52 protein-coding genes (2 of these 52 running past the window's edge) are annotated in these 56,945 nt (G+C 63.8%); 17 read left to right on the forward strand and 35 right to left on the reverse strand.

Annotated features, from left to right (window positions below; genetic code table 11):
• Positions 1-223, forward strand: the final stretch of a protein-coding gene (locus QCE48_RS24765) for a phosphoribosyltransferase (protein WP_309782915.1). Its footprint begins 458 nt before the window's first position; 223 of the gene's 681 nt are visible here — the last part of the coding sequence; its start codon lies off the left edge, out of view; it ends in the stop codon at positions 221-223.
• On the opposite strand, the gene bluB is transcribed toward QCE48_RS24765, so the two are convergent.
• Both bluB and mdeB read right to left on the reverse strand, forming a co-directional pair.
• Entirely contained in the window at positions 220-891 is a 672-nt protein-coding gene (bluB, locus tag QCE48_RS24770) for a 5,6-dimethylbenzimidazole synthase (RefSeq protein ID WP_309782917.1), read from the reverse strand. The two genes, QCE48_RS24765 and bluB, sit on opposite strands and share 4 nt — an antisense overlap.
• 166 nt (positions 892-1,057) lie before the next feature.
• Positions 1,058-3,757 carry an alpha-ketoglutarate dehydrogenase gene (gene mdeB / locus QCE48_RS24775; RefSeq protein WP_309782919.1) on the reverse strand — a complete coding sequence of 900 codons (2,700 nt, stop codon included), beginning with the start codon at positions 3,755-3,757 and terminating at the stop codon, positions 1,058-1,060.
• 153 nt (positions 3,758-3,910) lie between these two features.
• Between mdeB and QCE48_RS24780 the strand changes: the two genes are divergently transcribed.
• The 3 genes from QCE48_RS24780 (at position 3,911) to QCE48_RS24790 (ending at position 5,571) form a co-directional block, all read left to right on the forward strand.
• Positions 3,911-4,441, forward strand: a complete 531-nt coding sequence (locus tag QCE48_RS24780; RefSeq protein ID WP_309782921.1) for an Lrp/AsnC family transcriptional regulator — start codon at positions 3,911-3,913, stop codon at positions 4,439-4,441.
• Between the two features lie 102 nt (positions 4,442-4,543).
• Positions 4,544-5,356 carry a mechanosensitive ion channel family protein gene (locus QCE48_RS24785; protein WP_309782923.1) on the forward strand — a complete coding sequence of 271 codons (813 nt, stop codon included), beginning with the start codon at positions 4,544-4,546 and terminating at the stop codon, positions 5,354-5,356.
• 50 nt (positions 5,357-5,406) lie between these two features.
• Positions 5,407-5,571, forward strand: a complete 165-nt coding sequence (locus tag QCE48_RS24790) for a zinc ribbon domain-containing protein (RefSeq protein ID WP_062632372.1) — start codon at positions 5,407-5,409, stop codon at positions 5,569-5,571.
• 3 nt (positions 5,572-5,574) lie between these two features.
• Here the strand turns inward: QCE48_RS24790 and QCE48_RS24795 are convergent, their stop codons facing one another.
• The 7 genes from QCE48_RS24795 to QCE48_RS24825 all read right to left on the reverse strand — a co-directional run bounded on the left by QCE48_RS24795 (position 5,575) and on the right by QCE48_RS24825 (position 12,531).
• Positions 5,575-5,943, reverse strand: coding sequence for a DUF2784 domain-containing protein (locus QCE48_RS24795; protein WP_309782925.1), 369 nt, complete (start codon positions 5,941-5,943; stop codon positions 5,575-5,577).
• A gap of 31 nt (positions 5,944-5,974) precedes the next feature.
• Complete coding sequence (locus QCE48_RS24800) at positions 5,975-6,739, reverse strand: ParA family protein (RefSeq protein ID WP_309782926.1); 765 nt, start codon at positions 6,737-6,739, stop codon at positions 5,975-5,977.
• Positions 6,740-6,938: 199 nt separating this feature from the next.
• Positions 6,939-8,039: an ABC transporter ATP-binding protein gene (locus QCE48_RS24805; RefSeq protein WP_309782928.1), complete on the reverse strand. Its 1,101-nt coding sequence runs from the start codon at positions 8,037-8,039 to the stop codon at positions 6,939-6,941.
• Positions 8,040-8,050: 11 nt separating this feature from the next.
• Entirely contained in the window at positions 8,051-9,088 is a 1,038-nt protein-coding gene (locus QCE48_RS24810; protein WP_309782929.1) for a carbohydrate ABC transporter permease, read from the reverse strand.
• Entirely contained in the window at positions 9,085-10,239 is a 1,155-nt protein-coding gene (locus QCE48_RS24815; RefSeq protein ID WP_309782931.1) for a sugar ABC transporter permease, read from the reverse strand. The genes QCE48_RS24810 and QCE48_RS24815 overlap by 4 nt, the downstream gene beginning before the upstream one ends.
• A gap of 22 nt (positions 10,240-10,261) precedes the next feature.
• A complete protein-coding gene (locus QCE48_RS24820; RefSeq protein WP_309782932.1) occupies positions 10,262-11,740 on the reverse strand; it encodes an extracellular solute-binding protein in 1,479 nt (492 codons plus the stop codon).
• Positions 11,741-11,793: 53 nt separating this feature from the next.
• Positions 11,794-12,531: a GntR family transcriptional regulator gene (locus QCE48_RS24825; RefSeq protein WP_404982118.1), complete on the reverse strand. Its 738-nt coding sequence runs from the start codon at positions 12,529-12,531 to the stop codon at positions 11,794-11,796.
• 151 nt (positions 12,532-12,682) lie between these two features.
• Between QCE48_RS24825 and QCE48_RS24830 the strand changes: the two genes are divergently transcribed.
• Positions 12,683-13,981, forward strand: coding sequence for an L-fuconate dehydratase (locus tag QCE48_RS24830; RefSeq protein ID WP_309782933.1), 1,299 nt, complete (start codon positions 12,683-12,685; stop codon positions 13,979-13,981).
• A 16-nt stretch (positions 13,982-13,997) separates the two neighbouring features.
• On the opposite strand, the gene QCE48_RS24835 is transcribed toward QCE48_RS24830, so the two are convergent.
• A complete protein-coding gene (locus QCE48_RS24835) occupies positions 13,998-15,524 on the reverse strand; it encodes a diguanylate cyclase domain-containing protein (RefSeq protein WP_309782936.1) in 1,527 nt (508 codons plus the stop codon).
• A gap of 169 nt (positions 15,525-15,693) precedes the next feature.
• On the opposite strand from QCE48_RS24835, the gene QCE48_RS24840 reads away from it, so the two are divergent.
• The 5 genes from QCE48_RS24840 (at position 15,694) to QCE48_RS24860 (ending at position 21,218) form a co-directional block, all read left to right on the forward strand.
• A complete protein-coding gene (locus QCE48_RS24840; protein WP_309782937.1) occupies positions 15,694-16,797 on the forward strand; it encodes an FUSC family protein in 1,104 nt (367 codons plus the stop codon).
• A 69-nt stretch (positions 16,798-16,866) separates the two neighbouring features.
• Positions 16,867-17,766, forward strand: coding sequence for a LysR family transcriptional regulator (locus tag QCE48_RS24845; RefSeq protein WP_309782938.1), 900 nt, complete (start codon positions 16,867-16,869; stop codon positions 17,764-17,766).
• A 504-nt stretch (positions 17,767-18,270) separates the two neighbouring features.
• Positions 18,271-18,969, forward strand: coding sequence for an FCD domain-containing protein (locus QCE48_RS24850; RefSeq protein ID WP_309782940.1), 699 nt, complete (start codon positions 18,271-18,273; stop codon positions 18,967-18,969).
• A gap of 231 nt (positions 18,970-19,200) precedes the next feature.
• Positions 19,201-19,686, forward strand: coding sequence for a ferritin-like domain-containing protein (locus QCE48_RS24855; protein WP_309782942.1), 486 nt, complete (start codon positions 19,201-19,203; stop codon positions 19,684-19,686).
• Between the two features lie 170 nt (positions 19,687-19,856).
• A complete protein-coding gene (locus QCE48_RS24860) occupies positions 19,857-21,218 on the forward strand; it encodes an MFS transporter (RefSeq protein ID WP_309782943.1) in 1,362 nt (453 codons plus the stop codon).
• A 53-nt stretch (positions 21,219-21,271) separates the two neighbouring features.
• Here QCE48_RS24860 and QCE48_RS24865 read toward each other — a convergent pair whose 3' ends face one another.
• Positions 21,272-21,925 carry a peroxiredoxin gene (locus tag QCE48_RS24865; RefSeq protein WP_309782944.1) on the reverse strand — a complete coding sequence of 218 codons (654 nt, stop codon included), beginning with the start codon at positions 21,923-21,925 and terminating at the stop codon, positions 21,272-21,274.
• 225 nt (positions 21,926-22,150) lie between these two features.
• Between QCE48_RS24865 and QCE48_RS24870 the strand changes: the two genes are divergently transcribed.
• Positions 22,151-23,656, forward strand: coding sequence for an amino acid permease (locus QCE48_RS24870; RefSeq protein ID WP_404982301.1), 1,506 nt, complete (start codon positions 22,151-22,153; stop codon positions 23,654-23,656).
• Between the two features lie 5 nt (positions 23,657-23,661).
• Here QCE48_RS24870 and QCE48_RS24875 read toward each other — a convergent pair whose 3' ends face one another.
• From QCE48_RS24875 to QCE48_RS24920, 10 genes are all read right to left on the reverse strand, one after another.
• Positions 23,662-25,671 (reverse strand): acyl CoA:acetate/3-ketoacid CoA transferase, encoded by a 2,010-nt coding sequence (locus tag QCE48_RS24875; protein ID WP_309782945.1) that lies wholly within the window; start codon positions 25,669-25,671, stop codon positions 23,662-23,664.
• Positions 25,672-25,721: 50 nt separating this feature from the next.
• Positions 25,722-27,641, reverse strand: coding sequence for a potassium transporter Kup (locus tag QCE48_RS24880; protein ID WP_309782946.1), 1,920 nt, complete (start codon positions 27,639-27,641; stop codon positions 25,722-25,724).
• A gap of 136 nt (positions 27,642-27,777) precedes the next feature.
• Entirely contained in the window at positions 27,778-28,614 is an 837-nt protein-coding gene (locus QCE48_RS24885) for a ThiF family adenylyltransferase (protein ID WP_309782948.1), read from the reverse strand.
• A 314-nt stretch (positions 28,615-28,928) separates the two neighbouring features.
• Positions 28,929-29,663 carry an ABC transporter ATP-binding protein gene (locus QCE48_RS24890; protein WP_309782949.1) on the reverse strand — a complete coding sequence of 245 codons (735 nt, stop codon included), beginning with the start codon at positions 29,661-29,663 and terminating at the stop codon, positions 28,929-28,931.
• A gap of 128 nt (positions 29,664-29,791) precedes the next feature.
• The gene (locus QCE48_RS24895) at positions 29,792-31,720 is read right to left on the reverse strand and encodes a branched-chain amino acid ABC transporter ATP-binding protein/permease (protein WP_309782951.1); all 1,929 of its coding nucleotides are present in this window, start codon (positions 31,718-31,720) and stop codon (positions 29,792-29,794) included.
• A gap of 7 nt (positions 31,721-31,727) precedes the next feature.
• On the reverse strand, positions 31,728-32,603 hold the full coding sequence (locus tag QCE48_RS24900) for a branched-chain amino acid ABC transporter permease (protein ID WP_309782952.1): 876 nt from the start codon (positions 32,601-32,603) through the stop codon (positions 31,728-31,730).
• Positions 32,604-32,685: 82 nt separating this feature from the next.
• Positions 32,686-33,900, reverse strand: coding sequence for an ABC transporter substrate-binding protein (locus QCE48_RS24905; protein ID WP_309782954.1), 1,215 nt, complete (start codon positions 33,898-33,900; stop codon positions 32,686-32,688).
• 275 nt (positions 33,901-34,175) lie between these two features.
• The gene (locus tag QCE48_RS24910; protein ID WP_309782955.1) at positions 34,176-34,370 is read right to left on the reverse strand and encodes a DUF2934 domain-containing protein; all 195 of its coding nucleotides are present in this window, start codon (positions 34,368-34,370) and stop codon (positions 34,176-34,178) included.
• 165 nt (positions 34,371-34,535) lie between these two features.
• Positions 34,536-35,252 carry an anti-sigma factor gene (locus tag QCE48_RS24915; RefSeq protein ID WP_309782957.1) on the reverse strand — a complete coding sequence of 239 codons (717 nt, stop codon included), beginning with the start codon at positions 35,250-35,252 and terminating at the stop codon, positions 34,536-34,538.
• Positions 35,242-35,898, reverse strand: a complete 657-nt coding sequence (locus tag QCE48_RS24920; protein WP_309782958.1) for an RNA polymerase sigma factor — start codon at positions 35,896-35,898, stop codon at positions 35,242-35,244. The genes QCE48_RS24915 and QCE48_RS24920 overlap by 11 nt, the downstream gene beginning before the upstream one ends.
• A 248-nt stretch (positions 35,899-36,146) precedes the next feature.
• Here QCE48_RS24920 and QCE48_RS24925 point away from each other — a divergent pair, with 248 nt between their 5' ends.
• Positions 36,147-37,115, forward strand: coding sequence for a metallophosphoesterase (locus tag QCE48_RS24925; protein ID WP_309782960.1), 969 nt, complete (start codon positions 36,147-36,149; stop codon positions 37,113-37,115).
• Between the two features lie 2 nt (positions 37,116-37,117).
• Entirely contained in the window at positions 37,118-37,456 is a 339-nt protein-coding gene (locus QCE48_RS24930; RefSeq protein ID WP_309782961.1) for a cupredoxin family copper-binding protein, read from the forward strand.
• A 7-nt stretch (positions 37,457-37,463) separates the two neighbouring features.
• On the opposite strand, the gene QCE48_RS24935 is transcribed toward QCE48_RS24930, so the two are convergent.
• Together QCE48_RS24935 and QCE48_RS24940 are read right to left on the reverse strand one after the other, a co-directional pair.
• A complete protein-coding gene (locus QCE48_RS24935; RefSeq protein ID WP_309782962.1) occupies positions 37,464-38,234 on the reverse strand; it encodes a protein phosphatase 2C domain-containing protein in 771 nt (256 codons plus the stop codon).
• A 142-nt stretch (positions 38,235-38,376) separates the two neighbouring features.
• Positions 38,377-38,670 (reverse strand): hypothetical protein, encoded by a 294-nt coding sequence (locus tag QCE48_RS24940; protein ID WP_309782963.1) that lies wholly within the window; start codon positions 38,668-38,670, stop codon positions 38,377-38,379.
• Positions 38,671-39,145: 475 nt separating this feature from the next.
• Here QCE48_RS24940 and QCE48_RS24945 point away from each other — a divergent pair, with 475 nt between their 5' ends.
• The 3 genes from QCE48_RS24945 (at position 39,146) to QCE48_RS24955 (ending at position 41,224) form a co-directional block, all read left to right on the forward strand.
• Positions 39,146-39,631: a lecithin retinol acyltransferase family protein gene (locus QCE48_RS24945; RefSeq protein ID WP_309783777.1), complete on the forward strand. Its 486-nt coding sequence runs from the start codon at positions 39,146-39,148 to the stop codon at positions 39,629-39,631.
• Between the two features lie 32 nt (positions 39,632-39,663).
• The gene (locus tag QCE48_RS24950; RefSeq protein ID WP_309782964.1) at positions 39,664-39,906 is read left to right on the forward strand and encodes a hypothetical protein; all 243 of its coding nucleotides are present in this window, start codon (positions 39,664-39,666) and stop codon (positions 39,904-39,906) included.
• Between the two features lie 208 nt (positions 39,907-40,114).
• The gene (locus tag QCE48_RS24955; RefSeq protein ID WP_309782965.1) at positions 40,115-41,224 is read left to right on the forward strand and encodes a VOC family protein; all 1,110 of its coding nucleotides are present in this window, start codon (positions 40,115-40,117) and stop codon (positions 41,222-41,224) included.
• Positions 41,225-41,236: 12 nt separating this feature from the next.
• Here QCE48_RS24955 and QCE48_RS24960 read toward each other — a convergent pair whose 3' ends face one another.
• From QCE48_RS24960 to QCE48_RS25010, 11 genes are all read right to left on the reverse strand, one after another.
• Positions 41,237-42,532 (reverse strand): sigma 54-interacting transcriptional regulator, encoded by a 1,296-nt coding sequence (locus QCE48_RS24960; RefSeq protein ID WP_309782966.1) that lies wholly within the window; start codon positions 42,530-42,532, stop codon positions 41,237-41,239.
• Complete coding sequence (locus tag QCE48_RS24965) at positions 42,529-45,600, reverse strand: peptidase domain-containing ABC transporter (RefSeq protein ID WP_309782967.1); 3,072 nt, start codon at positions 45,598-45,600, stop codon at positions 42,529-42,531. The genes QCE48_RS24960 and QCE48_RS24965 overlap by 4 nt, the downstream gene beginning before the upstream one ends.
• A 17-nt stretch (positions 45,601-45,617) precedes the next feature.
• Complete coding sequence (locus QCE48_RS24970; protein WP_309782968.1) at positions 45,618-46,370, reverse strand: peptidylprolyl isomerase; 753 nt, start codon at positions 46,368-46,370, stop codon at positions 45,618-45,620.
• Positions 46,371-46,428: 58 nt separating this feature from the next.
• On the reverse strand, positions 46,429-47,802 hold the full coding sequence (locus QCE48_RS24975) for an HlyD family efflux transporter periplasmic adaptor subunit (RefSeq protein WP_309782969.1): 1,374 nt from the start codon (positions 47,800-47,802) through the stop codon (positions 46,429-46,431).
• Positions 47,780-50,272, reverse strand: coding sequence for an FHA domain-containing protein (locus QCE48_RS24980; protein WP_309782970.1), 2,493 nt, complete (start codon positions 50,270-50,272; stop codon positions 47,780-47,782). Before QCE48_RS24980 ends, QCE48_RS24975 begins: the two co-directional genes overlap by 23 nt.
• Before the next feature lie 221 nt (positions 50,273-50,493).
• Positions 50,494-51,891: an efflux transporter outer membrane subunit gene (locus QCE48_RS24985; RefSeq protein ID WP_404982303.1), complete on the reverse strand. Its 1,398-nt coding sequence runs from the start codon at positions 51,889-51,891 to the stop codon at positions 50,494-50,496.
• A gap of 305 nt (positions 51,892-52,196) precedes the next feature.
• Positions 52,197-52,469 carry a hypothetical protein gene (locus QCE48_RS24990; protein ID WP_087629728.1) on the reverse strand — a complete coding sequence of 91 codons (273 nt, stop codon included), beginning with the start codon at positions 52,467-52,469 and terminating at the stop codon, positions 52,197-52,199.
• A gap of 66 nt (positions 52,470-52,535) precedes the next feature.
• Positions 52,536-52,820: a hypothetical protein gene (locus tag QCE48_RS24995; RefSeq protein ID WP_309782971.1), complete on the reverse strand. Its 285-nt coding sequence runs from the start codon at positions 52,818-52,820 to the stop codon at positions 52,536-52,538.
• Positions 52,821-52,878: 58 nt separating this feature from the next.
• The gene (locus QCE48_RS25000) at positions 52,879-53,163 is read right to left on the reverse strand and encodes a hypothetical protein (RefSeq protein ID WP_116562918.1); all 285 of its coding nucleotides are present in this window, start codon (positions 53,161-53,163) and stop codon (positions 52,879-52,881) included.
• A gap of 334 nt (positions 53,164-53,497) precedes the next feature.
• Positions 53,498-53,923 (reverse strand): DUF4399 domain-containing protein, encoded by a 426-nt coding sequence (locus QCE48_RS25005; RefSeq protein ID WP_309782972.1) that lies wholly within the window; start codon positions 53,921-53,923, stop codon positions 53,498-53,500.
• An 82-nt stretch (positions 53,924-54,005) separates the two neighbouring features.
• The gene (locus tag QCE48_RS25010) at positions 54,006-54,443 is read right to left on the reverse strand and encodes a DUF4399 domain-containing protein (RefSeq protein WP_309782973.1); all 438 of its coding nucleotides are present in this window, start codon (positions 54,441-54,443) and stop codon (positions 54,006-54,008) included.
• 320 nt (positions 54,444-54,763) lie between these two features.
• On the opposite strand from QCE48_RS25010, the gene QCE48_RS25015 reads away from it, so the two are divergent.
• Positions 54,764-56,674: an SUMF1/EgtB/PvdO family nonheme iron enzyme gene (locus tag QCE48_RS25015; protein WP_309782974.1), complete on the forward strand. Its 1,911-nt coding sequence runs from the start codon at positions 54,764-54,766 to the stop codon at positions 56,672-56,674.
• Positions 56,675-56,691: 17 nt separating this feature from the next.
• On the opposite strand, the gene QCE48_RS25020 is transcribed toward QCE48_RS25015, so the two are convergent.
• A protein-coding gene (locus QCE48_RS25020; RefSeq protein ID WP_309782975.1) for a protein kinase domain-containing protein crosses the window boundary here: on the reverse strand, positions 56,692-56,945 show its 3' end. The gene runs 1,858 nt beyond the window's last position; 254 of the gene's 2,112 nt are visible here — the last part of the coding sequence; its start codon lies off the right edge, out of view; the stop codon is at positions 56,692-56,694.

Below are 56,945 nucleotides of genomic sequence, written 5' to 3' on the forward strand. Positions count from 1 at the left end.
CGCGCGCGTCGTCGCCGCGCTGCCGGTCGCGCCGGCGAATTCGGAATCGCGTGTCGAAACGGTCGTCGATGAATTCGTCTGCGCGATGCGGCCGCGCAGCTATTTCGGCGTCGGGCAGTTCTATCTCGACTTCTCGCAGACGAGCGACGAGGAAGTGTTCGACCTGCTGCGCGAAGCGCGCCGCGACAGCGAAGCGCGGCGTCTGAAGAAGCCCTGGCGCTAAACGCCCGGGAGCGGCGCGGGCCAGCGGTTCTCATCGACGCACAGCGCGCCCGGCACGCGCTTCGCCCAGCCTTCGGCCTGCAGCATCGGCTTGTCGTAGAAGCGCTCGACGTGCCCGATGCAGAGGATCGCGACCGGCTTCGCATCGGCGGGCATGTGGAGCAACTGCCGCACGGCATCGACGTCGAACAGCGACACCCAGCCGACGCCGAGCCCTTCCGCGCGCGCCGCGAGCCACAGGTTCTGGATCGCGCACGCCACCGAGGCGAGGTCCATCTCCGGCAGCGTGCGACGCCCGAAGACATGCCGCTCGCGCTGCTCCATCAGCCCCGCCACCACCACTTCGCCGCAATCGAGAATGCCCTGCACTTTGAGGCGCATGAATTCGTCGGCGCGTTCGTTCAGCGCCTCGGCGGTCGCGCGGCGCTCCGCCTCGACGATTTCATGCAGCGCGACCCGCAGCGCGCAGTCGGTCACGCGCACGAAGCGCCACGGCTGCATGAAGCCGACGCTCGGCGCGTGATGCGCGGCCTGCAACAGGCGCGCGAACTGGTCGGCGGGGATCGGGGCATCGGTGAAGTGGCGCATGTCGCGGCGCTCGCGGATCGCGCGATAGACAGCGGCAATCTCGGCGTCGGAGTAGCGGTTGAACGGATCGGGTTCGGTCATCGGGGATTTTTGCCGTGCTTGGGAGGCTCGCTGATTGGCAGTGTCAGCGAGAAAAACGGATCGACGCATCCGCATTCTCACCGATGCGGCGCCAAGCGTACTAGCCGATTGTTACCCGACCCCCGACATTTCCGACGACGACCCGCTCGTCGTCATCGCGTTGATACTAACGCTGCCACGGCGCGCCGCTCGGACCTTTGCCATAACGTTCGCGCGCGCTCGCGACTAGTGCGGCGTCGATCGCGCCATCGTCCGCGAGCGCCTTCAATGCGGCGATGACGATCGATGCGCGATCCACTTCGAAGAACTCGCGCAGCGACTGCCGCGTGTCGCTGCGGCCGAACCCGTCGGTGCCGAGCGTCACGTAGCGGTGCGGCACGTAGGCGCGGATCAGTTCCGGCAGCGCGCGCACGTAGTCGGTCGCGGCAATCACCGGGCCGCTCGTCGATGCCAGCGCGCGCGTCACGAACGGTTCGTCAGCCGCGGCGCCGAGCCGCTCGTCCCGCTCGCAGGCCGCGCCATCGCGATGCAGTTCGGTAAAGCTCGTCACGCTCCAGACGTCGGCGGCGATGTGCCAGTCCGCTTCGAGCAGCGCCTGCGCCGCGATGACCTCGCCGAGAATCGCGCCGGCACCGAGCAGTTGAACGCGCGCGCCGTCCTTCGCTGAAAGCCGGTAGAGACCTTTGAGAATGCCGGTGCGCGTCGCGTCGTCGAGGTGGCCGGGCGCCGAAGGATGCGCGTAGTTCTCGTTCATCGCGGTCATGTAATAGAACACGTCGCGCTGGCGCTCGGCCATCTCGCGCATGCCCTCGTCGACGATCGTCGCAACTTCGTATGCAAACGCGGGATCGTAGGCGCGACAGTTCGGAATCGTCGATGCAACGAGATGGCTGCTGCCGTCCTGATGCTGCAACCCTTCGCCGCCGAGCGTCGTCTTGCCCGCCGTCGCGCCGATCAGGAAGCCCCTCGCACGCTGGTCGGCGGCGGCCCAGATGATGTCGCCGATGCGCTGGAAGCCGAACATCGAGTAATAGATGTAGAACGGCAGCATCGGCAGGTCGTGCACGCTGTAGGACGTCGCGGCCGCGATCCACGACGAAATGGCGCCCGCCTCGGAGATGCCCTCCTCCAGGATCTGTCCGCGCGTGTCCTCGCGGTAGTAGAGCATCGAGCCCATGTCTTCCGGTTCGTACAGTTGCCCGAGCGGCGAATAGATGCCGACCTGACGGAACAGATTCGCCATGCCGAACGTGCGCGCCTCGTCCGCGACCACCGGAACGATCCGCGGCCCGAGTTGCGCGTCCTTCATCAGGCTGCCGAGCATGCGCACGATCGCCATCGTGCTCGACATCTCCTTGCCGTTCGAGTCGATGGCAAACTGCGCCCAGCTTTGCATCGGCGGCACCGTCAACGCATGCGAAGCCACCTTGCGACGCCGCGGCAGATAGCCGCCGAGCGCCGCGCGCCGTGCATGGAGATAGCGCATCTCGGGACTGTCGTCGGCGGGCTTGTAGAACTTGACCGCCTCCACGTCCGCATCCGAAAGCGGTAGGCGGAAGCGGTCGCGAAACGCCTTCAGGTCGTCGAGATCGAGCTTCTTTTGTTGGTGCGTCGTCATCCGGCCCTGCCCGCCCGCGCCCATTCCGAAGCCCTTCATCGTCTTCGCGAGGATCACGGTCGGGCGGCCCTCGTGCGCAAGCGCGGCCGCATAGGCGGCGTGCAGCTTGCGCACGTCGTGGCCGCCGCGCCGCAAGCGGTCGATGTCATCGTCGGAAAGATGCGCGGCGAGCGCGGCCAACTCGGGGTTCTGGCCGAAGAAGCGCTCGCGGTTGTAGTGGCCGTCATTGGCCGAGAAGGTCTGGAACTGGCCGTCGACGGTATGCGCGAACGCGCGCAGGAGCGCGCCGGTGCGGTCGCGTGCGAAGAGCGCGTCCCAGTCCGAGCCCCACAGCACCTTGATCACGTTCCAGCCCGCGCCCGTGAACTGCGCTTCCAGTTCGTCGACGATGCGGCCATTGCTGCGCACCGGCCCATCGAGCCGTTGCAGGTTGCAGTTGATGACGAAGACGAGATTGTCGAGCTGCTCGCGCGCCGCAAGCGAGAGCGCACCGATCGATTCCGGCTCGTCCATTTCGCCGTCGCCGAAAAAGCCCCAGACCTTGCGACCAGCGGTCTTTTGCAACCCGCGGTTCTGCACATAACGCATGAAGCGCGCCTGATAAATCGAGTTGATCGGGCCGATGCCCATCGAGCCTGTCGGGAACTGCCAGAAGTCCGGCATCAACCACGGATGCGGATACGAACACAGCCCCGGCCCCGCGATCTCGCGTCGATAGTGACGCAGATGTTCTTCGTCGAGAAAGCCTTCGAGGAACGCGCGCGCATAAACGCCCGGCGACGAATGCGGCTGGAAATAGACGAGGTCGCCGTGCTGCCCGTCTTCGCCCGACGCGCGGAAGAAGTGGTTGAAGCCCACTTCGAACAAGTCGGCCGCCGACGCGTAGCTCGCGATATGCCCGCCGAGTTCGCCATACGCGCGGTTCGCGCGCACGACCATCGCGAGCGCATTCCAGCGCAGCACGGCGGCGAGCTTTTCTTCGATGTCGAGATTGCCCGGATAACGCGGCTGATCCGCGACGTCGATCGTATTGCGATAAGGCGTCACGCGAGCGCGCGCCGACTCCACGCCGATCGAGCGCGCGTGATCCGCGAGGCGGTCGAAGAGATACTGCGCGCGTTCCTTGCCGACATGCTTGACGACGGCGTCCAGCGCTTCGAGCCACTCGGCAGTTTCCTGCGGATCGCTATCTTCGCGACCTTTCGCTAAGGAGATGATCTGGCTGGTACCGCTCGCTAAATCCGTCATGGCGCGACTCCGCTAAAGGGCTCAAGGCGATTCGAATAGATTCAAAAGAGCATAACCATCGACGGGCAGAATGTGCGTCTCTTTTGTCTGGCCTTGGCATCACGGATAGTGTATTTATTCCTGATCGCGCGCTTTCCACGGAATATTTCGACCATGACGGCATCGACCAAGCAGCGTCTCGACCGGATCGACATCGGCATTCTCAACCAGCTTCAGCACAATGCGCGCATCACCAACGCGGAACTCGCGCAGGCGGTGAACCTCTCGCCGACGCCCTGCTTCAACCGCGTGCGTGCGCTCGAAAAGGCGGGTCTCTTCAAGCAGCATGTCACGTTGCTCAATCCCGAAGTGCTCGGGCTGCGCATCAACGTGTTCATCCAGGTGAGCCTCGAAAAGCAGGTCGAGGATGCGTTGCGCCGCTTCGAAGAAGCGATCAGCGCGCGCCCCGAGGTGATGGAGTGCTACCTGATGACGGGCGACGCCGACTATCTGCTGCGCGTGGTGATGCCCGACGTAATGGCGCTCGAACGTTTCATCCTCGAACGGCTCACGAAGATTCCGGGCGTGTCGAACATTCGCTCGAGCTTCGCGCTCAAGCAGGTGCGCTACAAGACGGCGCTGCCGTTGCCGGCGGCGGGTCTCACACTCGCCGACCCCGAAGATACTCCGACGGACTGGACCTGAACCCGGCCGTTCACGGTTCTTGCAGTCGCGCGGCCCGTCGCCTATAAATCTCAGGGCATCAGCGAAGCATTTTCCGATTGGCGCGGGTCAAGCGAGAAAGATATGAACATCGAAACGGTGCGCGTTTTCATCATGACCCGTGGGGTGGACTTTGCGATCAACGTGATCGCGGCCATCGCCCTGTGGATCATCGGGCGATGGCTGATCGGCGTCGTGATCGGCATGATGCGCAAGGTGCTCGCGCGCAACGGCCGCGTCGATCCCACGCTCGCGCACTACCTCGGTTCGATCATCGGCGCGCTTTTGAACCTGCTGCTGATCCTCGCGATCCTGCAGATTTTTGGCGTTCAGACGACTTCGTTCGCCGCGCTGCTCGCGGGCCTCGGGCTTGCGATCGGCGTCGCGTGGGGCGGCCTGCTCGCGCACTTCGCGGCGGGCATCTTCATGCAGGTGCTGCGGCCGTTCAAGGTCGGCGACTTCGTCACGGCGGGCGGCGTGACCGGCACGGTCATGGAACTCGGCCTCTTCGGCACGATGATCACGACACCCGACAACGTGGCGACCATCGTCGGCAACAACAAGGTCTTCTCCGACACGATCTGGAACTACAGCCTGCTGCCTAACCGGCGTGTCGAACTGACCGCGAAGATCGCGAACGGTGTCGATCCGCTCGACGCCATCGCACGGCTGAAGGCGGCGGTCGCGCAGATACCGAACGTGGCCGACAGCCCCGCGCCGGATGTCGAGATCCTCTCGTTCACGCCCGAAGGCCCGTTGCTCTGCGTGCGTCCTTACACCACGACGGAGCACTACTGGCAGGTCTATTTCGACACCAATCGCGCCATTGCCGAGACGTTCAAGCAAGCGGGCTTTCCGACGCCAGAAACACCCTTCGTGCATCGCACGGCGGGCTAGAATGGTTGATAGCCGGGTCTGCCTCGCGGGCCCGGTGTTGGAGACGAGCCATGCCGACCTATCAATATCGATGCGAGCAGTGCGGCGAAACGTTCGAGCACGCGGAACATCTCGCCGAGCACGCAACGATTCATCTGCGCTGTCCGAAGTGCGGAAGCGAAAAGGTGCAGCACGCGCCGACGCACTTCGTCGCGAAGACCACCCGCAAGAGCTGACCTTCAGCGCCCGTTGCGGCGGCGCGCGATCACGACCGCATAAATCGCCGCGTTCACGGCGATCAGCACGAATGCGAGCCCATAGCGGAGCATCGGCGTGAGGTCGCCGGGATAGAGCACGCGTCCGATGAGATGCTCGATGAAGCCGCCCGCGTAACCCGCTTCGCCGCCCAGTTTCAACAGACGGTTTTCCAGCGGCGTCAGCGGACAGACCCAGCCCGCAAGTTCCACCGCGATGCCCCATGCGAGCGCGGGCAAGTGAAGCCATGCGAAACGCCGCTGGCGCAACGCGAGCAGGCCGCCGAACGTCACGAACGCGACGAACGCCAGATGCGCGATGAGCACGGCATTGGCGAGCAGGATGTAGGTCATGCGTCAGGGCGCGTCGCCCGCCCATCCGGCCCTATGCGTTGAGCTCGTTATGCAGTGCGAGATATTCCTGCGCGAGCTTGTGACGCGGTTCGAGGTAGATCATCGGCCGGGCGTGCTGATGGCTCTCGCGAATCTTCACCGAAAGCGACAAATGCGAGTTCAGCACCGGCAGGTCTTCGCTGCGCAATTCGTCGACGAGTTGCTGGGGCAGGCTCGCGCGCGGCTGGAACTGATTGATCACGATGCCCTCGACGGCCAGCCCGGGATTATGGTCGTGGCGAATTTCCTGCACGTTTTCGAGCACCGAATAGAGCGCGCGGCGGGAGAAATCGTCGCAATCGAACGGAATCAGGCACCGCTCGACCGCGATCAGCGCCGAACGCGTGAAGAAATTGAGCGCGGGCGGCGTGTCGATATAAACGGCGTCGTAATTCTGCAGGCCTTTCAGCGCATCGCGCAGCTTATATATTTTGTAACGCGATTCGAGTTTTCCCATCAGCGCATCGAGGCCCGGATGTGACGGGACGATGTCGAGATTGTCGAATGGCGTCGAATGGACGAACGAATTGAAATCCGGCTCCCGGAAACTGTAACTCAGCGCCGATTCGAAGAAACTGGCGAGATTCGGCTGCGCGTCCTGCGCCTTCGCGCCGAGCAGATACTGGCTGGAATTGCCTTGCGGATCGAGGTCGATCACGAGCGTGCGCAACCCTTGCGACGCGCTGATCGCGGCCAGATTACAGACGATGGTGGATTTTCCGACACCACCCTTTTGATTGAAAACTACTCGGCGCATCGATTTTCGATCCTCGGTTGAAAAACCATCGTTAATTCGAATCTTCGCGATTTTTTAGTTTTTTTTAAGCATTTCGGGGAAATTCCGCGGCGCGTGAATACGCGTGCTTCGCACACCGGCACGTGATCTTAGCGCATCAGAAAAAAGCCGCGCGGCTCGGCTTCGTGACAATCCGGAATAGTCGGCCGATGCCGCCGCGCTAGGTACGAATTCGTTCGCCCGAAACCTGGTCGAAGAAATAGATGCGCTCGCGGTTCACGCGCACGCCGGCCTCGCTGCCGATCTCGCCTGCAAACGTGTTCGAGACCTTCACGACCACCTGCTGTGCGCCGACATTCATCGTAACGAGCGAATGGTCGCCGATCAGTTCGACCGAGTAGATGCGCCCTTTCAATTCCCCCTCGGACGCGGCCACGAGCGTGCATTCCTCCGGGCGCACGCCGAGCGTCGCTTCGCCCTGTTGCGTGATGTTTGCACCGAGCGCGAGACCTGGCGCTTCGAAGCGGTGATCCGTGAGCGTGCCGCGCAGGAAGTTCATCGGCGGTGAACCGATGAAACCCGCAACGAACAGGTTGGTGGGATCGGAATAGATGCGCGCGGGCGTATCGAGCTGCTGCAACACGCCCTTGTCGATCAGCGCGACGCGATGCGCGAGCGTCATCGCTTCGATCTGGTCGTGCGTGACGTAGATCGTCGTGATGTCGAGCTGGTGCTGCATGTGCTTCAATTCGGCGCGCATGTGGCCGCGCAGCTTCGCGTCGAGATTCGATAGCGGTTCGTCCATCAGGAACGCGGCGGGCCTCCTGATGATGGCGCGCGCGAGCGCAACGCGCTGCCGCTGGCCGCCCGACAACTGACGCGGATAGCGCGCGAGCAATGGTTCGAGCTGTACGCTCGCCGCCACTTCCCGCACGGCGGCATCGATCTCGGCCTTCGAGCGCTTTCTCACCAAGAGCGGATACGCGATATTCTCGAACACCGTCTTGTGCGGATAGAGCGCGTAGGACTGGAACACCATCGCCACATCGCGGTCGCGCGGCAACTGCTGCGTCACGTCCTTGTCGCCGACATGCACAGTGCCCTCCGTCGCCGACTCCAGGCCCGCCACGATCCGCAAGGCCGTAGTCTTGCCGCAGCCCGATTCGCCGAGCAGCACGAGGAACTCGCCCGCGTGCACGTCGAGCGTGAGATCGCGCAGTACGCGCGTGTCGCCGAAGGTCTTGCCGACATTGCGCAGCGAGACGCTCTTCGAATGCTGGCCCGCCGCGATCTGGCCGAGCCGCGCGTCTTGCGCGGGCATCTGCATGTCCGTCATCCCTTGACCGCTCCCACGAGAATGCCCTTGACGATGAAGCGCTGCAACGTGAGCGTCAGCAGCATCACCGGCAGGATCATGATCAGAATCAGCACCGACATGTTCCACCATTGCGGACCGCGCGTTGCGTTCTGCGCGGCCACCAGGAGCGGCATCGTCTGAGCGTTGGCCGTCGTGAGGAAAAGCGCGAACAGGTACTCGTTCCACGAGAGGATCAACACGAGCAGGCTCGTCGCCACGAGGCCCGGCGCGACGAGCGGCAGCACGATGCCGAACAGAATGGCGAAGCGCGTCGCGCCATCGATCTGCGCGCTTTCTTCGATCTCCTTCGGCACGCCGTCGAAGAAGTCGAACATCAGCCACACGACGATCGGCACGTTCGCGGTCGCGTAGGTGATGACGAGCGCGAGATGCGTGTCGAGCAGGCCGACGCTCTTGAAGGTGAGATAGATCGGGATCACCGTGACCACTGGCGGCAGGATGCGCTGCGAAACGATCCAGAAGAGGATGTCTTCATTGCCGAGATGCCTTCGCGCGCGACGGATCAGCGGACGCAGCAGCAGGAAGAAGAGCGCGAGCGCCGCGGCTGCCGCGATGCGCAGATCCACGCCGCCCCAGCCGACCGCCGCGACCAGCGCGGCGATCAGCAGCGCGCCCAGGCCGACAGCCGCGACGGGCGGCCGGTACTCGATGCGCGCGAGCGCATACGCCGCCATCGACCCGAAGAAGACCGCCGCTGCCGTGCCGCACGTCGCGACGATCAGCGAGTTCAGGTACGGCCGGAACGTGTCGGGCCCGAGGTCGACGAAGATGTAGTGCCATGCGTCGAGGCTCGGCTTGAAGTCGACGAAGGGCAGATACGCGGGGCCGCTCGACACGTCGACGGGCAGCTTGAACGACGTGATCGCCATCCAGTAGAGCGGAAACAGCACGATGAGCGACCACAGCGCGAGCAGCGCATAGGCGACGAGGCGCGCGCCCGGCGGCATCTCGTCGATGCGCGCGCGCACGAAAAGCCGTTTGATGGCGTTCATGAGCGCTGCCCTCGCGCGCGTCTCACGACGAGCTGAAAGAACGACACGCAGGCGATCGTCGAGATGAAGAACAGCATGTAGGCCACCGCCGACGCGCCGCCCAGATTGAGCGTGCGCCATTCGATGAACGCGTGCAAGGTCATGGATTCCGTCGCGATGCCGGGGCCGCCGTTGGTCAGCACGTTCGGCAGATCGACGATCTTGAATGCTTCGATGAGGCGGATCAGCACCGCGCTCGCCGCAACCGGCGCGATCGACGGCCACGTGACGTCGCGAAAGATGCGCCAGCCCGATGCACCGTCGAGTTGTGCCGCCTCGATCTGATCGCGCGAGGTGCCTTCGAGCGCCGCGAGCAGCACGAGAAACATGAACGGCACCCATTGCCACGTATCGCCGATCACGACCACGATTCGCGCGAGCCACGGGTCCGCCGCCCACGCGATCTGGCCGAGGCCGAGCAGCGACCAGAGCGGTGCGAGCGGCCCGACCGACGTGTCGGCCATCATGCGGAACATATACGCGATGCCCACGGGCGTCACCATCAGCGGCAGGAAGAACAGCAGGCGAAAGAAGCGGCCGCCTTTGAGCGGCAACGTGCAGAGATACGCAAGCCCGAGCCCGATCAGAAACTGCAGCGCCACCCCGAGCACCACGTAGAAGAGCGTCACCATCAGGCTGCCGAGCGCGCCGCCTTTGCCCGTCGTATTGATCGCGAGCCACACGATCGCCACGAAGGTCACGGCCAGGATGGATCGCCCGGCGAAGCCCATGAACGAGCGCCGCGTACTCCGCAGATAACGCACGAACCACCAGGCGGTCGCAAGAAACGCCGCGAGCATGACCGCCACGCTCACGACGCCGGGCGGCCGGAATACCCCGACGAAGTGGAACTGCTGCGTGCCGCTGAAGAGCCGCACGTAGTTGCGCATGCCGACGAACGACAGCTCGTACCCGCCCTCGCCGATCCCGAAGCGCATCAGCGAGAGATAGGCGGAGCTCACGAGCGGAAAGATCGAGAAGCCGAGGATGACGAGCACCGTCGGCAACACGAACACATACGGCGCCTGCCGGTCGAGCCAGTTCGAGACCGACGAGCGCCGCCATGCGTGACGCGGTGTCTCGGCCGATGAAGCATGCGACGAAGATTGCATCGAAGCGGCCCTCCCGTAGTCGCTACTTCGCCCCGATCGACGCCTTGTAGGCGCGCAACTGGCCGTCTTTGCCGAGGTCGTCGGTGATTTCGTTCCAGCCGCTTTCGATGGCCTTCATCGTGGCATCCGCGTCGAGTTCGCCCGCGAGAAAGCGCGCGACCGCCGTGTCGAGCACGACCTGTTCATAGCGCTGGTTCTGCGGGATGCGCAGGTCGATGACCATGTTCGGGCTTTCGAGGCTCGTCCTGATCGCGCCGAGATAGGAACCCGCCGCCGTCTCGCTCATGCCCGCCTTTTTCCACATCGACATGTCGGTGAACTGCGAGCGCCGATACGGATTGAAGCCGCTCGCGCCGATCGTCACGTCCACGTTCGACTGGGCCGGCTGGCTCATGAACGAGAGGAACGCGTAGGCCGCTTCCTTGACCTTCGGCTTCGCCTTCGCGCTGATGCCGCCCGACCATCCGCCGAACGCCGCGAACGGCGCGTGATTCACGCCATCGACCGCATACGGGCACGTGCTCTTGTCGCACGGCGCGAGCTTGCCGGTGTCGCGGTTCAGCACCTTCGTCGAGCCGGGCAGGATCACGGCGCCGACCTTGTCGATCACCTTCGACTGCTTCGGATCGATCGCGAGCACGCCGACGTCGCCCCAGTCGAGCGTCAGCGCGCAGTGCCCGGAGATGAATGCGCTGCGCGTATCGCCGACGTCGAGGTTGATCTCGTTCTGCGGACCGTAGTTCGTCGATTCCTTCAGCACGTTGAGCGCGGCCTTGAACGCGTCGTTGTTCACGAGCGGCTTGAAGTTGCGCGGATCGAAGAATGCGCCCTGCGCCGTGCCCTTCGACTGGAGATAGCCGCCCGCGATCGAGATGATCGCCCAGTACGCCTGCGCGTTGCGCTTCTTCGAAATGCACGAACCCGCGACCGGCTTGCCGTCGCCGCCAAAGGTCTTGCCGTTCGCGGCCTTCGCGATGTCGAGATAGTCGTCCCAGGTCTTAGGCGGTTGCTTGCCGAGCTGCTGGAGGATGTCGGTGCGGTAATAGACCATCTGGAAGTCGCCGTCGAGCGCAACCAGATACGTCTTGCCATTGAACTTCTGCGAGAAGTCGCTGAAGAACGGCATCACGTCGTTCTCCTTTAGCGCTGCGTCCTTGGCGATGCGCCCCGAAAGGTCTTCGAGAAAGCCACCCTTCGTATAGTCGACCATCCATTGCGGCGCGAACACCGCCGCATCGACCGAGTTCGATCCGGAAGCCCAGTCGGTCAACAGCTTCTGATAAAGATCGGAGAACGGCACGGTCTGAATGTTGACCTTCGCGCCCGTCAGCTTTTCGAATTCGGGCGCGCGGCGTTGCAACGGTTCCGCGATCTGCGGGCCGGCGAAGGTCATCACGTTGACCGTCACGCCCTTGAAGTCTTCCGCGGCCCGCGCACCGGTCGCGACCATGCCCGCGGCCGCCAGTATCGCGGCCGCGCTTGCCAGTTTTAGCAGCTTCATTTGTTTGTCTCCTCCACACCGAGTTGACTGCATTGAGCCTTTTGTTTCGGGTCTTACTCCTTGAACAGATCGGGTCTTTCGCCAGCAAAGCGCCGCAATTCTGCGACCACTTCATCGAGGTGATGATGCATTGCCCGCGCGGCGGCATCCGCATCGCCGGCACGGATTGCATCGACGATGCGCTCGTGCTCCAGCAGCGTGTTCGCGTGACGCTCCGGACTCGCCATCAGACGCCGCGCGCGGTCGAGCGCACTGCGCGAGACCGCGACGATCTCCTTCACGCGCGGCAGCCCGATGGCGTCGAGCAGGATCTCGTGAAAGCCGAGATCGAGCGTGTGAAACGCCGGGCGCAGGCCCGCTGCGACGACCTCGCGCTGCCTCCCGAGATTGGCTTCCAGCGTGTCGAGCGTGTCATCCGAGGAATCGCGTTCAGCGCTCGCGAGCATGCGGACGGTCTCCACTTCGAGCGCGCTGCGAATGAACAGGTGCTGGCGGATGTCGTGCATCACGATCGGCATGACGCGCGTGCCGCGCTGCGGCAAGACTTCGACCAGCCCCGCCGCCGCGAGCTTCGCGAGCGCGGCCGACACGGGAAAGCGCGAGACGCCCATGCGTTCGCAGATCGCGAGCTTGTCGATCATCATGCCGGGCTCCATCGCGAGGCTGACGATAGCGGCGCGCAACGCTTGTGCAACCGCGTCGGTCAGGCTGCCGCGGCCGGCGCCTTGAAGCGTCGAGAGCGCGCGGTAGGGGTCGGCGGCGAGATGCGTGTCGTGGGTCGAATCGCTCACACCGCCCCTGATTTCGAACTAACATGCTAGCAGGCTAGGAGGCGGAATCGAGCTTGTCAACGTCCTCTTAGGCGATGAGATCCGAAGTGCGATCCGCCTGAACAAATCGTCGCGGCTTTTAAGCCGTCATGTTCTTTTCAAGGAGCCGACAATGACCACCATCACCAAGCTGTCCGCGCGCGACATCCGCTTTCCGACCTCGCGTTCGCTCGACGGCTCCGATGCGATGAACGCCGCGCCCGACTATTCCGCAGCCTACGCGATCCTCGAAACCGATTCGCCCGATGGGCTTGCCGGTCACGGTCTCACGTTTACCATCGGGCGCGGCAACGAGGTCTGCGTGGCCGCGCTCGAAGCGCTCGCGCCGCTCGTCGTCGGCCGGCGGCTGGAAGATATCGCGGCGGACATGGGCGGCTTCTGGCGCGCAATCACGTCCGACAGCCAGTTGCGCTGGCTCGGCCCCGACAAGGGCGTGATCCATCTCGCGACCGCGGCAGTCGTGAACGCGGTGTGGGATCTATGGGCGAAGGCCGAGGGCAAGCCGGTGTGGAAGCTGCTCGTCGACATGGGCCCGGACGCGCTCGTGCGCTGTCTCGACTTTCGCTATGTCACCGATGTGCTCACGCCTCACGAAGCGCTTGCCATCCTGCGCCGCCATGCGCCCACGCGTCACGAGCGCGAACGCGAGATGCTCGCCAAGGGTTATCCCGCATACACGACTTCGGCAGGCTGGCTCGGCTACGACGACGACAAGATCCGGCGTCTCGCGCGCGAAGGCGTCGCGCAAGGGTGGACGCACTTCAAGCAGAAGGTGGGCGGCAATCTGGACGAGGACGTGCGGCGCGCGCGCATCCTGCGCGAGGAGATCGGCGCCGAGCGCAAGCTCATGATGGATGCGAACCAGGTCTGGGGAGTGGATGAAGCGATCGTCAACATGCGGCGCCTCGCCGAGTTCGACCCGTGGTGGATCGAAGAGCCGACGAGCCCCGACGACATCCTCGGTCACGCGACGATCCGCCAGCGGCTCGCGCCCATCGGCGTCGCGACGGGCGAGCACTGCCACAACCGCGTGATGTTCAAGCAGTTGCTTCAGGCGCAGGCTATCGACTTCTGTCAGGTCGACAATTGCCGGCTCGGCGGCCTGAACGAAGTGCTGCTCGTAATTTTGATGGCCGCCAAGTTCGGCGTGCCGGTCTGCCCGCACGCAGGTGGCGTCGGATTATGCGAGTACGTGCAGCACGTTTCGCTGTTCGATTACATCTGCGTCTCTGCATCGCTCGACAATCGCGTGCTCGAATATGTCGATCATCTGCATGAGCATTTCGTCGATCCCGTCGTGATCGCTAACGGGCGCTACATGCCGCCGCAAGCGCCGGGCTATAGCATCGAGATGCATGCGGCGTCGCTCGAACGGCACGCGTTTCCAGACGGCGCAGCGTGGCAGGCGTGAAGACGCCAAAGACGCCTCAGGCGATCGAGCGCTCCGGCGCGCTGTGCGGCGCGCGGGCGCTCTCGCTCGTTTCAGTCCAGGCGTGCCAGGTCGTCGCGCGCACGCCCCGGCCGCAGCGCTTGGCCTCGTACATCGCCTGATCGGCCTTGCGCACGAGATCGCTCGCGGTGTCGCCGGCGCCGAGCACCGCGAGCCCGAGACTCGCGCGAATCACATAGGGCTTGCCATGCACGCTGACGTCCACTGCAAGCGCGGCCGAGATGGCCTGCGCGCGCGCCATGCCGGCGGCGAGCGCATCGCGTGCTTCGATCACGACGAGAAATTCGTCGCCGCCGAGCCGTCCGATCGCGCCGTGTTCGCCCACCGCCGCGCGCAGCCGGTCGGCGACGACCGTGAGCACCTGATCGCCGCACTGATGACCGTAGCTGTCGTTGAGTTGCTTGAAGTTGTCGAGGTCGACGAAGATCGCCGCGACGTTGCCGCATGCGCCCGGCGCCGCGACCGCGTCGTGCAGCAGGTCCTTGATGCGGCCGCGGTTGTAGAGTCCCGTCAGCCGGTCCGTTTGCGCGAGGCGCCGCAGTTCGTCCTTGCCCCGGTGCAGTTTCGACACGAGCGCCATGATCCACACCGCAAAGCCGATCAGCATCGCGGAGATCACGGCGGCCATCGTCACATAAACGCGGCGCATGTGGTAATAGTCGTCGAGCGCTTCGTCGAGCGAGAGGCCCGCGACCACCGCGAGCCCGTACCGGTCCACCGTGCTACCCGCGACAACCCGTTCGATGTGATCGACCGGATCGACCATCGTCGCGACCGGCGCCTGCGAGATGTCGCGATAGCGGTCGAGGGTCGGACCGCCTGTCGTGCTGGGCGCTTCGCCCGCGCGACGCGAGAGCGTGAAGCCCTGCTTCGAGATCACCGCGATCAGTCCGTGTCGTCCGAGCGCCGCGCTGTTATAGAAGCCGTCGGTGAGATACGCGGGGTTTTCCGAAATCACGACGACACCGCCAAAGCGGCCGTCCGGATCGTCGATGCGGCGGGTCGCCTGAATCGACCATTGCTTCGACACGCGGCCGATCACGGGACGGCTGATGAAAAGTCCTGTCTGAGGATTCGAGCGGTGCACGAGAAAGTGTTCGCGATCGCTCAGGTCGACCACGCCCTTGAACGGCAGCGTCGAGCCGAGCACATGGCCGTTCGCGCCGACGACCGTCACTTGCAGCGCGGTATCGGCGGTGATCAGCCCGTAGGCCTGATAACGCGCGAGATCGAACGTGAGGGGCGCGGTTTCGTAACCGTACTTGATGAGCAGCGCGATCACGTCGACGTCGTGAATCGTCTTGAGCGTATGGGTCTGCAGCGAACGCGCAATCGTGCGCGCGGCCTCTTGCGTGTCGCGCAGCACGGCCGCCTTCTCGATCTGCAGCCGCACGAGAATGGTGATCCACAGCACGCACAGGACGAGAAGCGTCAGCGCGGGAATCTGCACGAGTGCGCGAAGCCGTGCCTTTTCCCCGTCGATGCCCGGCCGGATCGGTCGCATGATTGCCTTGAGTTCTTACCCTGGCGAGCATTGTGCGCGCGGCACCTCGCCTGCGATCCAACGATTAGCGCGCGCTTTAGCCGTCTCTTCGGCGAATTGGCGTGCGGCCTCCTAGAATCAGTGCAACGCGTCTCATGCAAGACGCAATAAGCACAGCCGACCATCGACGATGAACCCCGCTGACGACGACCACGACGCCGTTGCCCTGCGCGCTCGCGCACGATCGTTCGCGCCGGGTGCCGGCTGGCTGGAACGCGCCGATCCGGGCACGCACCGGCGGATCAAGGGCCTGCGTCTCGTTACCGCTTACGGCATTGCCGCGTCGCTCGGCGCGCTTCAGGACATCGCGCACGGACTGCCGGGCGACGCGCTGCTCGGCGCGCTGGCGGGCAGCTTCGCGCTTTGGGCGAGTGTGTCCGAGGCACGCACGACGCGCCCCGAATCGAGCCGCGATCTCGCCCTGCTGTGCATCGCGGCGGGTGCGGGCGCCGCGATGTTCTGCGTGCTCGCGCTACTCCTGCAACACGCCGCGCGCGCGGGTCCGGAGCTGACGCTCGTATCCGGCGCGTTTCTCGTCGGCTATCTGAAGCGCTTCGGCGTGTTGGGCGCGGGGATCGGATCGCAGGTCTACATCGGGCAGTTGCTCGCCTATGGCATGCATCTCGCCCCCGGCGACCTGCCGACGATCGCCGTGGCGGTCGCGATCGCCGCGCTCGCTTCGATCGTTCCGCGCATGCTGAGCGGTCCGGCGGAACGGCCGGCCATCGTGGCCGCGCTCGCGCCGGGGCCGCCCTCGGGCCGCAACGGCATGTCGGCGGAATTCATCATGGGATTGCAGGCCGCAAGCGGCGCGCTCGCGATCGTCGCGATGAACGACGCAATCGGTCTTGTCGAATCGTCCTGGGCAATCACGGCCTGCACCTACGTCGTCGCGGGCTCGGCGACCGGGACGCTTGCCCGCGTGCGGCGCCGGATCGTCGGGACGCTGGTCGGCGTGCCGCTCGCGCTAGCGTGCCTGCCGCTCGCCGCGCATGCGCCGCTCGTGCTCTGGTGCGTGGCCGCGATCGCGATGATCGTCTATGCCATGGCCTTACCGGAACGCTATGACATCGCATGCGCGGCCTTCGCTTTCACGCTGATCGTGACGATGGCGGCAAGCGGAACGCACTCGGTGCCGCTCCTCGCCGCGCGTGCCTGGGAAACGTTGATCGGCGGTCTGCTCGGCATCATCGCGGCCATCTTCATCTTTCCTTTGCGAGCCGGGCGTGAATAATCGAAGCCGTCTTGTTACCATCGATCCATCTGCTTCAACAATCTGCTCGACACGACCCGACGAGAATGCATGGACCGCTTTCTGGAAATGCAGGTGTTCATCCGCATAGCGGAGAGGAAGAGCTTCACGCAGGCCGCCGACGATATGCAGATTCCGCGCGCCACCGTGACGAACCTGCTAAAGCGCATGGAAGAGCGGCTCGGCACGCGCCTGCTTGAGCGCACGACGCGCACGGTGCGTCTCACGCACGACGGCGAGGCGTTTTACCGCCGCTGCGTGCGTCTTGTCGCGGACATGGAAGAAGCCGAAGGATCGTTTCGTCATGTCGCGCCTAAAGGTCTCCTGCGCGCGAACGTGCAGGGCACGCTCGCCCGGCACTTCGTAGTGCCCGCGCTGCCGGCGTTCATCGCGCGCTATCCGGACATCGAACTGCAGATCGGCGAGGACGACCGGCTCGTCGATCTCGTGCGCGAGGGCATCGATTGCGTGCTTCGCGCGGGCACGCTGCAGGATTCGTCGATGGTCGGCCGGCGCGTCGCGCTGATGGAGCAAGTGACGGTGGCGAGTCCCGCGTATCTCGCGAAGCATGGCACGCCTGCGTCGCTCGATGCGCTCGGCAAGCCGGGCGCCCATCGCGCGGTCAACTACATGTCGAGCGGGACGGGCCGCATGATGCCGCTCGAATTCAGCGTCGATGGACGCGTCGTCGAGACGGAACTGCCGTCGAGCGTCTCGGTGACGGGCGCCGAGCTCTATACCGGCGCCGCACTGGCAGGCCTCGGCATCGTTCAGGTGCCGCGCTATCGTGTGCTCGACGATCTTTCCGCGGGGAGGCTCGAAATCGTGCTCGCCGGCTTTGCGCCGCCGTCGATGCCCGTTTCCGTCCTGTATCCGCAGAGCCGTCAGCTTTCGTCGCGCGTTCGCGTCTTCACGCAATGGCTGCGCGATCTGTTCGAAGGCGCGGCCTGACGCACTTTCCGCAATAATCCGGGGCACGCGCAAACGCTTGCGCGAAGCGACTTGCTAATGGTGTGTGGGCGGACGAACGTTACGCAGACGAATCCCCGGTGCACCATATTGGCAAGGAAGTCTGCGAGCGATAGGCTTCTTTTGCCGACGGTCACGAAGTAGCGGATAAAAATTACCGGACCCTCTGCGGCGCTCCATGCGGGCGTTCTGCATCCCTTGACGACCAGAAGTTCAAAACAAACATAAGGCGAGCCGCGTCCATCGATTCGAACAGACGCGAAGCTCGCCCCCGAAAAAGCGCGGCAACAAAACCGTGCACCAGAGCAAGAAGTCTGCACGACAACAGAACGCGTTCGGCACGTAAGCGGAGAAAACCGTACCGCACGGCCGGCCGTCGCACATGGCATCGCGGCAATACTATCGCGCCAGCGTTCACGCGAACGCGGGCCGCTCGGGGTGGGCGGCGAACGCACTGGCATTCGGGTGATTCAACGAGAAGAACAAATGAACCATGGATACGAAGGGTCGCTCGTCAAACGTGTGGTGAACCAACTGGTTACCGGCATCGTCAATGGCGAATACGCAGCCAATGTGCTGCCACCGCAAATCGAACTCTCGAAGAAGCATGGCGTGAGCCGCACCATCATGCGCGAGGCGCTTTCGATTTTGATCTCGCGAAGGATGCTCGATGTGCGGCCGAAGACGGGCACGCGCATCCGGCCGCCCACGGACTGGCTCATCGTCGACCATGAAGTCGCCGAATGGCGGCTGCGCGCGGCGGCAGAGCCGGAATACCTGCGCGGGTTGATCGAATTCCGCTTGTTCGTCGATCCGCGCGCGGCGGCGCTCGCGGCCGAGCGCGCGACCCGCAACCAGCGCATCGCGATTACGGCCGCCTATCAGAAGTTCGCTCAGGCGGACGCGAACAGTGCGGCGGCGTGCGCGGCGGAGGACGCGCTGCAATCCGCGATCGTCGATGCGAGCGGCGACGAACTCCTGCGCCAGATGGGCCAACTCGTGCGCATGGCATTGCGGGCGGCGAAGCCGGCCGACCATCCGCACGCGCTCGCGCACCAGTCGAATCTCGCGGACTACGCGAAGGTCGTGCAGGCGATCGAAATCTCCGACGCCGACAGCGCCCGAAACGCCATGACGTACCTCCTAGCGAACTGCGCGACACGGCTGCTGGAAGAAGTTGCCTGAAACCGGGCGCGGGCGCTTTTGTCGTGGCGCCTTCGCACGCTTGCCTCTCCCGTGTCCCACTGTGGTCCTGGGACCATATCTTGCGCACAGAGCGCATCGTCACGAAGGCGTTTCGACAAACGCCTCGCACGATCCGCGCGCGTGACTACAATTAGCTGATGTCGGAGATCGCGGCTAACAGCGGCTTAGCGCGTCGCGCGCTGGCCGCGCAAGACACGAATGGAGGCAGCAATGTCAGAGATCGACAGGGAAATCGACAAGGAAAAAGTCGTCGCCGTGCTGAATCAGATTCTCGAGTCCGAACTGGCCGGCGTCGTCCGCTACACGCACTATTCGTTTCTCGTCTTCGGCTTCGGGCGCATTCCGATCGTCTCCTGGCTGCGCGAACAGGCCGACGAGTCGTTGCTGCATGCCCAGCAGGTCGGCGAGTGGATCACGACGCTCGGCGCGTATCCGTCGCTCACGATCGGACCGCTGCTCGACTCGCACACTTTCGACATCGCGTCGATCCTGCGCGAATCGCTTCAGGCCGAGAACGTCGCGCTGAAGCTCTATCGCGATCTGCTCGCGCTCGTCGAAGACCGCTCCGTCGCGCTCGAAGAGTTCGCAAGACAGATGATCCATACCGAAGAAATGCATGCGGGAGAAGTCGACAAGATGCTGCGCAGGCCCGGCGAAGTGACGACCTCGCCCGAGCGCCAGACGGGCAAGAGCTGACACCGGCGACGCGTGCCTCGGGGAAGCATCGTCGCGCGGTATTTCGATTAGGGTAATCCTGTGCCCGCGAATGTCGACGCTCATGCGGGTGCGCTGCACAATTCGGGGAGCGAACGCATGGGGCGCAGATGCGCCGTGCGTCGGAGTCTTCACTCTCGGGGTTATAAAAAATGGATAAAGGTACGACCGTCAACATCCAGACGTTCCTGAACGAGCACCCGTTCTCTGGATTCCAGTGGCGCATCTTCGTGATGTGCTTCGTCGTCGTGTTGCTCGACGGCTTTGATACGGCCGCCATCGGCTTCATTGCGCCATCGCTCGTCGCGGAATGGCACATCAGCAGGCCGGCGCTTGCGCCAGTGCTGAGTGCCGCGCTCTTCGGACTCGCGTTCGGCGCACTCGCCGCGGGTCCGCTCTCGGACCGGCTCGGGCGGCGTCTGCTGCTGATCGTCTCGGTGACCGTCTTCGGCTTTGCGTGCCTTGCATCGGCGTGGTCGGGCAACCTGTTCCAGCTGACCGTGTTGCGCTTTGTCACTGGCCTCGGCCTCGGTGCCGCGATGCCCAACGCGGTCACGATGATGAGCGAATACTGCCCCGACCAGCGGCGTGCCACGCTCACGAACCTCATGTTCTGCGGCTTTCCGCTCGGCGCGGCATTCGGCGGCTTTCTCGCCGCGTGGATGATCCCGCATTTCGGCTGGCGCAGCGTGCTCGTCCTCGGTGGCGTAACGCCGCTCATCCTTGCCGTGCTGCTAATGATGGTGATGCCCGAATCAGTGCGCTACATGGTCGCCAAGAACCATCCCGTCGATAAGATTCGCGCAGCGCTCTCGCGCGTCTCCGCGAGCGCCGCGCGCGCGACCTCCTTCATCATGACCGAACAGGCGCCGCGCACGAGCGCCAAGGGCGGCCTGAGCGTGGTGCTTTCGCGCTCATACGTGGTCGGCTCGGTGATGCTGTGGCTTGCGTACTTCATGGGCCTCGTGATCTTCTACGCTTCGATCAACTGGATGCCGATTCTCTTGAAGGAAGCGGGCCTCACACCGCAGCGCGCGACGCTCATCTCCGCGCTCTTTCCGCTCGGCGGCGTGGGCGCCGTGCTGTTCGGCATGTTGATGGACCGCTTCAATCCGAACCGCGTGATCGCGGCAGGGTACGCGCTGACCGCCGTGACGGTATACGCAATCGGCCAGTCGATCGGCGATGTGGGCTGGCTCATGGTCAGCGTCTTCGCGGCCGGCATCCTGATGAACACCGCGCAGTCGTCGATGCCGGCGCTTGCGGCCGCGTTCTATCCGACTCAGGGTCGCGCGACCGGTGTCGCCTGGATGCTCGGCATCGGTCGCTTCGGCGGCATCGCGGGGTCGTTTCTCGTCGCTGAACTCACGCGCCGGCAGTTCACCTTCGCGGGTATCTTCACGGTGGTCGCGGTAGCCGGTCTGGTCGCGTGCGTCGCGCTTCTGATCAAGCAGGCCGTTCATCCGGTCGATGCTGCGACGGCGCCCGCCGATCCGTCGATCGCGGGCCACTAAAGAAAACGGCCGCACCCTCGACGGGTGCGGCCGGCCCCTTCCGCGCAACAGCCTTACTTCGGCTGCTCGACCGTACGCAGATACGGCTTCAGCGTCTTGAAGCCCTGCGGATACTTCTTCTTTGCGTCCTCATCCGACACCGACGTCGGAATGATCACGTCCTCGCCCGGCTGCCAGTTCACGGGCGTGGCGATAGCGTGCTTCGCGTTGAGCTGCAGCGCGTCCAGCAGGCGCAGCACCTCGTCGAAATTGCGGCCTGCGCTCATCGGATACGTGAAGGTCGCCTTGATCTTCTTGTCCGGACCGATGATGAACACGGCGCGGATGGTGGCGTTGTCCACCGCCGTGCGCGGACCGCCGCTCGCGTTCGGATGGATCATGTCGTAGAGCTTGGCGACGTTGAGGTCGGCATCGCCGATCATCGGGTAGTTGACTGCCGTGCCCTGCGTTTCCTCGATGTCCTTCGCCCACTTCGAATGATTGTCGACGGGATCGATGGACAGGCCGATCACCTTGGTGTTGCGCTTGTCGAATTCAGGCTTGAGCCGGGCCATGTAGCCCAGTTCGGTCGTGCAGACTGGCGTGAAGTCTTTCGGATGCGAGAACAGGATGGCCCACTTGTCACCGATCCACTCGTGGAAGCGGACGGTTCCTTCAGTTGTTTCTGCCGTGAAGTCGGGGGCTTCATCACCAATACGAACGGACATATTCAATCTCCACTGAGTGAGTAACCGGGGAAGGACGCAAGCGTCCACTGGCTCGCAAAACTGACCCGGGGTGAAAACGTGCTACTTACGTTGTGATTATAGTGCGGTCCGGGCGCGCGTCTTGCTCGCGATTAAAGCTCGAATTGTTCTATCAAATCTGCTATCACGGTATAAGCCCGCCCGCTTCAATGATGCCTCAGGGAACAGGAGAGTGTCGTGACGATGATGCAAAGAAAGTCCATCGATGCACTACAGGCCGAGGCCTCCGAAAACGATGAGGTCCTGCATGAGGCAGGCGGCCATACGCTCGTGCGGTCGCTCTCCGGCCTCGACCTCACCATGCTCGGCATCGGCTGCATCATCGGCGCGGGGATCTTCGTGCTGACCGGGCACGCCGCCGCCACCAACGCGGGGCCGGCCATTACGATTTCATTCGTACTCGGTGGCATCGTCTGCGGGCTCGCGGGACTGTGCTATGCGGAGATGGCCTCGACCGTGCCCGTCTCCGGCAGCGCCTACACGTATGCCTACGCGACGATGGGCGAGTTCATCGCGTGGCTGATCGGCTGGGACCTGATCCTCGAATATGCCGTGGGGGCAACGACCGTCGCGATCGGCTGGTCGGGGTATGTCGTGAGCTTTCTGCATTCGCTCGGCGTCGATATTCCCGCGCGTCTTTCGCAAGCGCCCTTCTCCTACGAACCCGGGCACGGATGGAGCCATGCGGGCGCGCTCCTCAACGTGCCGGCGATGGTGATCGTCGGGCTGATCACGATACTGCTCGTGATCGGCATCCGCGAATCGGCGCGCGTGAACAGCTTCATCGTGATCGTGAAGGTGGTGATCGTGATCGCGTTCATCATCGCGGGCATCGGATTCGTCGATACCGCGCACTGGACGACGAGCACGAATCCGCAAGGCGCATTCATCCCGCCGAACACGGGCGAATCGGGCGTATATGGCATAAGCGGCGTGGTGCGCGGCGCGGCGGTCGTGTTCTTCGCATACATCGGCTTCGATTCCGTGTCGACGGTCGCGCAGGAGACGAAGAACCCGAGCCGCGACATGCCGCGCGGTCTGCTCGGCTCGCTTGCGATCTGTACGCTGCTTTACGTGCTCGTATCGTATGTGCTCACGGGCATCGTGCCCTACGACAAGCTCAATGTGGCGGACCCGATTGCAGTCGGCGTCGATGCGATCGGCATGCGCTGGCTCTCGCCGATCGTGAAGCTCGGTGCGATTTTCGGGCTGACGTCGGTGGTACTCGTGCTGCTTTTGAGCCAGCCACGAATCTTTTACTCGATGGCACGCGACGGGCTGCTGCCGCCGTTTGCTTCGAAGATTCATCCGCGCTTTCGCACGCCGTACATCACGACGATCATCACGGGTCTGATCGTGATGGTGCTGGCGGGGCTGTTGCCGATCGGGCTCGTCGGAGAGCTGGTGAGCATCGGGACCTTGTTCGCGTTTGCGGTCGTCTGCATCGGCGTGCTCGTGTTGCGGATCACTCAGCCCGACTTGAAGCGGGCGTTCAGGACGCCGGCGGTGTTTGTCGTCGCGCCGCTCGGGGCGCTGTCTGCCGTGTTCCTGATGGCCGGGCTGCCCGCCGATACGTGGATTCGCCTTATCGTCTGGATGGTCATTGGCGTCGTCATCTATTTCGGTTATGGCATCCGGCATAGTCGGTTGAAGATTGCCGCTGACGGGGCTGCTAGGCGCCGCGTGCGTTAAGGCAATCAGACGGCGTTATCCGCGCCGCCGTCAGCCGCCGCACGCGCCTCCTCCGGACTCTCATAGATATACGCGGCCAAGCCGCGCTTCTTGAGCGCATCGCCGAGCTTTAGCCGGAGGAAACTCGAAGTCGTATATCGCGTAACGCCTTCATAACAGCCATTCACGAGCTTCGTGACCATCTCCGAGTAAGCATCGAGCATGTCCGGCCGGATCGAGAAATTGTCATAGTTGACGATGGCGTGCGGCCTGACCTTCAGCCCGCTGAGCTTCGCCTCGACTTCGCGCCGTATCGCCTCGACATCGTCGAGTGTGGCGACTTCATGTCCCTCGAAGTTGATGAAGAACATGTTCTTTTCGGCGTCATAGCTGAACCGTTCGTCAAGACGCAAGCGCAGCAGGATATTGCGCAACCCCATCGGCGTGTTCTGAAAGATGCGCGCATCCATCAGGCGCGGTGGCTTCTTGATGACGGGCGCGAAGCCCATCTGCGAGACGATGTCGCGCTCCACGTCGATGCCCGGCGCGACCTCGATCAACTCGAGCCCCTCGGGCGTCAGGGAAAACACACAACGCTCGGTGATATAAAGCACCGGCTGTCCGCGCTCGGCCGCGTATGTGCCGCTGAACGTCCGGTGTTCGACGGCATCGACGAACTTCTGGCAAGTGCCTTCGCGCACGATCCGCAGACGCCCGTCTTCGATCGCGATATCCAGCTTGCCCGCGTTGAACGTGCCGACGAACACCACCTTCTTCGCGCTCTGGCTGATGTTGATGAAGCCGCCCGCACCCGCGAGCTTCGGGCCGAACTTACTCACGTTCAGATTGCCTTCGCGATCGGCCTGCGCGAGTCCGAGGAACGCAATGTCGAGTCCACCGCCATCGTAGAAGTCGAACTGGTACGGCTGGTCGATGATCGCCTGCGTGTTGGTCGCGGCACCAAAATTCAGCCCGCCCGCGGGAATGCCGCCGATCACGCCAGGCTCCGTCGTCATCGTGAAGAGATCGATCACCTGCTCTTCGTTCGCGACGCTTGCGATCCCTTCCGGCATGCCGATGCCGAGATTCACGATGCTGTTTGCCATCAGTTCGAACGCGGCCCGACGCGCAATGATCTTGCGCTCGGACAATGCCATCGGCGGCACCGAACTCGCCGCGACGCGCAGCTCACTCGAAAAGGCGGCGCTGTATTGCTCGCCGAACGTCTGCCAGTGATGCTCGGGCTCTGCGACCACCACGCAATCGACCATCACGCCGGGAATCTTCACCTGCCGCGAGTTGAGCGTGTTCGACTCTGCAAGCCGCTCGACCTGCGCGATCACGATGCCGCCGGAATTGCGCGCGGCCATCGCGATGGACAGCCCTTCGAGCGTCAGCGCTTCCTTCTCCATCGTGATGTTGCCGTTGACGTCGGCCGTCGTACCGCGCACGATCGCGACGTCGATCGGAAAGGTCTTGTAGAAAAGATATTCACGACCGTCGATCTGCATCAGCGTGACGAGATCGTCCGTCGTGCGCGCATTGAGCTTGCCGCCGCCGTTGCGTGGATCGACGAACGTGCCGAGACCGACCGTCGAGAGTTGTCCGGGACGGTGCGCGGCAATATCGCGAAAGAGTTGCGAGATCACGCCTTGCGGCAGGTTGTACGCTTCGATGCGGTTGTTGATCGCGAGTTGCTGCAAGCCCGGCACGAGGCCCCAGTGTCCGCCGATCACGCGGCGCACGAGCCCTTCGCGCGCGAGATGATTGAGACCCTTCGACTTGCCGTCGCCCTGACCCGCTGCATAGACGAGCGTCAGGTCGCCGACCGGTTCGCCGCCCGCGCTATCGCCTTCGAGGAACCGCTCTTCGAGCGCGACGGCCACCGCCTCCGCAAAGCCGATGCCGACAAAACCGCTGGTCGCGATCGTGTTCCCCGAGCGGATCAGGCGCACCGCCTCGCGCGCCGATACGATCTTGCCCCGCTCGACCGTGCGTGCAGTGGCGGGAAGATGAGGCCGGACAGCTTCGCTCATGTCGTCTCCGTTCAGCACGTCGTTGCGTGCTTGTCAGTGGTCGGTCGCGTTCAGATCTCGACACGCGCCCCGAGTTCGATCACGCGGTCGGCGGGCAGTTTCAAATAAGCAGCGACGTTGCCCACATTGTGCAGCATGACGGCAAAGAGCCGTTCGCGCCAGAGCGCCATGCCCTTGCCCGGCGTCGGCACAACGGTCGCGCGGCTCAGGAACCACGAGATCTGCGTGCGATCGAACCGCACTCCCGACGATGCGCACGCTTCCAGCGCAGCGGGCAAATCGACTTCGTCCTTGAAGCCGTAGAGAACCGTCACCTGATAGCAGCCCTGTCCGAGCGCCTGCACCGACACGCGCTCGTTCGAGGGAATCCACGGCACCTCGCTGTTCGCAACGGTCAGAAAGATCACGGTCTCGTGCAGCACGCGGTTGTGCACGAGATTGTTCAGCAGCGAATGCGGCACGCCATGCGGATCGGCGTTCATGAAGATCGCGGTTCCTTCCACGCGCACCGGCGGCTTCGCCAGCAACGATGCGAGAAAAGGCTTGAGCGGTGTCGTGCCCGCACGCAGGCGCGCTTCGGCCAGCATCATCTCCCAGCCGCGGCCCCAGGTCGCCATGATCGTGAACATGACCAAGCCGATCGCGAGCGGGAACCAGCCGCCCTGCGCGATCTTCAACAGATTCGCGGAGAAGAACGTCGCGTCGATCACGAAGAAAAAGGCCGTCGCGCACGCGCATAGCAGCCAGTTGTAGTGCCACGCGTAGCGAATCACGAAGAACGTCAGCACGGTCGTGATGAGCATCGTCCCCGTCACGGCGATGCCATAAGCGGAGCCGAGCGCCGTCGACGAACCGAACGCGAGCACCGCCCCGACCACGGCAATCAGTAGCGTCCAGTTGATGCCGGGCACATAGATCTGCCCGATTTCCTTGGCCGACGTGTACACCACGTTCATGCGCGGCAGGAAGCCGAGTTGCATCGCCTGCTTGGTCATCGAATAGGTGCCGGAGATCACGGCCTGCGATGCAATCACGGTCGCGACGGTCGACAGTCCGACCATCGGATAGAGCATCCATTGCGGAAAGAGTCGATAAAAAGGATTTTGCAGCGCGGATGGATCGGCGAGAAGCAAAGCGCCCTGCCCCAGATAGTTCAGCGCGAGCGCAGGAAAAACCATGCCGAACCAGGTCAGGCGGATCGGGCGCGCGCCAAAGTGACCCATGTCGGCATAGAGCGCTTCGGCGCCCGTCAGCGAAAGCACGACCGCGCCGAGTGCCACGAACGCGAGCCAGCGGTGACGCAGGCAAAACGCGAGACCCGCGAGCGGATCGAGCGCTTCGAGAATGCGGGGCGCGTCCGCGATATTTACGGCGCCCGCGATCGCGAGGACGAAGAACCACACCACCATCACCGGCCCGAACACCGCGCCGATGCCGGCGGTGCCGTGCTTCTGCATCATGAAGAGCGCGGTGAGCGCGATCAGCGTGACCGGAATGACGTAAGGCTTGAGAAGCGGCGTCGCGACTTCGAGTCCCTCGACTGCGCTCAGCACGGAGATGGCCGGGGTGATCACGCCGTCGCCATAGAACAGCGCGGCGCCCATCACGCCGATGCCTAGCAGCACATGACGCAGCCGCGGCCGGTTGGCAACCGACGAGGCCGCGAGCGCGAGCAACGCCATGATCCCGCCTTCGCCGTGATTGTTCGCGCGCAGGATCAGCGTCACGTACTTGAGCGACACGACGACGATGAGCGACCAGAAGATCAGCGACACGATGCCGATCACGTTGAGCGGTTCGAGCGGCAGTCCGTAGGCGGGATCGAATACTGTTTTGAGCGTGTACAACGGACTCGTGCCGATGTCGCCGTAGACGATGCCGAGTGCCGCGAGCGCAAGACTCCAGAGGGCCGGATGATGCGGGGCCGGATGAGGGGAAGCGGGCGCGTCGCCCGATGCAGTCAATCCCATGATTCCTCCAGATTCACGCTACCGCGCGCTCGTTTATTCGACAGAGGATGAGGGCTGCTACTTGTGCATCAACGAAGTATAGGAACGGGCGCGCATAGGTCGTGCTTCTGTCCGCGGCGTCCGTTCGATGCTGCTGTCAGGCGTATTTGATTTGCGAAACCGCGCGAAGCTCGTCGGGCGTCGCCGTGCCGAAACCGAAAAACTCCAGGTACGCGGGAATCATCTCGAACAGCATGTCCGTGCCGACCTGCACCGCGCAGCCCTTCGCCTTCGCCGCGCGCAGCAACGGCGTGTACTCCGACTTCATCACCACTTCGCCAACGAACGTGCTTGGCGCGATGCGGTCGATGTCGAACGGGAGCGGATCGTCTTCCTTCATGCCGAGCGGCGTCGCGTTGACGATCACGTCGAAGCCCGCCGGGTCTTTCGATCCGGTCGTGACGACGAGTTGCGAATAGTGGTCGCGCAGGCGGCCCGCGAGCGCTTCGACGGAAGCCGTGTTGGTATCGAAGAGCGCCATCTCCGCTACGCCGGCCGCGGCGAGCGATGCAGCAATCGCCGAGCCCACTCCGCCGCTGCCCACGACGAGCACGCGTGCGCCCTTGAGCGCGCGGCCCTTGCGCTCGACGCCGCGCACGAAGCCCGCGCCATCGAACTGGTCGCCGACGAGCTTGCCGTCCGCACGTTTAAGGATGGCGTTGCAAGCGCCCGCGATGCGGCCGGTGGGCGTCACTTCGTCGGCGAGGCCGACGGTCGTGACCTTGTGCGGCATCGTGACCAGCGCACCGCGGATGTTGCTCAGGCGGAATAGCATCGGCAGGAAGGCTTCGTAGTCCTCGGGCTTGACGCCCATCGGCATCACGACCGCGTCGATGCCGTTCTTCTCGAACCACGGGTTGTAGATCATCGGCGCCTTGAACGCCTCGGTCGGGAATCCCAGATGGGCGATAAGCGTCGTCTTTCCGCTGATCATCGCAGCGCTCCTTTTTTTTAACGAGTTCCTGGCTCAGGCCTTACGGTTCCGCTGCAAGCACGTCGACGGCGGACATCACCATCATAGTGCGCCTGCCGGCGAGCGCGCGCCAGCACCTGGAATCGCTTCGCCTGAATATGTACCAAATAGTACATTTAATTGCGAACGACGTCCATCACGACTACTTGCGTTCAGCGTCTGCTGAACAGGTGTGGATTTTTGACAGCGCGTTGGCGATGCACGGCGGCACGCTGTTTTGTCCGATCAATCGGTGCGTGCCGCCGTTTTGCGCAAGTGAGGTCGACCGTTGGCGGTCAGTGGCTGGTGCCGAGGTAGGCGGCCTTCACCGACGGATCGTTGCGTAGCTGCTCGGCCGGCCCGTGCGTGGCGATGCGGCCGTTTTCCAGCACGTAGCCATAGTCCGCGACGTTGAGCGCGGCGGCCGCGAACTGTTCGACGAGCAGCATCGTCACGCCTTCCTGCTTGAGCCTTTCGATGATGCGGAAGACTTCTTCGACAAGGATGGGAGCGAGGCCCATCGACGGTTCGTCGAGCAGCACGAGATCCGGGTTCAGCATGATGGCGCGTGCCATTGCGAGCATTTGCTGTTCGCCGCCCGATAGCGTGCCGGCGAGTTGATGACGCCGTTCCTTGAGGCGCGGAAAGAGTTCGATGGCGCGTTCGAGGTCGGCGGCGACGTCGCCTTTCGGACGCGCCCAGGTCAGGCGCGGGAATGCGCCGAGGATGAGGTTGTCAGTGACCGACATGGTCGCGAAGACGCGCCGGCCTTCGGGCGAATGCGCGAGGCCGAGGCGCGCGATCTTGTGCGAGTCCATCGCGTCGATGCGTTTTGCGTCGCCGCCGACGCCCATGGTGATCTCGCCGTCGGTCGCCTTGATCATGCCGGAGATCGCGCGCATCGTCGTGGTCTTGCCGGCTCCGTTCGAGCCTATCAACGTGACCACCTGTGCCTTAGGCACGTCCATCGATATGCCATGCAGCACTTTTACCTTGCCGTAGCCGGCGTGCAGGTTTCTGATCGATAGCATTTTTTTCGGTTCTCTGTGTGGCGGGTTCGTCTTGCGGGAAACTTGGTTTCGCTTCGCTGAAAGACCGCTAAGAAAGCAAGTTCCATCGAGGCGCAGATACAGCAAACGGCGCGCGAGCGATGACCACCCTACGCCGCCTGCCCCCCTAAATAAGCCTCGATAACCTTCTCATCGGCCTGCACCTCGGCAGGCTTCCCTTCGGCAATTTTCTGCCCGAAGTCCAACACCGAGACCGTGTCGCAGACACTCATCACCACGTCCATGTGATGCTCGATGAGCACGAGCGTGATCCCGTGATTCCTGACCTTGCGAATGATCGCGATCAGCTCGCGGATATCGGGCGCCGTAAGCCCCGCCGCGGGCTCGTCGAGAAGGAGCAATTGCGGATCGAGCGCGAGCGCCCGAGCGATCTCCAACAGCCGCTGGCGCCCATAGGGCAGATTGCGCGCCTCTTCGGTCGCCACATCCTCAAGCCCGACGAAGCGCAGCAGGTTGAACGCGCGCTCTCGCGCGGCACGCTCCTCGCGTCGGTACCGCCCGGTCATCAACCCGACATCGGCGAAATTGGACTTGAACGTGTGATGCAATCCGACCAGCACGTTCTCCAGCGCCGTCATCTCGCCGAACAACTGCACGTTCTGGAACGTCCGCGCAATGCCCGACAGCGCGATGTTCGCCGACGTCCGCCCCGCAATCGACTGACCGTCGTATTCGATCGCCCCCGCGCTCGGCACATAGATGCCCGTCAGCACGTTCATCATCGTGCTCTTGCCCGATCCGTTCGGCCCGATCAGACCGTGAATCGTGCCGCGCCGCACTGTCAGGTTCACGTCGTTGAGCGCCTTCAGGCCGCTGAACTGCATCAGGATGTTGCGCAGCTCCAGGATGTTCCCGGCGCCCTCGGTACGCACCGCGAGCACCGCATCGGCCTGTGCGTCCTCGAGATCGGCGGGATCGATCTTCGTCACGCGCACGCGCCCGAGACTCAGGATCTTGCGCACGAAGCCGACAATGCCGTCCTGCAGGTAATACACGACCAGCAGGATCATCAGGCCGAAGATGGTCAGGCGCCAGTCGGTCAGTGCATCGATCCAGTACGAAAAGATCGCAAGGCCCGCCGTGCCGATCACGGGAATCGCCACTTTCTTCGGCGTGCTGATGCGGCGCGCGAGCGCAATCACCGCGCCGATCACGACGACCGCCGCAAGCAACGTCGACACGGTGCGGAACATCGAGATGTCGTCGAGCAGTTTCGGCAGCAGCACGATGATCGTCGAGCCGAGCACCGCGCCCGTGCGCGTCTTGCGTCCGCCCATGATGATCGCGAGCAGGAACAGGATCGTCAGTTCGAAGTTGTAGGTGTTCGGCGAGATGTACTGCTCGGAATACGAATAGAGGCAGCCGGCAAGACCCGCGAAACCCGCGCTGATGACGAACGCATAAACCTTGTGGCGATACACCGACACGCCCATGCAGTCCGATGCGATCGGACTGTCGCGCAGCGCCTCAAATGCACGGCCCAGATGCGACTTCAGCACGCGATGCACGACCACCAGCGACACCACGAGCAGCACCGCGACGAGCCAGTAGTATTCGACTTCGTCCAGCCTGTGACCGGCGATCGTGGGCTTCGGAATCTTGAGGCCCATCGGTCCGTTGGTGAGGAAATCCATCTCGTTGATGAGAATCTGGATGATCGTGCCGAACGCGAGCGTCACCATCGCGAGATACGGGCCGGACACGCGCAATGCCGGCAGCGCGAGAATGGCGCCGAAGCCCGCCGTCACCAGAATCGCGAGCGGCGCCGTGACGAAGAACGGCATGCCGAGCTTGATGAAGAGCACGCCCGCCGTATAGGCGCCGACGCCGAAAAGCCCCGCGTGCCCGAGCGACACCTGCCCCGTATAGCCCACCACGATGTCGAGACCGAACAGCAGGATCGCGTAGATCATGATGGTCTCGACGAGATGGATGTAGTACGGATTACCCGACAGCACCGGAAATACCGCGAGTGCGACGAGCCCGACAGCACCCGCGACGATTTTCTTGATGTTCACGGTAGCCTCAGACTTTCTTGATGGCGGTCTTGCCGAAGAGACCCGCCGGCTTCATCGCCAGCACGATCAGCAGGAGCACGAGTCCCGGCACGTCCTTGTAGCCGGTCGATATATAGAAGCCGGTCGTCGTCTCGGCGATGCCGAGAATCATCCCGCCCACGATGATCCCCATGCCGCTCGACAGCCCGCCGATGATCGCCACCGCGAACGCCTTGAGGCCGAGCACCGCGCCCATCGTCGCGCCGGTCAGCGTGAGCGGCGCGATCAGCACGCCCGCAAATGCAGCCGTGAGCGACGACAGCGCATACGAGAACGTGATGACGAGTCCGGTATTGATGCCCATGAGCGAAGCGGCATCGCGATCGTTGGCGGTCGCGACCACGGCCTTGCCGAAAATGGTCTCGCGATTGAAGAACTCGACCGCGAGCATCATCACGAGCGCGCCGCCCACCACGAGCAGTTCCATCGGCAGCACGTTGGCGCCGAACACCTTGATCGGCGCTTCGGGCAACGGCGACGGAAAGCGCAGGTCGTCGCGGCCCCACACGTTTTCCGCGACGTTCTTGAAGATGATGCCAAGCGCGATCGTCGACATGATCCAGCCGAATTCGGACTTGATCTTGATCGCCGGCCGCACGCCGATGCGTTCGACGAACGCGCCTTGCGCCAGGCCGAAGAGACACACGAGCGGAATCATCAGCCAGTAGTTCACGCCGATGGAAACGAGCGTCAGGCCGACGAGCGCGCCGAGCATCAGCGCATCGCCTTGCCCGAAGTTCAGCGTGCCGGACGTGGCAAACGTAAGTTGATAGCCGAACGCGATGACGGCATAGATCATGCCGAGCGCGATGCCGCTATAGACAAGCTGGAGAAGAATGGACATCGTCGGGCCGTCGAAGGGAACCACAAGGAAAAGCCGCCTTCGCCATCAGGCGAAAGCGGCTCCCGCGCACACGACCAACGTCTTAGTTAGAGGCAGTCGTCTGCTTCGTGCGAAGCGTGCTGCCGCCCTTCTTGTCGGCGTCGTAGGCGTAGACCACGCGGCCGCCCTTCACTTCGCCGACCACCGGCACGTTCGGGCTGATCGCGTCGTGATCGCCGTGCGTGAACGGCTTGTCGTAGACCATCACGACGCCTTCCACTTTCGTGTTGAGGCTTTCGAGCGCGGCGCGCACCTTCGGACCTTCCGTCGAACCGGCCTGCGTGATGGCCGCGGCGAGCAGGTAGATGGAGTCGTATCCCTGCGCCGCCGACACCGGCGAATCGATGCGATCGTTCTTCGGCTTGAATTCCTTCAGGTACGCGTCGATGAACGTCTTGCGTTTCGCCGTGTTCGCTTCCTGGATGAAGGTCTGCGGCATGCGCGCGCCTTCGCCGTTCGCGCCGGCGTTGTCGATGTAGTTCGCCATCGAAAGCGTCCAGCTACCGACGAGCGGCACCTTCCAGCCGAGCTTCGCCATGCCGTTCGCGATCTGCGCGAGTTCCGGTCCGATGCCGTAGGTCAGCACGGCTTCAGCGCCCGCTTCCTTCGCCTTCAGCAACTGGGCCGTCATGTCGACGTCCTTGATGTTGAACTTCTCGACGGCCACCGGCTTCACGCCCTTCGCCGACAGCGCCTTCTCCAGATCTTCGCGGCCGAGCTGGCCGTAGTTCGTGGAGTCGGCGAGAATCGCGACCTTCTTGAAGCCGCGCTTCGTGATCGCTTCCTCGACGATCATCGGCGCCTGGATGCGGTCAGGCGCTGCGTTGCGAAAGACGTAGTTGTCGGGCTGGTCGTCGAACTGGCGCGTGATGATCGTGCCCGTCGCGACGTTGTTGAAGACCGGCACCTTCGCTTCCTGGAAGAAGCGTTGCGACGCGAGCGCGACACCGGTGTTGATATAGCCGACCACCGCAACGACCTTCTCCTTGTTGATCAGCTCCTGGGCGATCTGCACGCCGCGTTCGTTCTTCGCTTCGTCGTCGCGTTCGACGAGCACGATCTGCCGGCCGAGCACGCCGCCCGACTTGTTGATTTCGGCGGTCGCGAGGCGCACGCCGTCACGCATGCTCACGCCCATCGACGACGAGCCGCCGGTGAACGGGCCGTCGACGCCGATCTTGATCGGGTCCGCCGCGTAAGCCGTGGCGAATGCGCCGAATGCGAGCGCACCCGCGATGAGCTTCAGTTTGATACCCATGATGTGTCTCCATCGCATGAATCGTTTTTGTCAGACGGGATGCCCCGATGTGGCGTGCCGGCTGGCGCTTTTCTTTCCGAACGTTTGTGCATAACCGATCGGTGATCGAGTGTAGAAATTGTAAGGATCAGACAATATTCGGAGATACCCGAACGCATGAGCGCTGGCGCACATGAAAAAGCGGCGGGTTTGGCGAAAAACCCGCCGCTTTGTTGTGTCTGATTAAAGTGAGCGAAGCGCTCTTGTCGTTCGACCCGCGCGTTGTTCTTGTGTGTTCAGGTTTTTGTCATCGCTTCGCCAGCCGGGCCGGTGTCGCTCTGGTCTTCCGAAACCGGTTCGACATCGTCGCCGCCGAGATTCGCGCGCGCCTCTTCCCAGAACTCGTCGGCCCGCCCTTCCGGGTTGCCCGCCGCTTCCCAAAGTTCATACGCTTTCCTGCGGATTGCTTCTTCCTTCGACATGTCGTCCATACGGCGCTCCAGGGAGTCGGTCAGACGGATGATTCGCTGCCCGCGCGCACCATCACGATGCGTGCGTGCCGCGACGCCATCCGTTTGCGCTGCGGCCTCGCCATGTCAGCAATCGCTATGCCGATGGCGAAACGTTTGCGCCCGCTGCTTGAACCGTGTTTTCCATCAGCGGCTCTCGTCCGTCTGGAGCGCCTGCGCGAACTGGCGAAGGACCGAACTCGACGCGTCGCTGACCGCCCAGTAGCTCATGCCGTCGCGACGCCAGTTCGCGAGCGCATAGCCATCGTCGGACTGCGTGACGGCCGTCGACGGTTTGCCAGCCGGCGCGTTCGCGGCATGGCTGCCGTCGGGAAACACGTAGACGTCGATCGGATGCTTCAGGTAGCGATACACCAGCACCGCGACCGGCCGATGCCCCACATAGTCGAGCCGCCCGCCGACGAGCGCGAAGCCCGGCTCGCGCGGATCGACGACCGGCGGCACATAGTCGATGCGTCCGTTGAACCACGGCTTGACGGTGTGCTTGTCGCTCGACAGCACGTCCATCGTGCGGTCCGAGATCAGCGCGCGCACGTGGCTCGACACGACCTCCTGCGCGATGCCGTCGGACGGCGCGGGGCGCTGCAAGCTCAGAAACGCGGTGAACGCGAGCGCGCACAGTGCGCTGCCGGCCAGCGTCCCGCCGACGAACGGACCGGACCACGTTGCCCAGGCGGGCCAGTTCCAGCGCGCACGCTTGTCCGCACGCGCCCGCCGCGCGGGCGCCGCTTCCGCGCGCACACGCGCCACAATCTGCGCGCGCAGATGATCCGGTGCGCGCTGATTCAGCGAGCCGTCGCGCAGCCGCGCGCCCAGCGAAACGATTTCGTTGTCATTGTCCATTGCTCGACTCCCCTGCGTCGGCTGATCCCACCGATGGCCTGCGCACGAGCCGCACGCCCGGCCGCTCGCCGGCACCGCCTTGCGCGGCGCGCACCGCGGCCGCAAGCAACGGCCGGCCACGCGCGAGCCGCGACATCACCGTGCCGACCGGCACGCCGATCACCGATGCGACATCGCGATAACTCAGGTCCTCCAGTTCGCGCAGCACGAGCACTTCGCGGTATGCGACCGGCAACGCTTCCAGCGCGCGGTGGATCAGGTGCACGTCGTCGCGGCGCACGGCGAGCGTCTCCGGATCGTTGCCCGACTCGTCGATCCAGCCGGGCAGCGGATCGTCGCCCTGCAGGTCGTCGTCGTAGGACGTGCTGTCCGCCTTGTGCAGCCGGCGCCGCCATTCCGTGAACCACGTATTGCGCACGATGCGCAGCAGCCACGCCCGCGCGTTGCCGGCCTCTTCGCCTTCGAAGCTATCGAAGAAGCGGAACGCGCGCAGAAACGCTTCCTGCACGACATCGTCGGCGTCGCTCGGACTGCCCGTCAGCCAGCGCGCGAGGTTGTACGCCGCGTCCAGATGCGGGAGCAACGTCGCCTCGAAGCGCGTCGGCGCATCGCGGGCGTCCTTTTTGGCGGATCTCTGATGCCACATCGTGCGGCTCTCCTTTCGTATGACGCCGCATGTTGCCGCCGCGCCGTCTCCGCTTCCAAAGACTGACGCCGCGCGCGGTTTATTCCCGCTTTCTCCCGCTGATGCAAAAAATATAGATGGAATAAGCGCGCGGCGCCGCGGGTTCGATGGACGAATGCCGCGCGGGCCCCGACCGACAGCGGCTCGTTCGTTCACGCAACCGGCCCGGCGAATCGCGATGACGCCGCCGCCTTTTCGAGGAGACCGCAATGACCGCTTCCACCGATCCGACCAATTTCACCGACGACGAATTGAGCGCACACGGCCAGCGCCGCCGAACGGCGCTCTCATGCATGGCGTGGGCGGGCGCCGGGGTCGTCTGGACGCTTTCCGGCGGCGTGCCCGGCTCGCGCCTCTTCAACAGCGCCGAGGCCGCAGAGACCGACAGCCGCGCGTTCAGCTTCATCCAGATCAGCGACAGCCACATCGGCTTCGCGAAGGATCCGAACATGGAGCCCGCGAGCACGCTCGCCGACGCCGTCGCGAAAGTGCGCGCGATGCGAGAGCGTCCCGCGTTCATGATCCACACCGGCGACATCACGCATCTCTCGAAGCCCGCCGAGTTCGATACGGCCGCGCAGATCATCGACGGCGCCGGGCTCGACGTGCATTACGTGCCCGGCGAGCACGACGTGCTGGTCGACGAAGGCGCGCCCTACTTCGAGCGCTTCGCGAAGAGCAACGGCGCCACGAAGTGGTACAGCTTCGACCAGGGCGGCGTGCATTTCATCGGGCTCGTCAACGTGATCGACCTGAAGGGCGGCGGCCTCGGCTTTCTCGGCGACGCGCAGCTCGACTGGCTCAGGCGCGATCTCGAAGGCCGTTCGAGCAGCACGCCGATCGTCGTGTTCGCGCACATTCCGTTGTGGTCGCTGTATCCGCAATGGGGCTGGGGCACCGACGACAGCGCCCGCGCGCTCGCGCTGATGAAGCGCTTCGGCTCGGTGACGGTGCTGAACGGCCACGTCCATCAGGTCGCGCAGAAGGTGGAAGGCACGATGAGCTTCTACTCGGCGCTCTCGACGGCGTTCCCGCAACCCGCGCCGGGCGCGGCCGCCGGTCCCGGGCCAATGAAGGTGCCCGCCGAGCGTCTGCGCTCGATGCTCGGACTGCGCTCCGTGAACTACGTCGCGCAACGCGGCGAACTTGCCATCGTCGATACGACCCTCGGAGCCTGATCATGAACGAGTCACGCAGACACGCCGCCCTGTCCCTCTTCGCACTCGCCGCGATGGCCGCAAGCCCGCTCGCGCGATCCGCCGATGCCAACGACGCGACGATCCACATCGACAACTTCGCGTTCAGCCCGCAGACCCTGCGCGTGGCGGCCGGCACGAAGGTGACCTGGGTGAATCGCGACGACATGATCCACACCATCGTCGACGAGAACAAGAGCGCGTTCAAGTCCACGCCGATGGATACGGATCAGAGCTTCTCGTTCGTGTTCGCGAAGCCGGGGACATACCGTTACTTCTGCTCGATTCATCCGCAGATGACGGGGACGGTAGTGGTGGAATGACGCGGCCTCACACCGCCGGATTCAACTGCGTCTTCTCCGAACCGAACAGGTCCTGCGCATGCACGACTACCGCCGAGATGTTGTCGCGCCCGCCGCGCGCGAGTGCCAGTTCGACGAGCCGGCCGGCCGCCCGCTCGCAATCGCCGCTTGCGAGCTCGCTCAGGATCTCCTGCTCGCTCACTTCGTTGGAGAGACCGTCGCTGCATAGCAGGAAGGTGTCGCCGTCGTTCAGGTCGACGGCGTCTTCGTCCAGTTGCAGCGAGTCGGTCGCGCCGACCGCGCGCGTGATCAGATGCTGCGCCGGATGATGCAGCGCTTCCTCGGCGGTGAGCTGGCCGCGTGCTTTCAGTTCCTCGACGTGACTGTGGTCGCGCGTGAGCTGACGCAGGCGTCCGTCGCGGCATAGATAGATGCGGCTGTCGCCGGCCCACAGATAACCGCAGCAGCGCTCGCGCGCCAGCAGCAAGACCACCGTGCTGCCGATGCGCTGCACTTGCCGCCGCGCCGCTTCCATGCGCAACTGGCCGTTCACCTGCGTGAGGCGCTCGCGCGCATCGGCGACGACGCTCGCAAGGCCGTCGGGCGCCGTGACGCCCGCGAGGCTTTCGATCACGAGGCGGCTCGCTAGATCGCCGACGGCATGGCCGCCCATGCCGTCGGCGACGGCCCACAGGCCGCGCGCCGGCTCGTCGAGCAAGGCATCCTCGTTGATCTGCCGCACGCGTCCCGCGTCCGTGCGAGCGGCCGATGTCCATCGAAACTCAGTGGTCATGGTCACGACACCCTCTGCGATCTTCCGATCATCAATGCTGCGTTGATCCGATGCGGCGCGGCGGCACTCGCGGTGCCGTTCAATTGTGCACCCGCGCGCCGTGCCCCGCGTGGCAAATCGAGCAGGTCTCGCTCGCGCGGCCTCGTCGCTAAACCGTCTTTGCGTTGCCGGCGATCGCGTTCGGGCTCACGGTGATGTTGGAATTGTCGCCGCTGTTGCGGACATCGACCGACTGGAACTGGTTGATCATCTGGTCCGCGTTGAAGTTGTTGGTGATGTCGTAGATGTTCACGACGCCGCCGAAGCCTTGCTGCCGCTGCGGCGAATAGGGCGTGATCCATCCATAGACCCAGGGCGCGCCGCCACCGCCGCCGATGGAGGCCATCGCCTGGTGGTCGAGATCGCGGTCGTATTGCAGATCGGTGACGGTGATGGCGCTCATGTCGGTCTCCAGGCGTGTGCGTCGAGGATGGAACGCCCGGTATCTTGCAAGCCCCATGCCGGTTTTCACGCCGACGCCTGCATTCACGTCAGCGCCTGATGCGGCGCGGCTCGCCGGTTCTTTCGCGTTCAGGGTGCAACGCCCGTCGTTCTGCTTTCGTCGGCGCGACGCCAACACTCGGCGTTGCACGCGCGGCTCACAGCCAACACTCCCCGATCCCTTTCCCGGCTTAAATGCGCGCTGAAGGCAGTGGTGCCGCGCACCAACAAACCTCGCCCGAAAGTGTTGGTCATGCCGCGACAGGCGAAGGCGCAGATTCGCCTACTCAAGAGCTATTTCGCTTTCAAATCAATCACTTGTAATAACTGGCCCGATTGATGCAGCGACCTTCGCAACGAGACGCAAAACAGACACCTCAGCGACTCGGACGAAAAAACAATCGGAGCGAGCCATGTACGTCAACCAACCTTCCGCGATGTTCGAACACCAAGGCGCCGTCTCCGCGACCACCTTCTCGTTCGGCACGGAACCGGCGCTCGGCACCCAGCTCGTTACCCTTCGCTCCGGCTACGAACACCACGGCATCTACATCGGCAACGGCCGCGTCATTCATTACGCGGGCTTCGCCAAGTCGCTGCATCGCGGTCCGGTCGAAGAAATCTCGCTCGACCAGTTCGCCGCCGGCCATCAGGTTTCGATTCGCCTCAACCCGACTGCCGCCTTTGTCGGGCTGGAGGCCGTTCGCCGTGCGCAAAGCCGCCTCGGCGAAGACGACTATCGGCTGCTGACGAACAACTGCGAGCACTTCTGCGCGTGGTGCCTGTTCGGCGTGAACCGCAGCCAGCAAGTGGAAGCCTGCTTCGCCAGCCCGCGCGTCGCGATGCATGCGGTCGCGGGACTTTTCCGGGCGTTGATCGTTGCAAAGCGCAGCCGGTTCTTCGCCGGCGCTCACGCTGCCTGAAGCGCAGCTCGCCAAGACCCAAGGGGAAGATCATGCACACGGACAAGAAATCGCTGCACTGGGCCGTCGACAAATGGCTCGCGCCCACGCCGGCGATGCCGGCCCGCGTCGTACGCTTTTGCCGCTCGGCGCTCGGACGCCATGTCTGCGTCGAGGCGCTGCGGCCGACCGGCATGCTCGCGATCATCTTCTTTCGCCACGACGACGGCTCGTGGAACGTGTTTCCGCCGCAGGCCAAGCGGCCGTCGATGGGCGTGGGGCGGCTGGCTGCGTGAGGCTTTATCCGGGGCTTCCGGTACGGTCTTTGCGTAGGCTGATGCACGGCGCGCAAGCCTGACTTCGCCGGCTTTGACATCCCGATCGCGCAACCGCTACTCTACGGGCAACTTTTCCCGCTTTGCGTAACGTGGCCGTTACGAACGTCGTGGCCCGCCCATACCGCGCATCGCCTGGATGCTTGCCGACCCATTAGAGATAAAGCCGATGACTCACTTCGACTCCGATTCTTCCGCCCGCCCGACCCCCGACGAAGGCGACGGCGACAACCCGCTCGGCATCGCGGGGCTGGAATTCGTCGAGTTTTCGAGCCCGGACCCGGAAGGACTCGCGGCGCTTTTCGGGCGCCTCGGCTTCGTGCCGGTCGCGCAGCACGTCAGCAAGGCAGTGACGCTGTACCGGCAGGGCAGCATGAATTTCCTCATCAACGCCGAGCCCGACTCGTTCGCGTCGCGCTTTGCCGAGACGCATGGCGTGGGCATCTGCGCGATCGGCATCCGCGTGCTCGACGCGCAGACGGCGCACGAGCGCGCCGTCGACTTCGGCGCGTGGGATTTCGAGGGCGAGAAGATCGGCCCGAACGAACTGGCGATTCCGGCCATCCAGGGCATCGGCGACTCACACATCTATTTCGTCGATCACTGGCCGGGCAAGCATCCGTCCGGCGACAGCGAGGCGTCGATCTACGATATCGACTTCCGTCCGGTCGAAACCGCCGATGCGTCGAGCGCGGGCACGGGGCTTTTCGAAGTGGATCACCTGACGCAGACGGTCGGCGCGGGACGCATCCGGGAATGGCTCGATTTCTATCGCGAAGTGCTGCACTTCGAGGAGATTCATCAGGTGCACCCGGACTGGCACGTTTCGCAGGATTCGGCGGTGACGGTGTCGCCGTGCGGTTCGATCCGGATTCCGGTGTACGAAGAAGGCACGTACCGCACGGATCTGATGCAGCAGTATCTGCCCGATCACGAAGGCGAAGGCGTGCAGCACATCGCGCTGGCGTCAACGGATATTTTTGCTTCCGTCGACGCATTGATCGCGCGCGGCGTGCGCTTCGTCGAGCCGCCGGCGCGCTACTACGATCAACTCGACGCGAGGCTGCCGGGGCATGGGCTCGATGTCGCGCAGTTGCGTTCGCGCGGCATTCTCGTCGATGGCGAGATCGGCGAGGACGGCACGCCGGAGTTGTTCCTGCAAACGTTTCTCGAACGCGCGCCGGGCGACATGTTCTTCGAGATCGTCGAGCGGCGCGGGCACCACGGCTTCGGTGAAGGCAACCTGGGCGCGCTCGCGCTGGCTCGCTCGATGGGTTGAGCGGCCAGCGGTTCAGCCCTCCTTGTCTCGCTGGCGAAAGTCCTTTGAATGAAGTCCGTGCTTCTTCAAGAGCATCTGCACATGTGAGCGATTCATCTCGAAGCGCCGCGCCAACTCCGCGACCGTTCCGCCGACCTCGATCAACCCGCGTTCCAGGAACGCGCGCTCCGCCTCATCGCTCGCGATGCGCTTCGCTTCGCTGAGCGACGTCGCCCCGCCGATACCGACGCTCACCTGCGCGTCGTTCATCGCGACCATCCCCGCCGACTTCGGCCGGATATCGAGCGGCAAATGCTCGATGTCCGCCATGTCCGCCGCCAGGCAGGCAATCCGGTAAACCACATTGCGCAACTCGCGGATATTGCCCGGGTAATCGTAGTTCTTCAGGAAGTCGCGCAATCTCGGCGACATCCGCACGGGCCGGCGCTTGAGCGTCGCCGCGGCCTCGTCGCCGAAATAGGCGAGCAGGAGCGCGATCTCGTCGCGGCGTTCTCGCAGCGGCGGCAAGGTCAGATGGATCACGCTCAGCCGATAGAACAGGTCTTCGCGAAAGCGCCCTTCCTCGCAAAACTTGCGCAGGTTGCGATTCGTCGCCGCGACGATGCGCGTGTCCACGCCGATCGGCTCATCCGATCCCACGCGCTGGATCTCGTGCGCCTCCAGCACGCGCAGGAGCTTGACTTGCCCCGACAACGGCAACTCGCCGATCTCGTCGAGAAAGATGGTGCCCGTATGCGCGCTCTCGAACTTGCCCTTGCGATCGTTCGACGCGCCCGTGAACGCGCCCTTCTTGTGCCCGAACAACTCCGATTCCAGCAGGTTGTCCGGAATCGCGCCGCAGTTCACGGAGATATACGGCTTATCCGCGCGCAACCCGTTCGCGTGGATCACCTTCGCCATCAGTTCCTTGCCCGTGCCGCTCTCGCCGTCGATCAGAACCGGCAGGTCGGTGGGCGCCGCCTTCTCCGCGATCTCCAGCGCTTCGAGCAGTTTCGGGTTGTCGCCGAACGTGCCTTCGAAGATGAAGCTGCGTTCGAGCAGTCCCTGGCGCCGCGCGCCGGGCGTCTGATCGACGCGCTTCGGCTCGGCGGTTGCCGCCTGCACGAAGCGCTCCTTGTGCGACAGTTGCATGACCTCGTCGCGCAGGGAACTCGCCTGCTTCAGCAGCTTTTCGATCTCGGGCCGTTCGAGCTTCGACGACCATCGCAATGTCGAGCGAAGAATCTCGATCTTTTCGATGAGCCCCGCATACGAGATAGCCGAGCCGGGCTGAGGCGTGATGTCTTCCGGTTGATCGAGTATTTTCATGCTGCGCTCAGTTGCTTCTGCACCAGTTGATAGTACATGCCCTTGCGCGCGACGAGTTCGTCGTGCCTGCCCTGCTCGACGATGCCGCCCTCGTAGAGCACGAGAATCTTGTCGGCGCGCATGATCGTGGAAAGCCGGTGCGCGATGATCACCGCCGTGCGGCCCTTGAGTATCTCCTGCATGTTGCCGAGGATGTTGCTCTCCGATTGCGTATCGAGCGCGGACGTCGCTTCATCGAAAACAAGCAGCCGCGGGTCGTGATAGAGCGCACGCGCGATGCAAAGCCGCTGAATCTGTCCGCCCGACAAGCCCACGCCCCGCTCCCCGACAATCTGCTCATAGCCGAGCGGCATCTTCGCGATGAACGCGTGTGCATCGGCCATCTTCGCGACTTCCTCGATGCGCCGCCGGTCGGGCGCTTCGTCGCCGCTCGCAATGTTCTCCGCGATCGTCCCCGAGAACAGCAGGTTGCTCTGCATCACGTAGCCGATCTGCGCGCGGTAATAGCCCTTGTCGATCACGTTGATGTCGTAGCCGTCGACCATCATCTTGCCCTCGGTCGCGGTATAGAAGCCGACCAGCAGTTTCGCGAGCGTCGTCTTGCCCGAGCCGCTGCGCCCGACGATCGCGACCAGTTCGCCCGGCTTGATGTCGAAGCTGATGTTCTCCAGCACGTAGTCCGCATCGGACTCGCCGTACTTGAAATACACGCCGTTCAGGCTGATGTCGCCCTGCAGGTCAGGCAGCATCACGCGCGATGCCAGATCGCCGGGCTTCTCCTCGGGCTCCATGTCGAGCACGTCGCCGAGACGTTCCATCGCGACGCCCGCATCGTTGAGCAGGCTCCATAGTCCGATCAGTCCCATCAGCGGCGAAAGCACGCTGCCCATGAACGCATTGAACGCGATCAACTGGCCGATCGTCATCTCGTGCGCAAGCACCATGTTCGCGCCGACCCAGAGTATCGCGATCGTCGTCGCCGTGTTGAGCAACTGGCTGCCGAGGCCGACGGCGATATTGAAGCGCTGCGCCTTGTACTGCACTTCCAGCGACTTCGCGTACTTCTTCTCCCACTTCAGCCGCACGGGCCGCTCGATGCCCATGCCCTTGACCGTCTCGACACCGCCGAGCGCTTCCATCAGGAACGACTTTGCATCGGTGGCGGCGGCGAAGACCTCGCGGGCGTAGTGCTTGATCCTCGGCGTGGCGACCGCGGTCAGCACCATGATCGGAATCACGAACACGATGAGGATCAGCGTCATCTTCACGTTGTAGAGGAACATGATCGTGAAGTAGATGAAGATCATCAGCAGGTTCAGCACGGTCGTGACCGTCGATTCGGTCAGGAACGCGCGGATCGTGTGATTCTCCTGAAAGCGCGCGAAGATGTCGCCGGTCTTGCGCTTCGCGAAGAAGCCAAAGGGCAGCGAGAGCGTGTGCTTGAAGAACTGCGACATCATCGCGAAGTCCATGTTGCGCACCATGAAGTTCGCGAGATAGGCGCGTATCGTCGACATCAGTTGCGAGAACAGGTTCGAGATGATGAGCCCGGCGATCAGCACATGCAGCAAACCGACGTTCTGATGCACGATCACGCCGTCCAGGATGTTCTGGATGATGAGCGGCGGGATCACGCCGAGCACCTGGATCACGAACGTCGCAAGGAAAAGATGCAGCAGGATCTTGTGATACGGCTTCAGGTAGCCGACGAAGCGAATCCACGGCGAGCGCGACACCGAGATCTGCGCCATCTCCTGCGTGGCGGTGAAGAGCAGGCACGTGCCGCTCCAGCCGCGCTCGAATTCGTCGATCGTCATCTTCTTGAAGCCGATCGCCGGGTCCGCCACCCACACGCACTCCTTCGACACGCCATACACGATGATGTAGTGGTAGCCCTCCCAGTGCACGATGAACGGCAAGTCGAAGCCGCGCAGCGATTCAAACGTGCATTGCACGCCGCGCGTCGTGAAGCCGAGCGATTCGCCCGCACGCGCAAGGCTGTCGAGCGTTGCGCCCTGCGTCGTGACGTTCGCGAGTTCGCGCAGCTTGCCGAGTGTCATCGAGATGCCGTAGTGCTTGCAGATCATCGCGAGGCAGGCGGCGCCGCAGTCCATCTCCTCTGCCTGTTCCACCCACGCGAACCGCTTGATGATGCGTTCGCCGAATTCGGGTTTCGTGTGCAGGTCGAGCATCGAAGGCAGCTTGCGGCGCTCCGCGAGCTTCTTTTGTCGCTGCAATTCCCGTTCGGTAAAGCGGATGCGCTCCTCCAGCACTTCCCGCAACTTCGTGTTGCGCTCAAGGATGAAGTGCACCGTCTTTTCGGGAATCACGAGCAGACGCGTGTCCGCGCTCGCGACGACCGAAGCCATCTGCTCCTGGCGCATCACGCACGCTTTCTCGCCGAAAATTTCACCGGGGCCGAGCGTCGCGATGAGATGCTCCGTGCCGCCCTCGTTACGCACGATGCGCACTTCGCCTTGCCGCACGACATACAGGCGCCGGTCGTCGCGCGAATCCTGCTTCAGGATTTCCTTGCCCGCGCCGACACGCTTCACGCCCACGCTGCGCACGCACTCCTCGAGTTCCGGCTTGTTCAGCTTGCCGCGCAGATCGAAAAGACGCGCGACGAAACCACCCGCCGAATTGATCGCGACATAGCTCGTCACGAACGCGAGCGCGGCCTCGTTCCTCGAAATAATTGGCTCGATGATGCTGCGGGGAATGAAGAGCAGTTCGGTCTTGCCCGAAGACCGCACCGAAGACTCATGGCGGTATTCGCGCAGCATCGCGATGTCGGCGAAGACTTCGCGCTCCTTCTTCACCCCCATGCTGATTTCCTTGCCGTGCTCCTCGGTAAAGACGCGCACGGACCCGGCCTTGATCACGAAGAGCCCGTCGGCGACGTCTCCCGCGTTGCACACGGTCTCGCCGAATGCAAAGAAACGCGACTGCGCGTGCTCCGCGAGTCGTTCGATCTCCTCGCGCGTGAACGGCGACAGCAACTCCACGGTCGCAAGAAAATCAGCGGTCGAGTCGACGGGCGAATCGGATTTGGGTGGCGCTTCCATGAGCTATCGATCCTTCTTCAGCGCGCTTCGATCACATGTTCCTGCGCCCGCGCGGCGAGCCAATCCTCGCGCAGCAGCCGGCGGATTTCCGCCGCCACGTCTTCGTCGAGCTTGGCCGGGTGCTTCGCCGTGACCGAGAAGATCTCGAACGACGATTCGTCGGCGGCAGGGAATGGCCCGAGCAGTTCGTCCACGTTTGCGTTGAACACCTTCGCTTCGATGTCGGTGCGCAACTGCCCGCGCAGCACGCGGCCGATCTTGCCGCCTTCCTCGCGCGTATCCGCGACCGAATGCTCGCGCGCCATCTCCGCGAAGCTCTCGGGGTCGTCGTTGAGATAGGAGATCATCTCTTTCGCCTTGCCCTCGGTATCGAGCACGATATGGCTCACTTCGATGCTGTCGAACTTCGGCGAATTCAACTGGAAGTATTCCTCGATGGCCGCTTCGGTGCCGACCTGCTCCAGCATCTTCTCCTGATACAGCGTCTCGGTGATGAACACTTCGAATTCGTCGAGGCTCACGCCGAGCGCGTCGAGATAGTTGTTCATGTCCGCCGCGCGATGCAGGCCGCGAATGCGGCGGAACTGGTCGGCGCGCGTCTGGATCTCGTCCGCGCTGACCGCTATGCCATGCTGCTTCGCGGCCCGCACCGTCAGCTTGTCCCGCACGAGCTGTTCGATGAGGCTGTCGAACTGGCCGTTCAGCTTCAGCAGTCTCACGAACTCGCTGACGTCGACCACCTCTTCATCGATTCGCACAATCGCCGTCATCTCATTCGCTCCTTGAAGGTTGGGAACGCGCTCGAAAGCGCGGTCGATACAGTCATGCCTAGCCGGCCACATTCCTGAACGGATCGAGCCCGAGGTCGATCAGCCGCCGCTCGCGCACGACGATCTCGGCCGTCGCCGTCATCCCGTAGCGCAGCGGGTACTTCGTCTCCGACACCTGGAAATAATCGCGCTCGAGGGTCACGCGCCCTTCGTACACCGGCTGCTTGCTTTGCGGGCTCGGCTTGGTCGCAGGCGAGATGAACGCGAGCGTGCCGTCGATCAGGCCATAGCGCTGGTACGGAAACGCATTGAACTTGAGCTTGACGGGTTGCCCTTCGCGCAAGAACGCGCGGTCGTGTTCGGCAATCTCGATCTTGATCACCGGCTTCGCATTCTTCGGCGCGATGCCGCCGAGCGGCGTGTTCGCCTGGATCTTGTCGCCGGGCTGCGTCGATGTGACGTCGGTGATCACGCCTGAGGTGGGCGCCAGGATAAGCAGGAAATTGTCCTTGTCGATGTTCTCGAAGCGGATGCGCGCGGCGGCGTCGGCAACGAGCCGCGCGGTTTGTAGTTGCAGACGCAACTTGTCTTGCGTACTGGCGACTTCGCGCATCGCCGATTCATATTGCAGGCGCAGATTGACCGCTTCCTGACCGCTGGTTTCGAGTTGCGCCTTCGCTTGCGAATATTCGTGGCTCAAGCGAAAGTCTAGTTCCGAAAGCTTCGACTGCGCGACGCGAAACGCGCTGTCCGCTTCGAGATACACGTTGCGTTTCTGCTCGACCTGCGCTTCCGCGATGCCGCCGCCGCCCGGCAGCGCAAACAGACGCGCGAAGCGGTCGAGATCGAGCTTGGCGTTATCGCGCGCGCGCCGCGCGCTTTCGAGCGCACTGCGCGCTTCCTGGAGCTGTGCCTTCTGCCCTTCGGCGAGCTTGGTCGTGCCTTCGGACACGCGGTTCTGATGCAGCCGCTCCTCCACTTCCATCTGATCCTTCAGTGCCGCCGCCTTTCTTTCCATCAAGAGCTTCTTCTCGGGAAACTGGCTCCATTCGCGCTCGGCGTCGTCGAGCTTGAGGCGTGCTTCGAGCGCATTGCTCGCCGCTTCGATCGCGCCGCGCGCGTTGATGCGCGCGAGCACGTCGTCCTTCTGCACCGGCTGCCCTTCGGCGATATAGAGATCGGCGAGTTCGCCGTCGATCGGTGCATAGATGCGCCGCACCTCCGATTCGGGCGAGAGCGTGCCTTGCGCGGTCACGATCACGTCGGCGCGTCCGACGAACGACCAGACGACCGCCGCGATGACGAGCGCCACCATCGCGATGACGAGCGCCTGCGTGAGCCGCCACGGCTCGGCTGTCAGGATCGCGACGCCTTCTGCGCCGTGATCCTCCAGCGCTTCGGCGAAGGGCTTAAGGTGTGCGTCGTTCTTCACTGCCCGCCCCTCCGATCAGTGCCAGCTTGTCCTTGAGCAGCCCGGGTTCGAGCACCATGCGCAATTCCTGCAGCGAACGCCGCTGGAGTTGCGCTTCCGCATCGATCTCGTCGGCCATCTTTTGCCACTTCGCCGCGCCGTCCGCCTTTACCTGCCTGAAGATGCGCATGCCGCCCTGCGCATCGGCTTGCGCGCCCGCAAGCAGTCGCGCCTGCGTGCGGAAGGTGTCCGAGATGCCCGCTTCCAGCCGCTGCGTGCCGCCGATCGCACCGTTCGCCCGATACTGCGTCCACTGCGTCTGCGCGCGATTGAGCAGATCCTGCGCGCGCGCGATGGCCTTGTCCCTGAACGCCGCGACATCCGGATCGACGGACTTCACATAGAACGCATCCTGCTCGGGATCGAGCGTGCCGTAGAAAGTCAGCAGCGCGTCTTCATAGGACTTCGTGCCGCGCGCCTTCTGCACATCGGCGAACTGCGCGGCGACGGCTTTCTTGTGCGCCAGCTCCGTGGCGATCACGTCCGACCAGGGACCGGCGGGCATCTTCTGCAAGCCGTCGATGGCCTGAACGCTTTGGCCGCTTCGCCACGCATCGCGCACGCTTTCATAGCGGCTAAGAACGTCTTGCGAAGGCAGCCGGTTCGCGCTCAATTGCGCATAACGCTCCTGAAACGGCGGCGTTTCGAACTTGAGTTTGCTCATCATCGCGACGAGCGGGGCAAGGCTCGGACCGCGCATCTGCGTCTGCAAATCAAGGTAGTTGCGCAGGTCCGCGCGCACCCGGTCGAGGCCACCCAAGCGCGGATACTTGTCCGCGTATTCACTCAGCACGCCTTGCAACGCTTCCGCGCGATCCTGGCTCAACTCCTTCGCGATGCTCGCCTTCAGCCGGTCGATGGCCGCGAGATAAACGGAGTCGTCGCTTTGCAGCCTTCGCAAATGGCTGAGCGCTTCGGCATAAGGCGTCGCGAACGCCGGCACATACGAAGCGATGCGGTCGAGCGAACGCTGATGGCCGGACGCATCGTCTTCCCAGTGTCTGAGGATTTCGCCGATGCGGTCTTCGTCGACGTACATGCGAATCGGTGCGTCGGGACCGCCGCGTCCCACGACGAAACTCTCAAGCTTGCCGATCCATTCCAGTTCCTTCACGAGCGGCCGCACGTCGGTGTTGTTCGCGCCGAGGCGGTTCATCTCCGCGATGATCGCGTTCGCGCGGTCGTACTGATTGCCCTTGAGCGCCGCGAGCCACTCGGGCACTTTCGCCTTCAGAACCGCTTCGGTATCGAGCGCGGCAAAACGCGTGTCGTCGGGATGACGCTGAAGATAGTCGTTCGCGAGATTCGCCGCTGCTTCGTATTCTCCGCTCGCCATGAGCCCCTTCAACCGGCGTTCCGACGAACCGTTGAAGTACAGCGACAGCGCGATCGCCGCCAGCACCGCGACCAGCGCTGCGCCGATCGCAAGGCCGCGCCGGCTCGTCAGCCGTTCGTTGCCCGTGAACGCGATGCGCAGTGCGGAGAACAGCATCGCGAACCGGCTGCGCTCGCGGCGACGCTCGCCTTCCTTCCTGGCATCGGCGGCTTGCGCAAGCGCTTCCTCGTTGACTTCGTCTTCGGCAGCAACCGGCTGATCGATGCAGAAGATGTCGAGGAACGAATGCGCCGAGCCGACGAAGGTCGTCTTGTCGTTGTCGACATCTTCCGGAGCGGCGACCGGCTCCTTGACCTGCGTGAGCGTCGAGTCGCCTTCTGGTTCGCGGCGCACGCTCACGCGATAGACGAAATGCGTGCCACCGAACGCGACGACGTCGCCGTTCTCGAGCGGCACCGCGGCCGCTTCGAGCCGCTTGCCGTTGACGAACGTGCCGTTGGTGCTGCCGAGGTCTTCCACGAACGGCGTGTCGTTCTTCAGGAACACATGCGCGTGGCGCCGCGAAATGTAATTGACCTGATGCGGATACTGCGCGCGATGGCGCGCGAACAGGTCGTCGGCCTTGCTGATCAGAAACGGATACTGGTTGATGTCAATCGGTTGCAGGCCGAGGTCGTCGCGTTCGGGTGCGAGCGTGACCGTGACCGTGCGCGCAACGCTCGCGCGCTGCTTCGGGCGCGGCACGAACTGCACGCGATACGACAGCCTGCTGCCGAAGCTGATCGTGTCGCCGTCATGCAGCAGCGCGGGCTTTTGACGAACCTCGGCGCCGTTCACCGACGTGCCGTTCTTGCTGTCGAGATCGGCGATATACACCGCGCCGTGCTCGATGAAGATGCGCGCGTGACGCCGCGAGAGTTGCGCGACGGCTTCGGGCGCACACGCATCGAACGGCGCTTCCGCGCGGCCGATCGCGAACAGGTTTTCGTCGATGCGGATTTCCGCCAGCTCCGGATGCGATACCGGCTTGAGCACGACATCGAATGCCTCGCCCACGCTCGCGTGCACCTCTGCTATCGAATCGCCAGGAGCCATGTCCACGTCACAGGGAACGTCTAGCCGCTGCCGCGTGCGCGTCAGAGGAAAGCCCGCCGACACGCGGGCGAATAGACTTTGTTGGACGGAGCCGCCCGCCGGGCGGCGACTGTAGAAAGTGTAAGTCACGCATTGCCGTAGTCAATCGCCGGGCACTGGCTGCCGACGCCATATCACAGCCGCTTCGTTCAACTTCGGAAAATCGAACCGAACGCGCGGGTTTATTTCAACGCTTCCTTACTTTCCTTCTGCACGTCGACGGCCGGCCAGCCGCCGCCCAGCGCCTTGTAGAGCGTGACGGTGTCCGAGAGCATCTGCTGATGATTCGCGAGCAGCGCGAGCTGCGCGGCGAGCAGCGTGCGCTCGGTTTCGAACACCTGAAGCTGCGAGATCACGCCCTCTTTCAGTTGCGCGTCGATCTGCGCGGCGACGATCGTCAGATGATCGACTTCCTGCTGCAACTCGACGCGCTGCTTCTGGTGCGAATCCAGATTGACGAGCGCGTTCTCGACTTCCTCGAACGCGCTCATCACCGTCGCGCGGTATTGCTGCTCGACGACCGTCGTCTGCGCTTCCGTCGTCTTGACGTGAGCACGCACGCTCGGATCGAGGATCGGGATGTTGATGCTCGGCAGGAAGCTGAATGTAAAGGTCTTGAGCAAATCGGTGAGCTGGAAGCTGGCGCTGCCGCCGCGGCCCGTCAGGCTGATCGTCGGCAACTGCGCGAGCTTCGCCTGGCCGACGAGGTCGTACGCTTCGAGCACGCGATACTCTGCTGCGATCAAATCGGGCCGCCGCGCGAGCAGTTGCGAAGGCAGGCCTTGCGGCACCACGGGAATCTGCACGCGCTTTTGCAAGTGGCCGTCGGGCACCTTGAAGTCGCCGGCCGGCACGCCGGTCAGCGTGGCTAGCGCGTTGTCCGCGAGGTCGCGCGAGCGGCGCAATTCGAGCATCTCGCGCGTCAGCCGGTTGAGTTCGGCGCGCTGCGTGAGCACTTGCGTATTCGGCACAAGACCGTTCTTCTGCATGCCCTCGAAGATCGTCAGGATCTGCTGGTTCGTCTTGATCGTTGCGTTCTGCTGTTCGATCTGATCGTCGAACTGAAGGATCTGGAAGTAGGTCGTCGAGACATCGGCGACGAGTTTCAGGTAAGCCGCGCGCCAGTCCCATTCGGTCGCGCGGAATTCGGCTTTCTGCGCCTGCACGCCCTTCTCGACCGCGCCCCAGATATCGATGTCCCAGTTCACCTGCGTCGCGAGGTTGTACTGCTTGCTGAAGGTCTGTCCGGTGGTCTTTTCGAAGCTCGCGCCGGCGCCGAGATCCATCGTCGGCAGCGCGCCCGCGCGCGCCTCGCCGATCTGCGCGCCCGCCACCTGGATGCGCGCGGCGAGCACCTTGATATCGAAGTTGCTGTTGATCGCCCGGGCGACGAGCGAGTCGAGGTACGGATCGTGGAACTGCGTCCACCAGTCGGGCTGGATCGTTTCGCTCGCCGCGACCGGCTTCGAATACGCGGTCTTTTCGGGCGTGTCGGGCCGCTGGTAGGTCGGAACCTTCACATCGATGCACGCGGTGAGGAGTGTCGCGCAACAAGCACTAAAGAGCGCGAGTCGCGACAGCGACGCAAGCCGTCTTCCGATGATATGCCCGGCTTTCACGCGCAACGAAGGCAACAGGGCTTGCACGATCTCACTCCCGGTGAACGCACTGGCTGCTAGGGAAACAGAGTAAAGAACAGGACGTGCCGAACGACGAAATTCCAGTAGAGCACAGCGCGCCGCGCGACTCCATACAGGTTCGTCACTAGCCGCGATTCGAATGTCTCTGCGAACTGCGCGCGATGAGCGGCCCGACGCGATGAATCCTGGCCGGGCCGCGGGACTGCGTCGCGAGGGTCCCCGAACCCTCGCGCTTGCTGCACTGCTTACAGCGAGCCGAACACGTTGACGGTGTTGGTGTTGTCGGCTTTCTGAACCGGCTTGACCTTCGAGTCGATGTCGGTGGCGAACGCGACGTTGTTGCCGTTCGCGTTGAACACATTCTGCGTCTGGCCGATGCCCTGTTGCGTGTTGACGGTGAAGCTCGAATCCGAGTAGTAGCTCGGCAGGTAGAAGGCGGTGCCGCCGCGGACGGCGGACATCGTCTGGCTGTCGAGGTCGGTGCTGTGCGAGAGATCGCGGATCATGAGGTCGGACATGGTGGTGCTCCTTGCGCTATGTGTCTTACGTTTGAGAGAGTGTCTTGCGGGTGGTGCAATCGCCGCTTACAACAGGCCCCGGCCGCCGCCATACACGTTGACGGTGTTCGAGTTGTCGGCCTTCTGGATCGGCTTGACCTTCGAATCGATGTCGGTGGCGAACGCGACGTTGTTGCCGTTCGCGTTGTAGACGTTCTGCGTCTGGCCGATGAGTTGCTGCGTGCTGACGTTGAAGCTCGAGTCAGAGTAGTAGCTCGGCAGGTAGAAGGCGTTGCCGCCGCGGACGGCGGACATTTCGGTGCGGTCGAGTTCGGCGCTGTGCGAAAGATCGCGGATCGAGAGAGTGGACATGGCGGTGCTCCTTGCGTTTTCGTGTCGAGAGAGTGTGGTGTTCGTCTGCGGGCCGGGATCAGGCTGCGAGGCCGCCGCCATAGATGTTGACGGTGTTCGTGTTGTCGGCTTTCTGGATCGGCTTGACCTTCGAATCGATATCGGTGGCGAACGCGACGTTGTTGCCGTTCTGGTTGAACACGTTCTGCGTCTGGCCGATGCCTTGCTGCGTGTTCACCGACACGTCGAGCTTCGAGAAGTCGTAGCCGGGCAGGTAGAAGGCGTTGCCGCCGCGCACGGCCGACATCGCGCGGCTGTCGAGTTCTTCGGTCTTGGCGAGGTCTTTGATCATCAGCGATTTCATTTCGGTGCTCCTTGGGAGGGATGGGCTTTTCCGGGTTGGTCGAGCAATCTGTCTGCTCGGATGGCATTAATGCATGGCGTGTGCCAGTCGCGATGCCAGCGCGCGAAATACTTCGCTGAGGCCTATAAACAAAGGGTTTGCACAAAGTGCCATGCGGTGGTTCGCGGCGCGTCGGCCGTGCGGATGACGTCGGTGATCCAACACACGGGACGTCGTGTGTTGGACATCGGGCAACAGAGGGCTTGAAGGGGATTCGTGCAGGCGCAGCACGCAAAGAGGCGCGCGGCCGAAGGAGTTCCTGCGGCCGCGCGCGTTGGGCAAACGCAAAGGGGTCCTACTTCACGATGATCGTGATTTTCTTCGAATACACCGGCGGGTCATGCGGAATGTGCTTGTCGTCGCCCATCAGCAACTGGAGCGTGTGCTTTCCCGGCGGCAGTTCGAGCAGCGTCTCGGTTTCGCCCGCACCGTAGTGCAGATGATTGCGGTCCGACGGAATCTCCTGATCCATCGGCGGCAGATCGGTGTCGATCAGCAGGTGATGATGCCCCGTGTTCGGATACTTCACGCCGCGCGGCGCGACGCCCATGTAGCGCAGCCCGAACCACACCTTGAACGGCTTGCCGGCCGGAACCACCTGCCCGTCGTTCGGGTAGCCGATGTACGCATAGGCGTTGGGCGGAGCCGGCGTCGGGCCCGCCGCCGCGGCGCCCGCGAAGACGCAGGCCGCAAGCGCGGCCGCGGCGAATAGCTTGTTCATGGCTCGTGCCCTCCGCTGGCTCCGCTGGAAAGTGCCCTGGGTTGCGCCCGCCTGCATGCTGCCGGTTTCATCGATGCCGCTTTCATCGCACGGTAATGGTGATCTTCTTCGAATACACCGGCGGGTCGTGCGGCATGTGGTTCATGTCGCCCATCAAAAGCTGCAGCGTGTGCTTGCCGGGCGGCAGTTCGATCCGCGCGTCGGTTTCGCCGGCGCCGTAGTGGAGATGGTTGCGGTCCGACGGAATTTCCTGATCCATCGGCGGCAGGTCCGTGTCGATCAGCAGGTGATGATGCCCGACGTTCGGCAGGTCGATGCCCTTCGGACACACGCCCATGTTGCGCAGACCCATGCGCACCCAGAGCTTGCCGCCCGTGATGACCGCGCCGTCCGGCGGCCAGATGATGTACGCCTCCGCGTTCTGCGGCGACGGCGTGCGTGGCCGCGGCGCCGGATACGATTTGTCCGCGGCCAGCGCCGCGAGCGAAGCCAGCGCGCCAAGCATGGTTCGTCTCAGCATGTTTACGCAGCCTCCCGCCATGACCGGACATCGTTCTTTAAGCGACGTCCTTGGTTTCTTCCTCTTTTCGTCTTTTAGCTTAGAACGGAAGTCCTCAAAAAGATACGTACAACCGCGCTTTGGCGGGTGGTGAAAAAACGCGAGTTCCCCCAAACGAATCCCTGCTTAATGGGATTAAGCATCGCCTGACGCCGTGCTATCGTTGTCGCTGCTGGGTTGCGGGTTTCGCACCGGCAACTCGCCGATCCAGCCAGGCAACGCGAAGTCGCAACACGCAACGTCGGCCAGCCGTCTTCAATGCCGGACAGACAGGTGTGAATATGTGGCGAAAACTCTTGATCGTATGCATATTCGGAACGATCGGCGTCCCGTGCGCGCAGTCGGCGCCGGCCACTTCAGCCAGTCATGAGGATCGGCCCGCCTTCGAGCGTATCGCCGATACACCGCCTGCGCCCGCTCCCCGACTCGCGCTCGTGATCGGCAACGCCGATTACGCCGTAGAGCCGCTCGCCAGCCCGCTCAACGACGCGCGCCGCATGAGCGATGCGCTCGCCGCGCTCGGCTTCGACGTCGTGAGCCGCGCGAACCTCACCGAAGCGCAGATGAAAGCGGCCTTTGCGGACTTCGACCGGCGGCTCGGCGCGGATGGCACGGGCGTCGTCTATTTCGCCGGCCACGGATTGCGGACTTCGCGCGACACGCTGCTGATCCCGGTCGATGCCGACGGCGCCTCTCCCGCGCGGCTCGTCACGAAGGGCATCGCGCTCGCGAGCGTGCTCGACGGCATGACGCACGGCGGCCGGAGCGCGCGGCGCACGAACATCGTCATCCTCGACACCTGCCTGAACGATCCGTTCGAACCCGCAGCGCAGCATGCGCTCGCGCTGCCCGCGAACACGCTCGTCGCGTATGCGACGGCGCCCGGTTCGCTCGCCGCCGAAGGTTCCGCGCACGGCGTCTATACGGCCGCACTGCTGCGCGCCCTGGCGACGGGCCCGCGCGATGCCCACGCGCTGCTTCGCTTCGCCGCGGATTCGGTGGCGAACGCGACGCACGGCCGGCAGGTGCCGTGGGTGGCATCGACGCTCACGCACGACGTCAGTTTCGGCGATGCCCGTCCGGGCGTTGCCGTCGCATCGGTGCAGGCGGACGAAGCGGCGCCGACGCGCATGCGCGGCATCCTGCCGAAGGACAGCAGCGAGCAGTACGAGCTGACCTTCTGGGACTCGATCAAGGACAGCACCTATCCGAGCGACTATGAGGCGTATCTGAAGGCCTATCCGAACGGCCGGTTCGCGGCGCTCGCGAAAGCGCGCATCGAGCGGCTGCGTGCCGCCGGTGCGAAAAGCGAGGCGCCCGCCTCGCGCGCGGTGCCTTCGGTCCCGACGCCCGCTCCCGCGTCCACGCCCGCTGTGAAAGCAAAGCCGGCGGCGCCCGTCGAAACGGCTAAGCCGACGCCAACGCCCGCCGCGCCGGCGTTGCCCGCGCCGCCCGTCGCCGCGAAGGTTGCGAGCGGCGGCGAGATCAAGGACTGCCCGAACTGCCCGATACTGATCCCGCTCTCCGCCGGCACGTTCACGATGGGCAGCAACTCCGACGATCCCGCCGAAAAGCCGCCGCATCGCGTGTCGATCGGCCAGCCGTTCGCCATCGGCAAGTACGAAGTCACCGTCGAGCAGTGGAACGCGTGCGCGGACGCGGGCGCCTGCACACGTATCGCAATCGATGACAATCCGCCGAACAATTCACCAATGCGTAACGTCAGCTGGGACGACGCGCAGGTCTATGTGAAATGGCTGTCGAAGGTGGGCGGTAAGGCGTATCGCCTGCCGACGGAGGCCGAATGGGAATACGCCGCGCGCGGCGGCACGTCGACGGTCTACTGGTGGGGCGACCAGATGAAGAAAGGCAACGCGGACTGCAAGGACTGCGGCGATCCGTGGACGACCGAGAGCCCCGTCGCAGTCGGCTCGTTCGCGGCGAATCCCTACGGTCTCTTCGACATGAACGGCAGCGTCTGGGAATGGGTCGCGGACTGCTGGCACAGCTCGTACAAGTCCGCGCCGGCCGATGGCCGCGTCTGGGACGACGCCGCGTGCTCGGTGCGCGTAATACGCGGCGGATCGTGGCGCGAGGGCGCCGCGTACATGCAGTCCGCGACGCGCTTCAAGTACAGCGCCAGCGTGCGGCAGTCGCAAAACGGCTTTCGCGTCGCACGGGACATGAAGTAACCGCGCATGGCGCGCGGCTAGTGCTTGCGCGCCTGTGTGCTGATCTGCACGATGTCGACCGCCACGTGATCGCGGCCGTACTTCCCCGCGAGTTGCGCGAGCCGCGCATCGACGGCCCGCAGGTAGTCGGCTTTGGGTTCGCTGTCGGGGCGCAGCGAATCGAAGAGCGGCGCGGGCGTGATGAAGAGCACGATCAGTTCCGAGCCGAACGGCTTGCCGACCACCCAGTCGCCCATCGTGCCGATGGTCGCCGTGTAGTGCGGCGGTGCCT

Origin of the sequence: Caballeronia sp. LZ024 (assembly GCF_031451455.1) — a bacterium.
Classification (GTDB): domain Bacteria; phylum Pseudomonadota; class Gammaproteobacteria; order Burkholderiales; family Burkholderiaceae; genus Caballeronia; species Caballeronia telluris.

What these genes read in the sequence shown, in the direction of transcription:
- QCE48_RS24940 (WP_309782963.1), bottom strand. Translation starts at nt 38,670, where the DNA reads ATGAGCGCCATCACCGTCACCGATCTGCAATACGACCGCGATCTCGAC.
- QCE48_RS24980 (WP_309782970.1), bottom strand. Translation starts at nt 50,272, where the DNA reads ATGGCTCCTGGCGATTCGATAGCAGAGGTGCACGCGAGCGTGGGCGAG.
- QCE48_RS24915 (WP_309782957.1), bottom strand. Translation starts at nt 35,252, where the DNA reads ATGGACAATGACAACGAAATCGTTTCGCTGGGCGCGCGGCTGCGCGAC.
- QCE48_RS24960 (WP_309782966.1), bottom strand. Translation starts at nt 42,532, where the DNA reads ATGAAAATACTCGATCAACCGGAAGACATCACGCCTCAGCCCGGCTCG.
- QCE48_RS24810 (WP_309782929.1), bottom strand. Translation starts at nt 9,088, where the DNA reads ATGAACGCCATCAAACGGCTTTTCGTGCGCGCGCGCATCGACGAGATG.
- QCE48_RS24785 (WP_309782923.1), top strand. Translation starts at nt 4,544, where the DNA reads ATGAACATCGAAACGGTGCGCGTTTTCATCATGACCCGTGGGGTGGAC.
- QCE48_RS24920 (WP_309782958.1), bottom strand. Translation starts at nt 35,898, where the DNA reads ATGTGGCATCAGAGATCCGCCAAAAAGGACGCCCGCGATGCGCCGACG.
- QCE48_RS24945 (WP_309783777.1), top strand. Translation starts at nt 39,146, where the DNA reads ATGTTCGAACACCAAGGCGCCGTCTCCGCGACCACCTTCTCGTTCGGC.
- QCE48_RS24870 (WP_404982301.1), top strand. Translation starts at nt 22,151, where the DNA reads ATGCAAAGAAAGTCCATCGATGCACTACAGGCCGAGGCCTCCGAAAAC.
- QCE48_RS25005 (WP_309782972.1), bottom strand. Translation starts at nt 53,923, where the DNA reads ATGAACAAGCTATTCGCCGCGGCCGCGCTTGCGGCCTGCGTCTTCGCG.
- QCE48_RS24820 (WP_309782932.1), bottom strand. Translation starts at nt 11,740, where the DNA reads ATGAAGCTGCTAAAACTGGCAAGCGCGGCCGCGATACTGGCGGCCGCG.
- QCE48_RS24995 (WP_309782971.1), bottom strand. Translation starts at nt 52,820, where the DNA reads ATGTCCACTCTCTCGATCCGCGATCTTTCGCACAGCGCCGAACTCGAC.
- QCE48_RS24890 (WP_309782949.1), bottom strand. Translation starts at nt 29,663, where the DNA reads ATGCTATCGATCAGAAACCTGCACGCCGGCTACGGCAAGGTAAAAGTG.
- QCE48_RS24805 (WP_309782928.1), bottom strand. Translation starts at nt 8,039, where the DNA reads ATGCCCGCGCAAGACGCGCGGCTCGGCCAGATCGCGGCGGGCCAGCAT.
- QCE48_RS25010 (WP_309782973.1), bottom strand. Translation starts at nt 54,443, where the DNA reads ATGCTGAGACGAACCATGCTTGGCGCGCTGGCTTCGCTCGCGGCGCTG.
- QCE48_RS24835 (WP_309782936.1), bottom strand. Translation starts at nt 15,524, where the DNA reads ATGCGACCGATCCGGCCGGGCATCGACGGGGAAAAGGCACGGCTTCGC.
- QCE48_RS24970 (WP_309782968.1), bottom strand. Translation starts at nt 46,370, where the DNA reads ATGACGGCGATTGTGCGAATCGATGAAGAGGTGGTCGACGTCAGCGAG.
- QCE48_RS25015 (WP_309782974.1), top strand. Translation starts at nt 54,764, where the DNA reads ATGTGGCGAAAACTCTTGATCGTATGCATATTCGGAACGATCGGCGTC.
- QCE48_RS24795 (WP_309782925.1), bottom strand. Translation starts at nt 5,943, where the DNA reads ATGACCTACATCCTGCTCGCCAATGCCGTGCTCATCGCGCATCTGGCG.
- QCE48_RS24930 (WP_309782961.1), top strand. Translation starts at nt 37,118, where the DNA reads ATGAACGAGTCACGCAGACACGCCGCCCTGTCCCTCTTCGCACTCGCC.
- bluB (WP_309782917.1), bottom strand. Translation starts at nt 891, where the DNA reads ATGACCGAACCCGATCCGTTCAACCGCTACTCCGACGCCGAGATTGCC.
- QCE48_RS24800 (WP_309782926.1), bottom strand. Translation starts at nt 6,739, where the DNA reads ATGCGCCGAGTAGTTTTCAATCAAAAGGGTGGTGTCGGAAAATCCACC.
- QCE48_RS24790 (WP_062632372.1), top strand. Translation starts at nt 5,407, where the DNA reads ATGCCGACCTATCAATATCGATGCGAGCAGTGCGGCGAAACGTTCGAG.
- QCE48_RS24885 (WP_309782948.1), bottom strand. Translation starts at nt 28,614, where the DNA reads ATGATCAGCGGAAAGACGACGCTTATCGCCCATCTGGGATTCCCGACC.
- QCE48_RS24950 (WP_309782964.1), top strand. Translation starts at nt 39,664, where the DNA reads ATGCACACGGACAAGAAATCGCTGCACTGGGCCGTCGACAAATGGCTC.
- QCE48_RS24830 (WP_309782933.1), top strand. Translation starts at nt 12,683, where the DNA reads ATGACCACCATCACCAAGCTGTCCGCGCGCGACATCCGCTTTCCGACC.
- QCE48_RS24840 (WP_309782937.1), top strand. Translation starts at nt 15,694, where the DNA reads ATGAACCCCGCTGACGACGACCACGACGCCGTTGCCCTGCGCGCTCGC.
- QCE48_RS24880 (WP_309782946.1), bottom strand. Translation starts at nt 27,641, where the DNA reads ATGGGATTGACTGCATCGGGCGACGCGCCCGCTTCCCCTCATCCGGCC.
- QCE48_RS24900 (WP_309782952.1), bottom strand. Translation starts at nt 32,603, where the DNA reads ATGTCCATTCTTCTCCAGCTTGTCTATAGCGGCATCGCGCTCGGCATG.
- QCE48_RS25000 (WP_116562918.1), bottom strand. Translation starts at nt 53,163, where the DNA reads ATGAAATCGCTGATGATCAAAGACCTCGCCAAGACCGAAGAACTCGAC.
- QCE48_RS24955 (WP_309782965.1), top strand. Translation starts at nt 40,115, where the DNA reads ATGACTCACTTCGACTCCGATTCTTCCGCCCGCCCGACCCCCGACGAA.
- QCE48_RS24855 (WP_309782942.1), top strand. Translation starts at nt 19,201, where the DNA reads ATGTCAGAGATCGACAGGGAAATCGACAAGGAAAAAGTCGTCGCCGTG.
- QCE48_RS24925 (WP_309782960.1), top strand. Translation starts at nt 36,147, where the DNA reads ATGACCGCTTCCACCGATCCGACCAATTTCACCGACGACGAATTGAGC.
- QCE48_RS24910 (WP_309782955.1), bottom strand. Translation starts at nt 34,370, where the DNA reads ATGGACGACATGTCGAAGGAAGAAGCAATCCGCAGGAAAGCGTATGAA.
- QCE48_RS24875 (WP_309782945.1), bottom strand. Translation starts at nt 25,671, where the DNA reads ATGAGCGAAGCTGTCCGGCCTCATCTTCCCGCCACTGCACGCACGGTC.
- QCE48_RS24965 (WP_309782967.1), bottom strand. Translation starts at nt 45,600, where the DNA reads ATGGAAGCGCCACCCAAATCCGATTCGCCCGTCGACTCGACCGCTGAT.
- QCE48_RS24860 (WP_309782943.1), top strand. Translation starts at nt 19,857, where the DNA reads ATGGATAAAGGTACGACCGTCAACATCCAGACGTTCCTGAACGAGCAC.
- QCE48_RS24815 (WP_309782931.1), bottom strand. Translation starts at nt 10,239, where the DNA reads ATGCAATCTTCGTCGCATGCTTCATCGGCCGAGACACCGCGTCACGCA.
- QCE48_RS24780 (WP_309782921.1), top strand. Translation starts at nt 3,911, where the DNA reads ATGACGGCATCGACCAAGCAGCGTCTCGACCGGATCGACATCGGCATT.
- QCE48_RS24845 (WP_309782938.1), top strand. Translation starts at nt 16,867, where the DNA reads ATGGACCGCTTTCTGGAAATGCAGGTGTTCATCCGCATAGCGGAGAGG.
- mdeB (WP_309782919.1), bottom strand. Translation starts at nt 3,757, where the DNA reads ATGACGGATTTAGCGAGCGGTACCAGCCAGATCATCTCCTTAGCGAAA.
- QCE48_RS24850 (WP_309782940.1), top strand. Translation starts at nt 18,271, where the DNA reads ATGAACCATGGATACGAAGGGTCGCTCGTCAAACGTGTGGTGAACCAA.
- QCE48_RS24865 (WP_309782944.1), bottom strand. Translation starts at nt 21,925, where the DNA reads ATGTCCGTTCGTATTGGTGATGAAGCCCCCGACTTCACGGCAGAAACA.
- QCE48_RS24990 (WP_087629728.1), bottom strand. Translation starts at nt 52,469, where the DNA reads ATGTCCGACCTCATGATCCGCGATCTCTCGCACAGCACCGACCTCGAC.
- QCE48_RS24905 (WP_309782954.1), bottom strand. Translation starts at nt 33,900, where the DNA reads ATGGGTATCAAACTGAAGCTCATCGCGGGTGCGCTCGCATTCGGCGCA.